Genomic DNA, 56604 nt, shown 5'->3' on the forward strand with positions numbered 1-56604 from the left:
ATGGCCAAGGTTCCCTCGGCCGTGTGGATCGTCGACACCAACAAGGAGCACATCGCCGTCGGTGAGGCTCGCAAGCTGAACATCCCGGTCATCGCGATCCTGGACACCAACTGCGATCCGGACGTCGTCGACTACCCGATCCCGGCGAACGACGATGCGATCCGCAGCGCCGCTCTGCTGACCCGCGTGATCGCCTCGGCCGTCGCCGAGGGCGTTCAGGCGCGTGCCGGCCAGACCGCGGGCGACGCCAAGCCGGAGGCCGGCGAGGGCGAGCCGCTGGCGGAGTGGGAGCAGGAACTCCTGGCTGAGGCGACCGCTCCGGCGGCCGCACCGGCCACCGATGGCGCCACCGAGGCTCCGGCCGCAGAATAAGAACTGCCGAGAAGCAGGAAACGGGCCCCGAGCACGATGATCCGGGCCCCTTCTCCGGCGGGGTGATCACCCCGCCGGAGAATCTTGTCTCTCGATCACAAATCGACAAAGGAGGGTCGCCACCTATGGCGAACTACACCGCGGCGGACGTCAAGCGTCTGCGCGAAATGACCGGTTCGGGCATGCTCGACTGCAAGAACGCCCTCGCGAACAACGACGGCGACTTCGACAAGGCGGTCGAAGAGCTGCGCATCAAGGGCGCCAAGGACGTCGGCAAGCGTGCCGAGCGCTCCACCGCCGAGGGTCTGGTCGCCGCCCGTGACGGCGTCATGATCGAGCTCAACAGCGAGACCGACTTCGTCGCCAAGAACGACGAGTTCCAGAAGCTCGCCGACGACATCCTGGGTGCGGCCATCGAGCTGCGCAGCAACGACGTCGACGCTCTGCTCGCCGCGAAGCTCGGCGACGGCACCGTCGCCGACGCCGTCGAGGCGCTCTCGGCCAAGATCGGCGAGAAGCTGGTCCTGCGCCGCGTCGCGTCGTACGACGGCCCGGTGGCCGTCTACCTGCACAAGCGTGCCTCGGACCTGCCGCCCGCCGTCGGCGTCCTGGTCTCCTACACTGGCGAGGGCGACACCGCCGCGGAGGCCGCTCGCGGCGCCGCCATGCAGGTCGCCGCGCTGCGCGCCAAGTACGCCAGCCGCGAGGAGGTCCCCGCGGACGTCGTCGAGAACGAGCGTCGTATCGCCGAGGAGACCGCCAAGGCCGAGGGCAAGCCCGAGCAGGCGCTCCCGAAGATCGTCGAGGGCCGCGTCAACGGCTTCTACAAGGACGTCGTCCTGGTCGACCAGCCGTCGGTCACCGACTCGAAGAAGACCGTGAAGGCGATCCTGGACGAGGCCGGCGCCACCGTCGTCGCGTTCACCCGCTTCGAGGTCGGCCAGTCCTAGTCCGCTAGGCCGCATACGCACTCCGGCCCCGGAATCGACCCGCGAGGGCGACTCCGGGGCCGGAGTGCGTATGCGGGACGATCGACGCCCTAAGATGGAGAGAGTTTGTGCCGACACTCGAGCGAAGGAAGAGATGAGCGAATCGCAGTCGACCGCCGAAGAGGGCAGAGCAGGTTTCTCCCGGGTGCTTCTGAAGCTCGGCGGTGAGATGTTCGGTGGCGGTTCCGTGGGGCTCGACCCGGACGTCGTGGGCACCGTGGCCGACCAGATCGCCGAGGTGGTCTCCTCGGGCGTCCAGATCGGCATCGTGATCGGCGGCGGTAACTTTTTCCGCGGCGCCGAACTGCAGCAGCGCGGTCTGGACCGTTCGCGCTCGGACTACATGGGGATGCTCGGCACCGTCATGAACTGCCTCGCGCTGCAGGACTTCTTGGAGAAGCGGGGGATCACCACCCGCGTGCAGACCGCCATCACCATGGGTCAGGTCGCCGAGCCGTACCTGCCGCTGCGCGCCGTACGTCACCTCGAGAAGGGCCGCGTGGTGATCTTCGGTGCGGGTATGGGCATGCCCTACTTCTCCACCGACACCACCGCTGCGCAGCGCGCGCTCGAGATCAAGGCCGAGGCGGTGCTGATGGCCAAGGCCGTCGACGGCGTGTACTCCGACGACCCGCGCAGCAACCCGGACGCGGAACTGTATCGCGAGATCAGCCACCGCGAGGCGATCGAGAAGCAGCTCAAGGTCGCCGACGCGACCGCGTTCAGCCTGTGCATGGACAACAACATGCCGATCCTGGTGTTCAATCTCCTCGAGCGCGGCAACATCGCCCGCGCGGTCGCGGGTGAACCGATCGGCACGCTGGTGCGCACCCCGCAGGCCTCCTGACCACTGCCGATCCCAGACTTCCACCGCGACGAAAAGAAGGAACGAGACTCATCATGATCGACGAAGCGCTGCTCGACGCCGAGGAGAAGATGGAGAAGGCCGTCGCCCACCTGCGCGACGACATGGCCTCCATCCGCACCGGGCGTGCCAACCCGGCGATGTTCAACAAAGTCGTCATCGACTATTACGGCGCTCCCACTCCGATCACCCAGGTGGCGGGCATCAACACCCCGGAGCCGCGGCTCGTCGTCATCAAGCCGTACGAGCAGTCGACGATGAACGACATCGAGACCGCCATCCGGAACTCCGACCTGGGCGTCAACCCGACCAACGACGGCACGGTGATCCGCGTCGCGATCCCGCAGCTCACCGAGGAGCGCCGCAAGCAGCTCGGCAAGCAGGCGCGCGGCAAGGGCGAGGACGCCAAGGTCGCGATCCGCAACGTGCGACGCAAGGCCGTCGACGAGCTCAAGCGGATCCAGAAGGACGGCGACGCGGGCGAGGACGAGGTGACGCGCGCCGAGAAGGAACTCGACAAGACCACGCACACCTACACCGATGCGGTCGACGAGCTCGTGAAGAACAAAGAAGCTGAGCTGCTCGAGGTATGACGAGTACACCGGAGCAGGCTGAGAAACCCTCCGGGGGGAGTTCCCGGGCCGGCCGGAACCTCCCGGCAGCCATCGGCGTCGGCTGCATCCTGGGCGGTCTGCTCATCGCCGTGCTGCTGCTGGCCCCGGACGGCTGGTACGGCGTCGTCGCTGTCGCACTGGCGATCGCGACCTGGGAGGTCGTCAAGCGGCTGCGGGACGGCGGTTTCGCGGTCCCGGTGATCCCGCTGCTGGCCGGTGGACAGGCGATGATCTGGCTGTCGTGGCCGTTCGGACTGGCCGGGACCTTCGTCGCGATGGCGGCGACGATCCTGGTGATGATGGTCTGGAAGCTGTTCGCACAGGGTCTGTCGAACGCTCCGGTGAACTACATGCGCGATCTGTCGGTCGCGATCCTGGTGCTGGCGTGGCTGCCGATGCTCGCGACCTTCGGCACCTACCTGGTACGCCAGGAGGACGGTGCGCTCCGCGTCTTCACCCTGATGATCGTGGTGGTCTGCTCCGACGTCGGCGGTTATGTGGCGGGCGTGCTGTTCGGCAAGCATCCGATGGCGCCCGCGATCAGTCCCAAGAAGTCGTGGGAGGGACTGGCCGGATCGGTTGTCGTCGGCACCCTCGGCGCACTCGCCTGCGTCGTGTGGATCCTCGACACCTCGCACTGGTGGATCGGTTTCGTGCTCGGTCCGCTGCTGGTGGTGGTCGCCACCACCGGCGACCTCGTCGAGTCCCAGATCAAGCGCGACCTCGGCATCAAAGACATGGGCACGCTGCTGCCCGGTCACGGCGGCATCATGGACCGTCTGGACTCGCTGCTGCCCTCGGCGTTCATCACCTGGGCAGTGCTGGCCTGGCTGCTGTGAGGAGCGGGGCGGCGAGCGCTACCCGTGCTTGCGCGCCTTCTTCAGCGCCCGGTTGAGCTGGAAGATCCTCGCGCCGCCGAGCAGTGCGGTGATCAGGGCGCCCGCGATGGCGGCGATCAGCAGGCTCACGCCGAGTGGCAGGTCGGCCTTGAAGAAGATCAGGTCGATCTCCACCGAGTCGGGGTTCATGACGATGAACACGATCAACAGGATCGTGACCAGCACCCCGAGCACCCATCCGACGTACGTCGCCTGAGTACGTGTGCCGGATGCGGCGGAGGCCGCAGCGGCCACCCGTCGGCGTTCGGCTTTCACCGGATCGACGGTGCCGTACTGCTGCGACCCCTCGACCGGAGCGACCTCGTGTGGCTCCGCGCCGCCGGACGTCTCGTCGAATCGGTCCCCGTGCTTCGGATCAGGTGTGGTCATGCCTCTATCGTCGCATGAGACAATGGTCGGTGTGAGCTCTCTGCCCCTCGTTTTCGACGCACCCAAGCGCGGCCTGCCGCCGAAGCATTTCGCCGACCTCGACGAGCAGGGCCGCATCGAGGCGGCCGCCGAGCTCGGGCTGCCCAAGTTCCGGGCGAATCAGCTGGCCAAACACTATTACGGCCGGCTCACCGCCGACGTTCAGGAGATGACCGACCTGCCCGCGGGCGCACGCGAGGATGTCGCGCGCACGCTCTTCCCGACGCTCATGACACCCGTCCGGCACATCTCCTGCGACGACGACAGCACACGCAAGACGCTGTGGCGCCTGCACGACGGCACGCTGCTGGAATCGGTCCTGATGCGCTATCCCGAGCGGAATACTCTGTGCATCTCCTCACAGGCCGGGTGCGGTATGGCGTGCCCGTTCTGCGCGACCGGTCAGGGCGGACTCGACCGGAACCTGTCGACCGCCGAGATCGTCGACCAGGTCCGGGCCGCCGCCCGAGCACTGCGCGACGGTGAGGTCGGAGAGCCGGGCCGGCTGTCGAACATCGTCTTCATGGGCATGGGGGAGCCGCTCGCGAACTACCGGCGCGTGGTGGACGCGGTCCGCAAGATCACGTCCCCGGCGCCCGACGGCTTCGGCATCTCGGCGCGGTCGGTGACCGTGTCGACGGTGGGTCTCGCGCCGGCGATCCGCCGCCTGGCCGACGAGGGGCTGTCGGTGACCCTCGCGGTGTCGCTGCACACCCCCGACGACGAACTGCGCGACACCCTGGTGCCGGTCAACAACCGGTGGTCGGTCGCCGAGGTGCTCGAGGCCGCGCGCTACTACGCGGACACGACCGGCCGGCGCGTGTCGATCGAGTACGCGCTCATCCGGGATGTGAACGATCAGCCGTGGCGCGCCGACCTGCTGGGACGCAAGCTCCGGTCCGCGCTCGGTTCGCTCGTCCATGTGAATCTCATTCCGCTGAATCCGACGCCCGGATCCGAGTGGGACGCCAGCCCCAAACCGGTGGAGGCCGAGTTCGTCCGCCGGGTGCGCGAACACGGGGTGTCGTGCACGGTCCGCGACACCCGCGGGCAGGAGATCGCCGCGGCGTGCGGTCAGCTCGCCGCCGAAGAGAAGTAGGCGCGTCATACACGGACAGAGACGAGAAAGACCCGGACGACGTGGCGTCCGGGTCTTTCAGGTATTCCGGTGACTGTGCCTGCGCAGCCGGGTCAGCGCTTCCAGACGCCCTTGCGCGGAATCATCTCGTAGACGGTGTAACCGATCAGTGCCACGGCGATGACGATGAGGAAGATGTCCTCGATGTGGCCGACGTGATTACCCTTGAGCATGCCGAGCAGGATGATCGCGGTGACGAAGGAAGCGATCGCGATCGAGCGGCGGGCCACACCGTGCCAGCCGAAACGAGCCGACGGGGCGTCGGCGGGCTCGTGAACCCATCCGGTATCGATGGTTTCGACCTCAGTGCTTGCCACGTTCACTCCTTATGACGACCGGTAGTAGTCCGGCCTACAGCATAACCCGACCCGCGTGCGCGACAATGTCGGGTGTGACGACGCGTGTTTTGATTCTCGGATCCACGGGATCCATTGGCACCCAGGCCCTCGAAGTGGTCGCCGAGCACCCGGACCGGTTCCAGGTGGTCGGCCTCGGGGCCGGCGGGGGGAGCCTCGAACTGCTCCAGCGGCAGGTCGCCGAAACGGGGCTGGCGCCGCAGCGGGTGGCCGTCGCCGACGCCGACGCCGCCGTCGTGCTCGGCGACCGGCTGGGCGGCCCGGTGCTCGGCGGACCCGACGCCATGGTCCGGCTGATCGAGTCGGTGGAGGCCGACGTGATCCTCAACGGAGTGGTCGGAGCGATCGGTCTGCGCCCGAGCCTGGCCGCCCTGGAGTCGGGGGCGCGGCTCGCACTGGCGAACAAGGAGTCGCTGGTGGCCGGCGGCGCCCTGGTGCTCGACGCCGCGGCGCCGGGTCAGATCGTGCCGGTCGACTCCGAGCACTCGGCGATCGCGCAGTGCCTGCGCGGCGGCACCGCGGACGAGGTGGAGCGACTCGTCCTGACGGCGTCCGGGGGGCCGTTCCGCGGGTGGACCGCCGAGCAGGTGCGCGGTGTGACGCCCGAGCAGGCGGGCAGGCATCCCACCTGGTCGATGGGTCCGATGATCACCCTCAACTCGGCGACGCTGGTCAACAAGGCCCTCGAAGTCATCGAGGCGCACCTGCTGTTCGGCGTCGACTACGACCGCATCGACGTCACCGTTCACCCGCAGTCGATCGTGCACTCGATGGTGACCTTCGTCGACGGAGCCACCATCGCGAAGGCGTCGCCGCCGTCGATGAAGCTGCCGATCGCACTGGCCCTCGGCTGGCCCCACCGCGTCCCCGGCTCGTCGTCGGCGTGCGACTGGACCACCGCGTCCACGTGGACCTTCGAGCCGGTGGACGACGAGGTGTTCCCGGCGATCCGTCTCGCACGCAGCGCCGGAAAGGCAGGCGGCAGCCTCACGGCGGTGTACAACGCCGCCAACGAGGTGGCGGCGGAGGGATTCTTCGCCGGCGCCATCGACTTCCCGCGGATCGTCGGCGTCATCGCGGACGTGCTGGCCGACGCCGATCAGTGGTCATCGCGGCCGGGTACCCTGGACGAGGTGCTGGCCGCCGACCAGTGGGCGCGGCGGCGTGCCGCGGAGCACGTCACGGCGCGCTCGTAGTCGGGAAGAACACACTCGGCACGGACGCGGCCGGCACGAACACAGTCAAGCGGGGCCCGGTGCTCCCACGGGTCTGAGGGAGACGATCAGTGAGTCTGGTGCTCGGCGTCGCGCTCTTCGCGCTGGCACTGCTGATCTCGATCGCCTGGCACGAGCTCGGTCACATGTGGGCCGCGCAGGCGACGGGAATGAAGGTGCGCCGCTATTTCGTCGGCTTCGGTCCCACGGTGTGGTCAACCCGGCGCGGGGAGACCGAGTACGGCGTGAAAGCGGTGCCCCTCGGCGGCTTCTGCGACATCGCGGGCATGACGCCCCACGAGGATCTGACCGACGAGGAACGCGAACGCGCGATGTACGCGCAGCCGACCTGGAAACGGCTCGTGGTTCTCGCCGCCGGACCCGTCCAGAACTTCATCCTCGGCTTCGCGCTCGTCGTGGTGCTGGGTCTGGGGTGGGGCCTGCCGATCATCGGCGATCAACCGGTGTACGTGAAGTCGCTGGAGTGCGTGGCCACCACCACCGATGCGCAGGGAGTGCCCGTGGCGTGCACGGGAACGGCCCCGGCTGCGGCAGCCGGACTGCAGGTCGGCGATCAGGTGCTCGCTGTGGACGGCCACACCGTCACCGACCGGTCCGACATGATCCAACGCGTCCAGCAGTCCGCCGGCACCGTCGCCCTCACGGTGGAGCGCGACGGCCACCGGATGGATCTGACGGTGCCGGTGACCCCGGTCCAGCGGATGGTGGAAGGCGACGGCGGCGCGCTGCGCCCCGCACAGGTCGGCGCCATCGGCGTGGGCCTGGACACCGCCTACGTCGAGCACTACGGCGCGGGCAGCATCTGGGGCGGCGCGCTGCGCTTCACCGGCGACATCTTCAGCGAGACCTTCAAGGCGCTGATCTCGCTGCCGTCCAAGGTCACCGGCCTGTGGCACGCGGTCACCGGCGGCGAGCGCGCCGTCGACAGTCCGGTCAGCGTGGTCGGCGCATCGGTCCTCGGCGGACAGGCCGTGGAGCACGGTTACTGGGACATGTTCTTCGGGCTGCTGCTCAGCGTGAACTTCTTCCTGGGCGCCTTCAACCTGATCCCGTTGCTCCCGCTGGACGGCGGACACATGGCGATCGCCCTCTACGAGAAGATCCGCAACACCGTGCGCCGCCGCTTCGGCAAGATCGCGGCGGGTCCGGTCGACTACTACCGGCTGCTGCCGATCACCTACGCGGTGGTGGCCGTGATGGGCGGGTTCATGATCCTCACCGTGACAGCCGACATCGTCAACCCGATCAAGGTGTTCTGACGCCGTCACCGCCAGGCGCCCCGAGCGCGTCCGGGCCGGGGCGCCCGCCGTCACGCCGAGGGACGGATGGTGAAGGCGGTGTCGCCGTCGGTGAACACCAGGCCGGTGTCGGCGGAGGTGCCGGACTTCGCCAGACGGCCGCCGGACAGGCGGCGGTAGGCGCTCACGTGCGAGGTGAGCCCGGTCAGCGAGGCGACGTCGATGACGTAGAGCCACTTCTGGTCCTGGCTGAGGACCACTCGGGCCGGCGGGCTGGTGAGCCCGGTCGGCGTCGACGCGACCGTGTTGAGCGTCCCGTTCCGGCCGATCCGGAACGAGGCCACATTCATGCCCATCGTCATCGGCGCGTAGGCGTACCTGCTGTCGGAGGTCACCGCCATGCCGTGCGGCACGAGCCCGACGAACGGGGCGCCGATGGGCGTCAGCGTGCCGTTCCGGTTGATGCGCCAGCCGTTGATGTTGTGCGACTGCTCGTTGCCGATGTACAGGTATTTGCCGTCGGGCGTGACCTGGCCGAGTGCGGGCATCAGCCCCGCGGCCTGAGTGGTCCCGATGTGGGTGAGCTTGCCCGAGTCGCTGAACGAGTACGCGTCCATGGTGCAGGCCACGAAGCTCGGCACGTAGACGTGCTTGCCGTCCGGTGTGAAGAGCGGATGGCCCAGGGCGCTGACGGGGTTCGGCTGATCGGTCCGGCTGACGGGCGTCAACCCGCCGGTGCTCGAGACCCGGTAGGTCACCAGGGTGGTGCGCACCGAGCCAACGGTCGCGACCAGGTAGCGGCCGTCGGGACTGAAGCCGAGGCCGGTGACGGGACCGCCGGCGTCGGTGATGCCGCCGCCCGCCAACGGGACCAGCCGGCCTGCGGAGGTGAGGTGCCACGCCTGGATGTTCGACGAGGCCACCCCGGCGCTGTAGACCCACTTCCCGTTGGGATGCGGCCGGAGGGAGAGGGAGAACGAGGTCTTCGTCGGAGCGGTGCTCACCTTCGTCAGCCGCGGCCCCTGGGCCTTCAGGACGGTGACGCCGGGCGTGCCGCTCGCGCCGACGACCAGATACTCCGGACTGCCCGACGACGCGGGATCGGCACCCGCTGCCGGCGTCGTCGCCGACTGGGCGGTCATCGCCAGTGCGAGGGCGCCGGCGACGAGCGCCGCCTGTCGGCCGGCGTTCTTCGCGGAGGTGCGGTGCGGGGGCGTCGGGATGGTGATTCTCGGGGTGGTGGTCGTCATGGGCGGTTCCGTTCGGCAGAGGTGGCGGACAGGGACGGGTGATTCGGACGTGCGGACAGGGGCGCAGACAGTGATCTGCAGCACTGATGCTGCCGTGTCCGCAGGCCGCTGAACTGTCCAAATCCCTGGACATCGGCCCGGTCGACGCGGTGCGCACGGTGGCGCCGGGGTCGGTAGACTCGAGGGGTGACCGCGCCGGCGCGCCCGCCGATCACGGTGCCAAGGAGAGGAAACATGACTCAATCGATCGGTCTCGGGATTCCCGCCGGACCGCCGCCGGTGCTCGCTCCCAGACGCAAGACGCGGCAGATCCACGTCGGCGACGTCGGCGTCGGCAGCGACTTCCCGATCTCCGTGCAGTCCATGTGCACCACCAAGACCCACGATGTGAACGCCACGCTGCAGCAGATCGCGCAGCTCACCGCCTCCGGATGCGACATGGTCCGGGTGGCGTGCCCCCGCCAGGAGGACGCGGACGCGTTGCCGGTGATCGCGCGCAAGTCGCAGATCCCGGTGATCGCCGACATCCATTTCCAGCCGAAGTACATCTTCGCCGCGATCGACGCCGGCTGCGCCGCCGTGCGAGTCAATCCGGGGAACATCAAGGAGTTCGACGGCCGCGTCAAGGAGGTCGCCAAGGCGGCAGGCGACGCGGGCATCCCGATCCGGATCGGCGTCAACGCCGGATCCCTCGACAAGCGACTGCTGGAGAAGTACGGGAAGGCGACGCCGGAGGCTCTGGTGGAGTCGGCCCTGTGGGAGGCGAGCCTGTTCGAGGAGCACGGCTTCGGCGACATCAAGATCTCTGTGAAGCACAACGACCCGGTGGTGATGGTCGAGGCCTACCGTCAGCTGGCCGCGCAGTGCGACTACCCGCTGCACCTCGGCGTCACCGAGGCCGGACCGGCGTTCCAGGGCACCATCAAGTCGGCCGTGGCCTTCGGTGCGCTGCTGAGCGAGGGCATCGGCGACACGATCCGCGTCTCACTGTCGGCGCCTCCGGCCGAGGAGATCAAGGTCGGCGACGCGATCCTGCAGTCGCTGAACCTGCGCCCGCGGAAGCTGGAGATCGTCTCGTGCCCGTCGTGTGGCCGCGCGCAGGTCGACGTCTACAAACTGGCCGACGAGGTCAGCGCCGGACTGGAGGGCATGGAGATCCCGCTCCGCGTGGCCGTGATGGGCTGCGTGGTGAACGGACCGGGCGAGGCCCGCGAAGCCGACCTCGGCGTCGCGTCGGGTAACGGCAAGGGCCAGATCTTCGTCAAGGGCGAGGTCATCAAGACCGTTCCCGAGGCACAGATCGTCGAGACTCTGATCACCGAAGCGCTGCGTATCGCCGAGGAGTCGGGGGAGACTGGAAGCGGCGCCCCGGTTGTGACCGTGACGTAGCGATCCGCTGTCACGTCGGGATGCTGCTGAACTGAAGTGAGCAGGGAGGTGGGCCGTGCTGGGGATCCTCGGTGACCGGCCGCTCGGCGCCAAAGACGCCGACGCGGTGGCCCGCGCACTCGACCTCGACCCGGTGGCGTCGTGCATGGTCGCGGCACGGGTGGAGGCGTACGGGCTCTCGCCCCGCTTCCTCGGAGGCGAGATGTGGACCGCCTCGCAGCCGAGCGAGTCACTCGCCTTCTCGGGTGCGAATCTGATGCCGCTGATCGGCGGCGCGACCGATCTCGACGTCTTCGCCGACCGCGCACTGGCGTCGCCGCGTCTGTGCTCGTCGGTGGTGGGATCGGCCGACCTGGTGCTCGGACTGTGGGACCGCGTCGCGGCGGCATGGGGTCCCCCGCGGGAGATCCGCGACGACCAGCCGCTGCTCGCGCTCACGGGCTACCCCGAGATCGCGCCCGATCCGCAGGTCCGCCTGGTGACGATGGCCGATCTGGACGCTTACTTCCCGGCGGCCGTCGAGATGTTCATCGGCGAGGTCGGCGTCGATCCGCGGGCCGGGGACGAGGGCAGGTCGTACCGGAGGCGGCTCGCGGCGCTGATCTCGGCGCGGCGCGTATTCGCCCGATTCGACGGAGACCGCGTGGTGTTCAAGGCCGAGATCGGTTCCATGTCCCGCAAGGTGGGCCAGATCCAGGGCGTCTGGGTGGATCCTGACTGGCGCGGCAGGGGATACGGCGTGGTGGGCACCGCGGCGGTGGCCGCGGCGATCGCCCGCCAGGGCCGGATCGCGAGCCTGTATGTGAACAGCTTCAACGCCGCCGCCCGGCACACCTACGAACGGGTCGGATTCCAGCAGGTCGGCACCTTCGCGACCGTCCTGGTCGACTGACGGCCGCCGCCCGCTCGTCCTCTATGATCGGGCCGATGCCCAGTACACTCCGAGCGCGCGTGCGTCGCTCTCATCGCAGCCGGTCGACGGTGCCGTGCCTCGTCGTGGTGCTGGCGCTGCTGGCGACTCTGACGGCGTGTGCGACGCAGGACGACGGTCCCCGGTCGGCTGTTCAGACCTTCCTCGACCGGTTCGCCGACCGCGACTTCTCCGGCGCGGGGGCGGTCACCACCGATCCGGACCGGGCTCGCGATCAACTCGCGCAGACGTGGACCGGACTGGCGGCGGACTCGATGTCGGCGACCGCCGGGCGGGTACGGATCGATCAGGACGTCGCGGACGTGCCCGTCACCTACACCTGGACCCTGGCCGGCGACAGATCGTGGGAGTACTCGGCGACCATCGCGCTCGGCCGCGGCGACACCGGCTGGTCGGTGCGGTGGAAGTCGTCGGCGATCCATCCCAAGCTCGGCGCCGACCAGCGGCTGGCGATGTCGCAGACCAGTCCGCCGCGGGCGGCCGTCAACGAGTCCGACGGTTCGGAGGTGATGGTCGACGGCACCGTGGTCGGGGTGTCGTTCGACGCCGCGAAGGCCGCGGCCGGGGGAAGCGTCAGCGATTCGGCGCACCGTCTGGTGGACGTCCTGGGTCCCCTGATCCCCGGACTCGACCCGCAGGCGATCGCCGAGAAGTCGACGGCGCGGAGCGATCCGCTGCCGATCGGCCGGATCCAGACCGCGGACTTCGACCGGCTGCGCGACCGGCTGGCCGTGCCCGGAATCGTGACCGAGGACCAGGCCGTTCTGGTTCCGCGGGACCCCGGATTCGCACCGTCGGTGCTCGCGAAGGTCAAGGACGAGGTCTCCGGCGGCCTCACCGGGGCCAGCGGGTGGCGGGTCTCGGTGCTCAACCCCAACGGACTGGTCGCCGACGTGGTCGCCGACGAGTCGGGCACGCCCGCGCCCGCGGTCCTGCTGACCCTGTCGCGGTCGGTGCAGGACGCGGCGCAGCGCGCGGTGAACGCCGTCCAGGGGAAGCAGGCGATGCTCGTGGCGTTGCAGGCGTCGACCGGCAAGATCCTCGCGATCGCCCAGAACCGCGACGCCGATCGTGACGGCCTCATCGCCACCTCCGGTCTGTACCCGCCGGGTTCGACCTTCAAGATGGTCACCTCCGCGGCGGCCTTCCACGACAAGATGACCGATCCCGACGCGATCGTGCCGTGTCCCGGCGAGATCCACATCGGTGAGCGTTCCATCCCGAACTACGACGGCTTCTCGCTCGGGGCGGTGCCGCTGCGCTCCGCCTTCGCCCACTCCTGCAACACCACCTTCGCCGACCTGGCCAGCCGGATGGGGCCCACCGATCTCACCCACGCGGCCGCCGCGATGGGGCTGGGAGAGGTGTACCGGGTGCCCGGTCTGGACGTGAAGTCCGGCTCGGTGCCCGTCGAACCCGGGCTGGTGGCCCGCAGCGAAGACGGTTTCGGACAGGGCCGGGTGCTGGCGAGCCCGCTCGGCATGGCGCTCGTGGCCGCGGCCGCGGCCACCGGCAGGGCTCAGGTCCCGCAGCTCATCGACGGACGCGAGACGACGGTGACCGGCCCGCAGGCCGCGCTGTCGGACGAGGTGTACCAGCGGCTGCGGCCGATGATGCGCGCGGTGGTCACCGAGGGAACGGCGACCTCGATCGCCGGATCGGGCGAGGTGTACGGCAAGACGGGCGAGGCGGAGGTCGCGGGCGGATCGCACGCGTGGTTCGCGGGCTATCGCGGCGACATCGCGTTCGCGACTCTCATCGTGCTCGGCGGCGACTCCACCAATTCGGTGAATGTGACGCGCGACTTCCTCGACGCGATCCCCGCGGGCTACCGGCCGTAGCCTGCGGTTCACCGCGCGGGTGTGATGATCCGTTCGCCGGTGTCGGGGTGGTCCCAGATCAGGACCGGATGATCGTAGGTCTCCGACAGCAGGTCGGCGGTCATCACCTCGTCGACGGCGCCGGTCGCGAGCAGCCGTCCGGCCTTCATCACGGCGACGCGGTCGGCGTAGGCGGCCGCGAGCGTCAGATCGTGCACCACGAGGATCACCGTGGCGCCCGCCGCCGCACGGCGCGACAGGATCGTCAGGACCTGTTCGGTGTGCCCGATGTCGAGTGCGGCGGTCGGCTCGTCGAGCAGCAGGACCGGTGTGTCCTGCGCCAGCGCACGGGCCAGCGAGACCCGTGCCTGCTGCCCGCCGGAGAGCTGCGGGAACGGCCGATTCAGTAGATCTTCCAGCCCGCATTCGGCGATCGCGGCGTCGATCAGTTCCTCCGACTGCACCGCCTGCGGGGTGCGGGTCCACGGGAATCGGCCCATCTCGACCACTTCGCGCACCGTGAACGGTGTGTCGGCTCGGTTCTGCTGCGTCACGAGCGCGCGGGCGCGGGCGAGAGTGAGCGAGTCGGCCCGGTGGACGTCGATGTCGCCGATGCGCACGGTCCCGGACTCCGGTGCGCGGACTCCGGAGACCGCGGACAGCAGGGTGGACTTCCCGCATCCGTTCGGGCCCACGAGGGCCAGGATCTCGCCGGGGTGCGCGGCCAGGTCGACGCCGTGGACGATCTCCCGGCGGCCGATCCGGACGGTGACGTCCTCGGCGACGACTCCGCCGTGCACGGCGGTCTGCCCGGTCACCATCGTGCCGCCGCATTCCGCCGGCGCAGCAGGAGGAAGAACACCGGGCCGCCGATCAGCGAGGTGAGCATGCCGAGCGGCAGTTCGCCGCCGGTGAGTGTGCGCGCGGCGAGGTCGGCGGCGGCGATCACCAGTGCGCCGCCCAGTGCGCTCGCCGGAAGCAGCAGCGCGTGCCGCGGGCCCACCAGCAGGCGCATCACGTGCGGGACGATCAGGCCGACGAACATGATGATTCCGGTGAACGCGACGCCCGCCGCGGTGAGCATCGCGACCAGGACGATCACCTGGCGTCGCACGGCCTCCACGTTGACGCCGAGGGCGGCGGCCTGCACTTCGCCGAGGGCGAGCAGGTCGAGCTTCTTGACCAGCACCATTCCGCCCGCGAGGCCGGCGAGGGCGAGCGGTGCGACGATCTTCACCTGCGTCCACGAGACGTTGCCCGCCAGCGAACCGAGTTGCCAGAAGACGATCTGCTCGCGGGCTGCGGTGGAGGCGACGTAGGTCAGATAGGCGATGATCCCGAGCGCGAAGGCATTGACGGCGATACCCGTCAGGACCAGCATGATCGTCGACGACGCACCGTCACGGATGCTCAAGACGTAGACGCCGGCCGTGGTGAGGAGCCCGAAGAGCGCGGCGGCGCCGGCGACGGCCCAGCCGTTGGTTCCGGTGCCGCCGATCACGATCATCAGGCAGGCGCCGACCGCGGCTCCGGACGAGACGCCGATGATGCCCGGCTCGGCGAGGGGATTGGCGAGCACTCCCTGCAGCAGGCAGCCCGCCGTGCCGAGAGCGAGCCCGACCAGCAGCCCGAGCAGGATCCGCGGGAACCTCGAGACCCACAGCGCGTTCTCGCCCTGCGGATGCGTGGGCAGGGGACCGATGTCGAGGTGCCAGTGGTGCGCGATGGAGCCGAGCACCTCCAGAGGCGGAATGTGTACCTGTCCGGTGCCCGCGGAGACGACGACCACCACGCCGAGCAGGACGAGCGTCGCCGCCATCACCCACAGTGCGCGGCCGCGGAAGACCGACAGCGCGGCCGTCAGCCGATACCGCAACCCGGGAGCGCTGCCGGACCGCGGGTCCCGTGGTGCAGTGTTCCCGTGTCCGGTGTCACTGTGCCGCGGCTCGGCGCGGTCGGCGAGATCAGACATAGATCGCCTTCGCCAGCGCGCTGAGGACCAGACCGGTGTCGGGACCGAACATGAGGATCTGCGTCTCGTCCATCTCGACGATGCGCCGGTTGCGCCCGGCGGAGGTGTCGGCCACGGCCGGCAGCTGAAGGACCTTGTCGAGGCCGCCGACCGAGTCGGCGCCCTGGGTCATCACGAGCAGTACGTCGGGATCGGCCCGGATCATCGATTCGGCGCTGACTTGCGTGAACGGCGCGGTCAGGCCTGCCTTGGTGCCGGCGTCGCGACCGCCGAGCGCTTCGATGAGATCGTCCGCACCGGAACCCGGACCCGCGAGCAGGATCAGATGTTCGCCGCGGATGTACAGAAAGCCGATGGTCGGATCGCCGGTCGGGCGAGGGAGGAGGGCGCGGGCGTCGGCGATCTGCTTCTCGGTGCGCGCCACCAGTTTCTCGCCCTGCGCGGGTACGCCGAGCGCGGCGGCCACATCGCGGATGAGCGCGGGGCTGCCGGCCACCGACCGCTGGCCGGTGAAGACCGACACCGGGATGCCCGCGGCACGGATCTGGTCGACCGCACCCGCGGGTGTGGCGTCGTCGGTGACCAGGACGATGGACGGATTCTGCGCGAGGACGCGTTCGGGGTTGATCGCGTGGCCGGTCTCGGTCACGTACGGCAGCCGCGAGGCCGACGGAAAGGTGGTGGAACGGTCGCGGCCCACGACGTGCGTGCCCAGGCCGAGCGAGAAGACGATGTCGCCCAGCGTGCCGTTCCGATCGAGCGCGATGATCCGGTCGGCGCGGGGGCCCGGCACCACGGCGGAGTCGACCGGGACGACGTCGGCGTCCGGGAGCGCCGCGGTGGCGGGGCCGGAGCGCAGTGTCGCGCTGGTCGCGGTGGCGGTCGCGCCGGTGTCGATGGGCTCGGTGGTGCATCCGGATACGAACAGTCCGACGACCAGCAGCAGGGCCCAGACAGGGGCGATCGACATCGCGGACCGGGTAGGAGCCGTCACCTGAATCCGCCTTGTCATGCTCACAGTTCTGTTAGGCACACCTTACTGGTTGGTACCTCCTCGACGCACATCGGTGCGATTCCGGCCGAGCGGTGTCCGCGGCGGAGGCGTCCGTAGAATTTCCGTCATGACAGTTCGCGCACCACTGGTTCCCGGCGTCGTGGCTCCGACGCTGCCCGTCCCCGACTCGATCGAACGTCCCGAGTACGCGTGGAAGGACTCGGTGAACGAGGGCCACGAACCGTGGGTGCAGACCCCGGAGACGATCGAGAAGATGCGCGTGGCGGGCAGGATCGCGGCCAACGCCCTGGCCGAGGCGGGTCGGGCCGTCGCTCCGGGAGTCACGACAGCCGAACTCGACCGGATCGCCCACGAGTACATGATCGATCACGGCGCCTACCCGTCGACGCTGGGCTACAAGGGATTCCCGAAGTCCTGCTGCACCTCGCTGAACGAGGTGATCTGTCACGGCATCCCCGATTCGACGGTGATCGAGGACGGCGACATCGTCAACATCGATGTGACGGCCTACATCGACGGTGTGCACGGCGACACGAATGCGACGTTCCTCGCCGGCGACGTCTCACCGGAGGCGCGGGATCTGGTGGAGCGGACCAGGATCGCGACCGAGCGCGCGATCAAGGCCGTCAAACCCGGTCGCGCGCTCAACGTGGTGGGCCGGGTGATCGAGGCGTACGCGAACCGCTTCGGGTACTCGGTGGTGCGCGACTTCACCGGCCACGGGATCGGTGAGACCTTTCACAACGGTCTGGTGGTGCTGCACTACGACCAGCCGAGCGTCGACACCGTCCTGGAACCGGGGATGGTCTTCACCATCGAGCCGATGATCAATCTGGGCGGCCTCGACTGGGAGATGTGGGACGACGGCTGGACCGTGGTGACCGCCGACCGCAGGTGGACCGCGCAGTTCGAGCACACCCTCGTCGTCACCGACACCGGTGCCGAGATCCTGACGCTGCCCGACGAGAGCTGACTTCGGGGGTGAGCGGCGCACTTCTGGTCGGTGGCACGAGCAGCGACGCGGGCAAGAGCCTGATCGTCGCCGGACTGTGCCGGGCGCTGGCGCGTGACGGGATCACGGTGGCGCCGTTCAAAGCGCAGAACATGTCGAACAATTCCGCCGTCACCCTCGACGGCGGTGAGATCGGCCGGGCGCAGGCGCTTCAGGCGCAGGCCTGCGGGCTGGAACCGGACACGCGATTCAACCCGGTGCTGCTGAAGCCCGGCGGTGACCGGCGCTCGCACGTGGTGGTGCGCGGACGCACGGTCGGCGAGGTCGGGGCCGCCGACTATCAGCTCTGGCGTACCCGGCTGGCGGGTGTGGTCGCCGACGAACTCGCGTCGTTGCGACGGGACTTCGACGTGGTGATCTGCGAGGGCGCGGGCTCGGTCGCGGAGATCAACCTCCGCGCCACCGACATCGCGAACATGGGATTGGCCCGGGCGGCGAACATGCCGGTGGTGCTGGTCACCGACATCGACCGCGGCGGATCGCTGGCCCATCTGTTCGGCACCACGGCGGTCCTCGACGCGGACGACCAGGCGCTCGTCGCCGGATACATCGTGAACAAGTTCCGCGGCGATCCGGCGATCCTCGCTCCCGGACTGGAGATGGTGCGCGAGCGCACCGGGCGACCGACCTTCGGCGTGATCCCGTTCGCCGACGGTCTCCGGCTCGATGCCGAGGATTCGCTGGCCGCATCGGTCGGCGCCCGCGTGGGCGGACCTCGCGGCGTGGGCGGCGCCGGACGGGAACGGCTGTCGGTGGCCGCGATCCGGTTGCCCCGCATCTCCAACAGTACCGATGTCCTGGCTCTGGCGTGCGAACCCGACGTCGACGTGACGTGGGTCGACGACCCGTCGGCGGTCCGGGCCGCGGATCTGGCGGTGCTGCCCGGGACCCGCGCGACCCTCAGCGACCTCGCGTGGCTGCGGACCACCGGTCTGGCCGATGCGCTGATCGAACGTGCGCAGCGCGGCCGGCCGGTGCTCGGGGTCTGCGGCGGCTTCCAGATGCTGTGCCGGAGCATCGTCGACACGGTGGAGTCCGTCGGCACAGCGACGTCGGGTGTCGCCCGGCCCGTCGAGGGGCTGGGGCTGCTCGACGTCGACATCGAGTTCGCCGAAGACAAGACCCTGCGGACCTTCGACGGTCACGCGGCCGGTGAGCCGGTGCGCGGATACGAGATCCATCACGGGGTCGTGGTGCGCAGCGAGGAGCAGCCCTGGCTCGACTCCGCGGCGACCGGCCCCGAGGGCGCCCGCAGGGGAGCGGTCTACGGCACCCACTGCCACGGCGTGCTGGAGAGCGACGGCTTCCGCCGCGTCTTCCTGGCCGAGATAGCGCGGCGGGCGGGCCGGACGGCCTTCACCGCCGATCCGCGGCTGTGCGTCGCGCAGGTGCGCCGGTCGCAACTGGATCTGATGGCCGATCTGGTGTGCGAGCACCTCGACATGCCGAGTATCCACGGGTTGATCGAGGGCGGCCCGCCCGCGGTGCCCACCGTCCTATCCTGGCTTGGTGAACACCGCGCACCTGACCGTAGAGCATGACGGACTGACCTTCGACGTCGAGGAGAGCGGGCCCGCTCGAGGACCGTGGGTGGTGCTCCTGCACGGGTTCCCGGTGAACTCGCAGTGCTACGACGACGTGGTTCCGCGCGTGCACGAGGCCGGGCTCCGCACCCTGCGCATCGATCAGCGGGGCTACAGTCCCGGCGCCCGGCCCGAGGAGGTCGACGCCTACCGTCTCGACACGCTCGTCGGCGACGTCATCGGGATCCTCAACCACCTCAACATCTCGTACTCGATGGTCGTCGGCCACGATTGGGGCGGGATCGTCGCCTGGCATCTGGCGGCCAAGCATCCCGACCGCTTCACCGGCCTGGTGGCCGTCAGCACCGGACACCCGTCCGCGATGCGCGATGCACTCGCGGCGGGCGGCGATCAGCGTGAGCGGTCGGCCTACATCAAGGATTTCATCGCCGACGGCGCGGAGGAGAGGCTGAGCGCCCGAGACGGCGTCCTGCTCCGGCGTGCCGGCGTGACCGGCGAGGAACTCGCGCCGATCCTCGAGCCGGGTGCGCTGACCGGTCCGCTGAACTGGTATCGCGCCAACTTCACCGGCGACGTCGCGGCCACCCTGGCCTGCCCGCCGGTCGAGATCCCGACCACCATGGTGTGGAGCGACGGCGACGCGGCTCTGGGACGCGAACAGGCCGAGTTCAGCGGCCGATACGTCTACTCCGACTTCCGCTTCTCCGAACTCCACGGCGTCGACCACTGGATTCCCGAGAATGCGGCGGCCGCTCTGGCGAGCGAGATCTCCCTGCGGTCCTCGCGCTTCTGAGAACCCGCTCGGGCCGCCGCCGCCCTCACTCCAGGTCCAGGCCGAGGAGTGCGTTCTCGAGCACCTCCGGCATGGCGGGATGGATCCAGTACTGGCCGCGGGCCATGTCCGGCACCCGGAGACCGAAGCTCATCGCCTGGATGACGGGCTGGATCACGGTGGACGCCTGCGGACCCATCAGATGCGCGCCGAGCAGTTCACCGCTGCGACGATCGGCGATGAGCTTGCAGAATCCGGTCGTGTCCTCCATCGCCCAGCCGTAGGCGACGTCGCCGTACTCCTGCACCTTGACGGCGATGTCGCGCCCGGTTTCGCGGGCCTGCGCCTCGGTGAGTCCGACGGTGGCGATCTGCGGATGGGTGAAGACCGCGGCCGGCACGTACCGGTGGTCGAACGAGGCCAGCTCGTCGGCGTGCCAGCCGAGCAGCAGATTCTCCTGGACCACACGCTGCTCGTGGTTGGCGACGTGCTTGAGCTGGAACGGTGAACTGACATCGCCGAGCGCCCACACCTCGGGAGCCGGTGTGCGGCCGTGTGCGTCCACCGGCACGCGGCCGTCGGCGAGCAGCTCCACACCGATCGTGTCGAGGCCGAGGCGGTCGCCGTTGGGGGTCCGGCCGGTCGCGACGAGCAGGACGTCGGCATCGACGTGCCGGCCGTCGGTGAACGAGAGCCGGACGCCGTCGTCGCCGAGGTCGATCGCACCCGCGAGCGTGCTGTCGAGCCGGACGTCCCACTGCCGGCGGGCCACCGCGGTGAATCGCTCGCTGACGTCGTCGTCGAGCCGGCGCAGCAGCCGTCCGCTGCGGGCGACGACGGTGACGTCCACGCCGAGAGCGGAGAAGACGTGGGCGAACTCGGCGGCGATGTATCCGCTGCCGAGGATCGCCATCCGCTTCGGCAGGGCGGGCAGGCGCATCACGTCGCTGTTGGTGTAGTGATGAACGCCCGAATCGGCGATCACCTCCGGAATCTCCGACCGCGAGCCCGCGGCGACGACGACCTTGCGGGCCAGCACCAGGTCGCCGTCGTCGGTCACCAGGCGGTATCGGGCCGACTCGTCGTCGCGGCCGTCGAAGCGGACGTGGCTGGAGTAGACGGTGACGTTGTCGCAACGCTCCACCCGGTACTCCTTGCCGCCGGCCGAGATCGGGTCGATGCGGCCGAAGACCCGGTCGACGATGGCGGGCCAGTCGACCGATTCGACGCTCGCCTCGACGCCGTACCGGGCCGCCGACCGGACGGTGTCGGCCACGTCCGCGGCGTAGACGAACATCTTCGTCGGAATGCACCCGACGTTGAGGCAGGTGCCGCCGTAGACGCCCTCCTCGAAGATCGCGATGCTCATCGCGTCGAAGCGTTCGTCCGGGATGGAGTTGCCGCTTCCCGAACCGATGATCGCCAGATCGACCTGCTGAGCGCTCATCGCCGCGCCCCCTCGCCGAAGATCGTGTGCAGCCAGTTCTGCACTTCGTCGTAGGCGATGCGCCGGGGCGTCTCCAGAGAAAGGAAGACGTCGTGGCGGGCGTCGGGCACGGCCACCGCCCACACGCGACGGCCGATCACGCCGGACCACTGCGCGATCTGCTTCACGTCGAGCACGCAGTCAGCGGTGTCGACCGCAGGCTCGTAGGCCCCGGTGAAGCGGGTCTTGTCCGATCGCAGGACCAGGGCGGGCACGCCGATGTCGAGCCCCCGGTGCAGGCGATGCTGTCCCGCGCGGACGGCGGCCAGCCAGCCGAAGGTCACCGGGAAACCGCCGAGCGGCTTGCGCCGCAGATCGTAGGTCCACTCGCCGTGGGCGTCGGCGGACAGGCTCTCGCCGTACGCTGCCGAGAGTTTCTGCGGCAGCACGGCTTTGGCCCGAACTCGGCCGACTCCGCGGATCAGCAGATTGACGGCGTCGGTGCGCAGCAGGGGATCGCCCTGCAAGTCCAGCCAGGGGCTGTTGAGGACCAGCCCCTTGATGCGGCGGTGCCGGTCCGGATCGGTGCGCCGGAGTCGGTCGAGCCAGAGCGGCGTGATCAGTCCTCCGGTGGAGTGGGCGACCACGATCACCCGAGCCGGCTCGTCGCCGGACCCGGATTCCTCGGTCACGACATCGAGTGCCGCGTTCAGCTCCTGGTCGTAGAACTCGAGGTCGGTGGTGAAGTGCGGTTGCTGCCCGTCCAGGAGCGACCGCCCGCACTTGCGCAGATCGAGCGCGTAGAAACCGTAGCCCCGATCGTGGAAGAACTCGGCCAGCTCCTCCTGGAAGAAGTAGTCGGTGAAGCCGTGGACGTACAGGACCGTCCCGGCGGTGGCCGGTTCCGCTCCGGCCTGGCGGATCAGGGTGGCCTCCACGGCGCCCTCGCCGTCCGGGTCGTCGCCGAGGGGGATGGTCAGCACTTCGTATCGGTCGAGGAGTTCGTCGGGACGCCATTGCCGGCTTTTCACGCTGCTCACGCCGACCAGCTTAGGCCGCACCCGTCGGTGCGCGGATCGGGCGTCGGCGTGGCACCCGGTGTCGCACACCCCACACTTGCGCGCACCGATGCTGCCTCAGACAACGCGATGGTGAACAATGATCCGCGATACAGGTCGTGAATGCCCTATGGGTGGAGGAGTTCAGCAGCGTGGCCAAGGTGATTAAGACAGACGTGGCGCTCGTCGGTGCCGGAATCATGAGCGCCACGCTCGGCGCGCTGCTGCGCCGACTGGAGCCCAGCTGGTCGATCAGCCTGTTCGAGCGCCTGGAGGCGGCCGCCGCCGAGAGCAGCGACCCGTGGAACAACGCCGGCACCGGCCACTCGGCGCTCTGCGAGCTCAACTACACGCCGGCCGACGCCAACGGCGACATCGACATCACCAAGGCGCTGAACATCAACGAGCAGTTCCAGGTCTCGCGGCAGTTCTGGGCCTACGGCGTCGACAACGGCCTGCTCGGTGCGCCCGACGAGTTCATCAACCCGATCCCGCACGTGAGCTTCTGCCACGGCGCCGACGGCGTCGAGTACCTGCGCAAGCGCCATGCTGCGCTCTCGAGCCACACCCTGTTCGAGGGCATGGAGTTCATCGACGACGACGCCGAGTTCGCGGCGCGGCTGCCGCTGATGGGCGCCGGCCGCGACTACTCCGATCCGGTGGCCCTGAACTGGTACACCCAGGGAACCGACGTCGATTTCGGCGCGCTCACCCAGCAGCTGCTGAACTTCGTCGGCCGTGACGCCGACCTCTACTTCGGGCACGAGGTCCGCAACCTCACCAAGCAGTCGGACGGCAGCTGGGTGATGAAGATCCGCAACAACCGCACCGGCGAGAAGGTTCGCGTCGAAGCGAAGTTCGTCTTCGTGGGCGCAGGCGGCGGCGCACTGCACCTGCTGCAGAAGTCGGGCATCTCCGAGGCCAAGGGCTTCGGCGGCTTCCCGGTCAGCGGCGAGTTCTTCCGCTGCACCAACCCCGACGTGATCGCACAGCATTCGGCGAAGGTGTACGGCCAGGCCGCGGTGGGCGCCCCGCCGATGTCGGTGCCGCACCTGGACACGCGCGTCATCAACCACGACAAGGGCCTGCTCTTCGGCCCGTACGCGGGCTGGTCGCCGAAGTTCCTCAAGACGGGCGGCGTCATGGACCTGCCGAAGTCGGTGAAGCCGGGCAACCTGCTGCCGATGATGTCGATCGCCCCGCAGGAGTTCGGTCTGCTCAAGTACCTGATCTCCGAGCTCGCCGCGAGCCCCGCCGACCGCGTCAAGACGCTGCAGGACTTCGCGCCGCGCGCCGTCGGCGAGGACTGGGAGCTGATCACCGCTGGACAGCGCGTCCAGGTGATCCGCAAGACCGGTGTCGGCGGCAGCCTCGAGTTCGGCACCGCGGTGGTCGCGGAGGGCGACGGCACGCTCGCCGGTCTCCTCGGAGCGTCGCCGGGCGCCTCGACCGCGGTTCCCGCGATGATCTCGGTGCTTCAGCAGTGCTTCAGCGGTCGTTTCGAGGGCTGGACGAGCACCCTGACCGAGATGATCCCGTCGTTCGGCCAGAAGCTCGACGAGAACCCCGCCCTGTACCGCGAGTTGTGGGACTGGACCAACCGCAGCCTCCGGCTCACCGCGCGGCCCGACGCCTGATTCGATGAGTGACGCCGGCGTTCGCTTCCCGTTCAGCGCGGTGGTCGGACAGGATCGCCTCAAGCTCGCACTGATCCTGTCCGCCGTCTCGCCGGGGATCGGCGGTGTCCTGATCCGCGGTGAGAAAGGGACCGCGAAGTCGACCATCGTCCGCGGGCTCGCCCCGCTGCTCGGCGAGGATTCGCGCGTGGTCGACCTGCCGATCGGCGCCACCGAGGACCGGGTGATCGGGTCGCTCGACCTGACTCGGGTGCTGCGCGACGGTGAAGCCCGGTTCACGCCGGGTCTGCTGGCGCAGGCCGACGGCGGCGTCCTGTACATCGACGAGGTCAACCTCCTGTCGGACCATCTCGTCGACGTCCTGCTCGATGCGGCCGCGAGCGGCCGAGTCACCGTTGAGCGTGACGGCGTCTCGCACACCCAGGCGGCGGCATTCGTGCTGGTCGGGACGATGAACCCGGAAGAGGGCGAACTGCGTCCGCAGTTGCTCGACCGGTTCGGGCTGGTGGTAGACGTCGCCGGTGCCCGTGACGTCGACGAGCGCGTCGAGATCGTCACCTCACGGCTGGCCTTCGACGCCGATCCGCAGGGCTATGCGGAGCGGTTCGCCGACGCCGAGGCCGATCTCGCGCAACGGATCGTCGCGGCCCGCGACCGCGTCGCGACCGTCCGGATCCCGCAGCGGGAGCTCCGCCGGATCGCCGGCGTCTGCTCTCACCTCGACGTCGACGGTCTGCGCGGCGACATCGTCGTGGCCCGGACCGCCGCCGCACACGCCGCATGGCGCGGCGCCGACGAGATCGACGCCGACGACGTGCGGGTGGCCGTGGAACTGGCACTGCCGCATCGACGGCGCCGCAATCCCTTCGACGAGTCGAGCATGACCGACCAGCAGCTCGACGACGCCCTGGACGCCGGTGAGCAGGCCGCGGGCCCGCGGGACGAGTCCGAGTCCGGGCCGCAGCAGCCGGACGGACCCGACGACAGCGGCCCGAACTCAGACGGCCCAGACTCAGGCGGCCCAGACTCGGGTGGCCCGGAACCGGACGACGATCCGGACGGACCCGACACGGATCCTCCCGACACCGATCCGCCCGGCGGTTCAGGAGCGCCGACCGGCCCGGACTTCGGTTCGGCACCCGGTGGTGCCCGCATCCGCACCTTCCGCGCCGAGGGCGTCGGTGACGGTGATGTGGGCCGCCGTTCGCGGGCCCGGACCAGCCGCGGCATCACCACCCGGGCCGTCGACTTCGGTCCGCGGACCGGGGTGCACCTGTTCGGCACCGTGCTCGCCGCCGCCCACCGCAGCAGCGGCGACGGGCTCCCCGCGCTCATCGCCGACGATCTCCGCGGAGCCGAGCGCATCGGCACCGAAGCCAATCTCGTGGTCTTCGTCGTCGACCTCTCCGGATCGATGACCGCCCGCGCCCGGCTCACCGCGGTGCGCAACGCCTGCGTCGACCTCCTGCGCGACTCGTATACCCGGCGTGACCGGGTGGCGGTGGTCGTGGCCTGCGGAAGGGATGCCTACGTCGCGGTTCCGCCGACCCGGTCGGTGGACCTGGCGGTGGCGCGCCTGGCACAGGTGCGCACCGGCGGACGCACGCCGCTGGCCGAGGGACTGCACCGGGCGCTCGAGGTGATCGAGCGGGCCCGCCGCACCGACCCGGAGCGCAGGCCCCTGCTGGTGGCGCTCACCGACGGCCGAGCCACGGCCGGGGCCGACGCGCCGCGCCGCGCCGACGCCGCCGCGGACGAGGTCGCGCGCAGGGGAGTCTGCGCCGTTGTGGTGGACTGTGAGCAGGGCCTGGTCCGTCTCGGTCTGGCCGCCGACCTGGCGCGCCGGCTGGGCGCGCAGTACGCGACGATGGATTCGCTGACCTCGTCCGGACTGGCCGAGCACGTCCGCGGCGTCGCGTGACGCCGGTGGCTGAACTGGAGGATGCACTGTGCCCAAGGGCGTACCCGAGACCGTTCCCGACGACGGACTGACCACCCGGCAGCGACGCCGGCTGCCGGTGCTCGCCGTACACACCGGGGCAGGCAAGGGGAAGTCGACAGCCGCGTTCGGCATGGCGATGCGCGCCTGGAACGCCGGTCTGGACGTCGCCGTCTTCCAGTTCGTCAAGAGCGCGAAGTGGAAGGTCGGTGAGGAGAACTCCATGCTCGCCCTCGGCGGCCTGAATCGGGACACCGGCGCCGGCGGCCCTGTGCAGTGGCACAAGATGGGGCAGGGATGGTCGTGGATTCAGCGCGGTGACGACGCCGTCGAGGACCACGCCGAATCGGCGCGGGCCGGATGGGCGGAGATCACGCGGCGCCTCGCCGCGCAGGAGCACGACTTCTACGTCCTCGACGAGTTCACCTACCCGCTGCACTGGGGCTGGATCGACACCGACGAAGTGGTCGAGACCCTCCGCAACCGCCCCGGGACGCAGCACGTCGTCATCACCGGACGGTATGCGCCCCAGGCGCTGATCGAGGCCGCCGATCTGGTCACCGAGATGACGAAGATCAAGCATCCGATGGATGCGGGCCGCAAAGGCCAGAAGGGCATCGAGTGGTAGTCCCGGCGGTCGTGATCGCCGCGCCGGCGTCCGGCAGCGGAAAGACGACGATCACCACCGGCCTGATCGGCGCGCTCGTCGCCGCCGGGCACCGGGTCGCGCCCTTCAAGGTGGGCCCGGACTACATCGATCCCGGATACCACGCCGTCGCGGCGGGCCGGGTCGGCCGGAACCTCGACCCCAACCTGGTCGGCGCCGACGTCATCGCACCACTGCTGGCCGCGGGCTCCGCCGACGCCGACATCGCCGTGGTGGAGGGCGTGATGGGCCTGTTCGACGGCCGCATCACCGACGATCCCGACCCGCTCGGCGTCGGCTCCACCGCGCACGTCGCCACCCTCATCGGCGCACCGGTGATCCTGGTGGTCGACGCCGGCGGGCACAGCCAGTCGCTCGCCGCACTGCTCCACGGCTTCTTCGGGTACGACGCCCGGGTCCGCGTGGCGGGCGTGATCCTCAACCGCGTCGGCTCACCGCGGCACGAACAGGTCCTCCGACAGGCCTGTGACCGCGTCGGACTGCCGGTGCTCGGCGCGGTGCGGCGCGACGCCGACCTGACCGTGCCGTCGCGGCACCTAGGACTCATCCCGGCCGCCGAGCGCCGGCGGGACGCGCTGGACTCGGTGGCCGCGATCGTCGCCAAGGTGGGGGCGGCGCTCGACCTTCCGGCGATCGTCCAGATCGCACGCCGGGCCCGACCGCCCGCGGCGATCGCCTGGTCGGCGGCCGACGCGATCGCCGCCGCGGACCCGAGCGCGGTGACGGGCCCACACCGGCGGCCGGTGGTGGCCGTCGCGGAGGGCGCCGCCTTCACCTTCGGGTACGCCGAGCACGCCGAACTCCTGCGCGCGGCGGGAGCCGAGGTGGCCGGCTTCGACCCGCTGCACGACCCGCTTCCGGAGCACGCCGCGGCGGTGGTGATCGGCGGCGGCTTCCCCGAGGCCCACGCGGACGAGCTCGCCGCCAACCACTCCCTCCGTGCCGGACTGCGCGATCACGTGGCCGCGGGACGGCCGGTGCAGGCCGAGTGCGCGGGCCTGCTGTACCTGCTGTCCGCGCTCGACGGCGTCCCGATGGTCGGCGCACTGCCGGGCACCGGGGCCTTCGGGCCGCGGCTCACGCTCGGCTACCGCGACGCCGTCGCCGTGGCCGATTCGGTTCTCTATCGCACCGGTGAACGGGTGACCGGCCACGAATTCCACCGCAGCAGCGTCGATCTCGCCGCTGACGTGGTGCCCGCCTGGGGGTGGCACGGTGGCGACGGACCGGCGACCGACGGCGTGATCCACCGCGGGGTGCACGCGTCGTATCTGCACGTTCACCCGGTGGGACAGCCGGCCGCCGTGGCACGATTCGTGTCGGCGGCCGCGGCCGCCGACATTCCGACCCCTTCGCCGGAGGAGGCGGTCCGATGACTCGCAGGCGCGATCTGGCGGAGGTCCACGCGGCACTCGACGCGCTCGCCCACGCCAGCGTCGAGGACCCGACCGCGCTCCGCGACCTGCTCGAAGCGGTCCTGCTGGTGGGTCGCGGTCTCGAACTCGACCAGGCGCTGCAGCGGATCGTCGAGGTGGCGGCCGACGTCCTCGACGCCCGGTACTGTGCGCTCGGGGTCCGCGGGCCCGAGCTCGGTCTCCAGGCGTTCGTGTACACGGGCATCGAACCGGAGGTCCGCGCTCGGATGGGGCCGCTGCCGGTGGGCCGCGGCGTCCTCGGCGAACTGCTGCACCGTCCCGAGGTGCTGCGCATACCGAAGCTGTCCGATCATCCGGCCTCGGTGGGGTTCCCGCCCAACCATCCGCCGATGGACACCTTCCTGGGCGCGCCGATCATCGTCCGCGACGAGTTGTTCGGCAGCATCTACCTGACTGAGAAGCAGGGTGCCCCCGAGTTCACGCCGCTCGATGAGAAGATCGTCGCGGTCCTCGCGGTGGCCGCGGGCATCGCAGTCGACAACGCGCGCGCCTTCGAGCGGGCCCAGGCCCGGCTGCGCTGGATGCAGGTGATCGCCGACCGCGGATCCGAACCGCTGGCGGGCACGGCGCTCGAAGACACCCTCGACGGACTGTGCCGCGACGTCTCCGCGCTCACCGGGGCGGTGGACGTGTTCATCGTGACCGGCAGCGTCCTCACCGGACACACCGGTACCGCGCCCTGCACCGAGGACCTGTTCGAGGTCGTCGACCCGGACAACGAGCGCGCCGACGGCAAGCTCCTGGTCCGCGAGGTGCGAACACACACGGTGCCGTGGCTGCGGCACGGAGCGCGGTGGGTCTCGATGCAGCCCCTGCAGCCGACCAACGGCCGGAGCGCGATCGTCCTCACCCACCCCGAGCGACGGGTCTGGACCGGGGAGGAGGTCGCGGGCCTGCAGGGTGTCGCGCGCGTGGCCTCGCTGGCCCTGGCCTACGCCGACCAGCAGGAACTGGCGCGCGATCTGCAGTTGCTCGAAGACCGCCACCGGATCGCCCGCGACCTGCACGATCTGGTGATTCAGCGGCTCTTCGCGATCGGGATGTCGCTGCAGACCATGCAGGCCGGGTCCGCCTCGGCCGACGACGCCCGGATGGAGCAGGTCATCACCGACCTCGACGCCACCATCGCGCAGATCCGCACCTCGATCTTCGATCTGCAGGGCCTTCCCGGTCATGGCGAGGCGGCGACGCTGCGCAGGCGCGCGCTCGACGTGGTCGCCGAGTTGGCGACCCATGCGCCGATCGTGCCGAGCGTCGCGTTCATGGGGCCGGTCGACACGCTCGTCCCCGACGCCCTGGCGCCGCACATCGAGGCAGTGCTGCGGGAGGGCATCTCCAACGCGCTCCGGCATTCGGGCGCCGAGCACATCCGGGTGCGCATCGCGGCCGACGACGTCGTGACCGTCGAGATCTCCGACGACGGATGCGGTATTCCGCCGACCGCCCGGCAGTCGGGACTGGCGAACCTGACCCGCCGCGCCGACGACTGCGACGGCAGCTTCACGATCACCTCGAGCGCGGCGTCGGGCACCACGTTGACGTGGACCGCGCCGTTGCGCTGACGCCGTCGACTACCGTTCGCGTTCGCGCAGTTCGGTGGCCAGCACCGCCACCTGAGTGCGGCGCTGCATGTCGAGCTTCGAGAGGATGCGCGAGACGTAGTTCTTGATCGTCTTCTCCGCCAAGAACATCCGGTCGGCGATCTGCCGGTTGGTCATGCCCTGGCCGATCAGGGTGAAGACCTCGCGCTCCTGGCCGGTGAGCCGGGCCAGGGGATCGGACGGTTCACCGTCGCGCAGGCGAGCCAGCAGCGCGGCGGTGCTGCGGTCGTCGAGCAGCGATCCGCCGGCGCCGACCGTCCGCACAGCGGCGATCAGATTGTGGCCGAGGATCTGCTTGAGTACGAAGCCGGAGGCCCCGGCGAGGACTGCGGCGAGGAGGGCGTCGTCGTCGGCGTAGCTCGTCAGCATCAGGCAGTGCACCGACGGCTGCGCACTCCGCACGCTTCGGCACAGTTCCACGCCGTTGCCGTCGGGCAGCCGCACGTCGAGCACCGCGACGTCGGGTTTCGTCGCAGCGATGCCGACTCCGGCTTCGGCGACGGTGGCCGCCTCGCCGACGACCTCGAGATCGTCGGCGGTGCTGAGCAGATCGCGAAGGCCACGGCGGACGAGCTCGTGGTCGTCGACGAGGAACACGCGGTACTTACGAGGCGACTCGACCATGCCTCAACGCTACAACAGGGCGGCGGGCGACTCGGGGCCTAATCGCCACGGGACCTTCGCCCCCTGAAATCGCTGGTCGTGAGCGAGATCGTAGGAATATGACCAGTTTGATCGGCAAGCCCATGAGCGGCTCGGACCTGCTTCGCGAACTCCTGCCCGTCTGCGAGACGGAGGTGGAGCGCCACATGAAGATGACGAGGGACTGGAACCCGCACGACTACGTGCCGTGGGACGACGGCCGGAACTTCGCGGCGCTCGGCGGCGTCGACTGGGATCCGGAGCAGTCGCAGCTGTCGGAGACCGCCAAGGCGGCGATGATCACGAACCTGCTGACCGAGGACAATCTGCCGTCGTACCACCGGGTGATCGCCGAGAACTTCAGCCTCGACGACGCCTGGGGCTTCTGGGTGGGGCGCTGGACGGCCGAGGAGATGCGGCACTCGATCGTGATGCGCGACTACCTCGTCGTGACGCGGGGCGTCGATCCGGTGGAACTCGAGCAGACCCGGATGACGCACATGATCGGTGGGTTCAACCCGCTGCCGGACGACGACGGACAGCGCGACCACAGCTACGACATGCTCTTCGCGGTGGCCTACGTCTCGTTCCAGGAGCTCGCGACGCGCGTCAGCCACCGCAACACCGGCAAGGCCTGCGGCGACCCGATCGCCGACCGGATGCTCCAGCGAGTCGCTGCCGACGAGAACCTGCACATGCTCTTCTACCGGAACGTCGTCGCCGGGGCGCTCGATCTGGTGCCCGACGAGGCGATGGTGGCGATCTACACGATCGTCTCGAACTTCCAGATGCCCGGTGCGACGATGCCGAACTTCCGCAGGAACGCGGTCCTGATCGCCAAGGGCGGCATCTACGACCTGCCGCAGCACATGGCCGATGTCGTGATGCCCGTGCTGCGCAAGTGGCGGATCTTCGATCGCGACGACTTCGGCCCGGTCGGCCAGATGTACCGCGACAAGCTCGCCGCCTTCCTCGCCGAGATGGACATCAAGGTCGCCAAGTTCGAGGACGCCCGCGAGCGCGCGATCGAGCGGGAGCGCAGGCGCGGACTGCACGTCTAGCCGCCGGTGCGGTCCCGGTAGGCTGATCGCTCATGCAAGCGCATTACCTCGCGGGGCTGGATCTGCACGGACGCAAGGTCGTCGTCATCGGCGGCGGGAGCGTCGCGCAACGGCGCCTGCCGAACCTGATCGCCGCCGGCGCCGACGTCCACGTCGTCGCGCTCGACCCCACGCCGGCCGTCGAGTCGGAGGTCGCGATCACCGTGCATCGGCGTGCGTACGCCGACGGCGACCTCGAGGGAGCCTGGTATGCGATGGCCTGCACCGACGATCCCGACGTCAACGCGGCGGTGGTGGCGGAGGCCGAACGCAGGCGAGTGTTCTGCGTGCGCGCCGACGACGCCCGCCGCGGAACCGCCGTCACCCCGGCGTCCGGAGTCCACCGCGATCTGCAGTTCGGGGTGCTGGCGGCCGGCGACCATCGTCGCTCCGCGGCCGTGCGCGCCGCGATCACCGAGGCTCTCGCGGACGGCACCTCGCTGCGCATCGACGACGACCGCAGGCACGCCGCGGGCGTGGCCCTGGTGGGCGGAGGTCCCGGCGACGCCGATCTCATCACGGTGCGCGGCCGCAAGCTGCTCGCCGAGGCGGACGTGGTGGTGGCCGACCGGCTCGCGCCCATCGCACTCCTCGACGAGCTCGGTCCGCAGGTGGAGATCATCGACGCGGCCAAGGTGCCCTACGGCCGCGCGATGCGTCAGGAACAGATCAACGATCTCCTCGTCGACCGCGCGCGGGCGGGCAAGTTCGTGGTCCGCCTCAAAGGCGGCGACCCATACGTCTACGGCCGCGGATTCGAAGAACTCCAGGCCTGCGTGGCGGCGGGTGTGCCGGTCACCGTGGTCCCCGGCATCAGCAGCCCGATCGCGGCTCCCGGCCTGGCCGGAATCCCGGTGACTCACCGCGGCGTGACGCACGAGGTGGTCATCGTGTCGGGCCACGTGGCTCCGGGGCACCCCGACTCGCTCACCGATTGGGCGGCGCTCGCGCGGCTGCGGGGCACCATCGTGCTGATGATGGCGGTCAAGCGCATCGACGAGTTCGCGACGGCCCTGCTCGAGGGCGGGCGACCGGCCGACACCCCGGTGGCGTTCATCGAGAACGCCTCGCGGCCGGATCAGCGTCTCCTGCGCACCGACCTCGCGCACGCCGCGCAGACCGCTGTCGACGAGAAGCTGATCGCCCCGGCGATCGCGGTGATCGGTCCGGTCGCCGGTTTCACCGACGCCGACCGGGCTCTGCGGTTCTGAGCGGGTGGTCGAGATGAACGCACGCACAGCCGCAGGACTCTCCGGACTGATCCTGCTCGTCGCGGCCGTCGCCTCCTGGTTCGTGCCCCCGTCGGTCACGGCGATTCTCGTCGCGCTGGCCGTCGTCGTCATGTCGGCCTGGCAGATCCATCGCCGCCGCGCGGGCATCGCGCCCACACCGCCGAGCACCATGACCACCTTCGTCATCCCGCTCACGTTCGGAGCGCTGGCGGTCGTCGCGCTCAACGGCTGGATCTACCGGATCTCGGCGGAGGCAGGCGATTCCGGCGAGCTGCAGACGATCGGCCTGGTCACCGGCGTCATCGGCATGGCCGCCGCGTACGGGTACGGCCGCCTCCGGGCACAGAAGGCACAGCTCGACGAGGTGGTCGAGGTGAATCCGGCCGACGACACTCCGGAGACCGACGACGACCAGTGGTTCTTCCCTCAGGCCAAGTGACCGGCTCTCGCGCCGTGCGAGTCGCGGTGCGGACCGCCGATCAGGGTTCGGATCAGCCGGTGACGACCGTGATCTGCGACTCAGCGGTGATCTCGACGCGCTGGCCGGCGTCGGACAGGACGGCGGCGAGCGCGTTCACATCCCGGGCGTTCCGCCGGGTCCGGACCAGTTCGCGCGCCACCAGTCCCTTGAAGTGCTTGTTGAAATGGCTCACGACCTTCCGCGAGCCGTCCGCGGCCTCGGTCACCACGGTCGCGGTCACCGCACCGTCGACGGGACCGAGTTTCTGGTAGACGCCCGAGCGCAGATCGACGACGAAGTCGTCGATGCGGTCGAGAGCGGGGGACAGCACCGGCTTCCACAGTGCGCCGAGGGTGCCGAAACCGGGCAGCCGGGACCCGCCGGAGAGCCGGTAGGCCGGGATGCGGTCGTCGGCCCGGACCACGCCGAACAGCGCCGAGCCGATCATCAGTCGGTCGCCGGCCTTGGTCTTGGCCGCGCGGGTCATGCCCGGATAGTCGAGGGCGTCGTACAGGACGCCGGTGTACCGGGTGATCGCGGTGCGCGTCGGCGACTCCCAGAGATCGGCGTTGCGCTCGATCTCGGCGACGGCCGTCGCACCCAGACCCAGCGCTGTGCGGGATGCGTCGAGATCGGCGGAGAGGTCGACGATCGCCTCGGCGAGCTTGCGCCGGACCGGATTGAGCTCCGGCAGAACCAGCGAGTCGAGATCGAGCGGAGCGGCCTCGCCGCCGTCCGACTTGGTCTCCGAGGGAGGCAGGATGACGAGCACGCGACCACCCTAACGAACCCGCCGGTGATCCCATTAAGCTGGTACATCGTGATCACACGGATGTCGAACCTGTTCCTCCGCACCCTCCGCGACGACCCGGCCGATGCCGAGGTGCCGAGCCACAAGCTGCTCGTGCGCGCGGGCTACATCCGGCGTGCCGCCCCCGGCGTCTACGAGTGGCTGCCCTTGGGGCTCAAGGTGTTCCGCGCGGTCGAGAACCTCGTTCGCGAGGAGATGGACGCGATGGGCGCGCAGGAGATCCTGTTGCCCGCGCTGCTGCCGCGCGACCCGTACGAGACCACCGGGCGCTGGACCGAGTACGGGCCGGCGTTGTTCCGCGTCAAGGACCGCAAGGGCGCGGACATGATGCTCGGGCCCACGCACGAGGAGATCTTCACGCAGCTGGTCAAGGGCGAGTACAGCTCGTACAAGGATCTGCCGGTCACCCTGTACCAGATCCAGACCAAGTACCGCGATGAGGAGCGCCCGCGGGCCGGGCTGTTGCGTGGCCGCGAGTTCGTGATGAAGGACTCGTACTCGTTCGACCTCGACGAGCGGGGTCTGCAGGCCTCGTACGACGCTCATCGTGCCGCGTACCAGCGCATCTTCGACCGTCTCGGCATCAAGTACGTCATCGTCGCGGCGACCTCCGGCGCCATGGGCGGCAGCGCCTCGGAGGAGTTCCTGGCCGAATGCGAGGTCGGCGAGGACACCTTCGTCCGCAGCACCGAGTCGGGCTACGCGGCCAACGTCGAGGCCGTGGTGACCCCGGTTCCCGAGGCGATCCCGCTCGACGGGCTCCCCGAGGCGGTGGTCCACGACACCGGCGACACCCCGACCATCGAGACCCTGGTCGACTGGGCCAATCGCGAGCTCGACGGTGAGTACACCGCCGCCGACACCCTCAAGAACGTGATGGTCAAGATCCGCAGGCCGGGAGGTGAGTGGGAGATCACCGCGGTGGCGGTGCCGGGTGATCGGGAGGTCGACTTCAAGAGGCTGGAGGCCTCGGTGGAGCCGGCGGAGGTGGAACTGCTCACCGACGCGGACTTCGCGGCCAATCCGCAGCTCGTCAAGGGGTACATCGGACCGAAGGCCGTCCAGGCGGCGGGCTTGGCGTACCTGGTCGACCCGCGTGTGGTCAGCGGCACCGCGTGGATCACCGGGGCCGACGCGCCCGGTAAGCACTACGTCGATCTGGTGTGCGGCCGCGACTTCACTCCCGACGGCGTCATCGAGGCCGCCGAGGTGCGCGCCGGTGATCCGTCCCCGGACGGCAGAGGTGTGCTCGAGGCCGCCAAGGGCATCGAGATCGGTCACATCTTCCAGCTCGGCCGCAAGTACACCGACGCCTTCGAGTTCGACGTGCTCGGCGAGAACGGCAAGCCGGTGCGCCCCACGATGGGCTCGTACGGTCTCGGCGTCTCGCGGATGGTCGCGGTGCTCGCCGAGCAGTGGCACGACGAGAAGGGCCTGCGCTGGCCGCGCGAGGTGGCGCCGTTCGACGTCCACCTGGTGATCGCGAACAAGGACGAGGCCGCGGTGGCCGGTGCGCAACAGTTGGCCGCCGATCTCGACGCCGCCGGACTGTCCGTGCTCTTCGACGACCGCAAGGCTTCGCCCGGCGTCAAGTTCAAGGACGCCGAGCTGCTCGGTATGCCGGTCGTGGTGGTCGTCGGCCGCGGCTGGGCCGACGGCACCGTCGAGATCCGCGACCGGCTCACCGGAGAGACCTCCGCGGCGCCGGTCGACGGAGCCGTCGACGCGGTGGTCACGGCCGCGCGCGGCTGACCGCCGGCTAGAACGGCGCGCGGTCGAGGCAGACGCAGAACGGATGCCCGGCGGGGTCGAAGAGAACTCGGCACAGGTCCGGCGCGGCCTGCTGTGGCGACAGCCGTGCGCCGAGGCGGACCGCCTCGGCCGCACCCTCGTCGAGATCGGCGACCACCAGGTCGAGATGGATCTGCTTCGGCACCGCACCGCCGGGCCATTCCGGAGGCCGGTGGTCGGGCACCCGAAGCGCGGTGATCACGATGGAGCCGGCCCGCACACAGGCATATCTCGTGGACGTGTGCGTCACGGTCCCGTCGAGCATCGCCGACCAGAAGCGGGCGAGCTCGACGGGATCGTCGCAGTCGAGGGTGATCGAACCGATGCGCGCTGTCGCCATGGTGACGACCCTAGGCGGGTGACGCGGGCCAGGCGCCCTCTCCGGTCCTACTGACCGGGAAAGGCCACCGTCAGCGGTTTCTCGCCCGCGATCGAGCGCCAGTACGAGGATCGCAGGGCGCAGTCGGTGAGCCCGTCGACGGCGGTCCGGCGCACCGCCTGCGAATCGGCCTGCTCCAACAGCGCCCGGTAGGCCTTCGCGCAGTCGTTCTCGGCGGCCAGCGCGGCCTTCGCGGCGGTGGCCTGGTCCGTCACGTCGACGGGCAGCAGGTATCCGGCCGCCGGGGTGCGCTCGGGCTGCCCGGCGGCGAGCAGTGCCTCGTTCAGCTGGTCGCGTCGCACCCGGTGCGCGGCGATGTACTCCGCGACGGTGTCGCGCACCTCTCCGGTGGTGAAGGCGGTGAGCACGCCGTAGGTGAAGACGGCGGTGTTCTCCGCGTCCGCGGCGGTGTCGAGAGCGGCGTTCTGGCTCATGCGAGTTGCACTTTCGCGAGGGTCTGGCAGGAGGCGCTGATCGAGCCGAGGAGCCCGGCGCTGAAGCCGGACAGACCCACGCACGCATCCGCTGCGCTGGTGGCCGACCGTTCGATCGAGACGCCGAGGGCCGCCACTGACGCCGTGGGCGCGGCCGGTGGCGAGTCGATCCGGTCGGCAGTCGAGGAGTGCAGCCGGCTGATCTCGTCGCGCAGCGCCTTCAGGTGCGCGCCGCGCTGATCGGCGACGGTCCGCAGGGCCTCGGTGTACGCGGTGTTCCGCGGCGCGAGCGCGGTGGCCGCCCGCTGCTGCCGCAGCGCCGCCTGGGCGTGCGGGAGCAGCGTCTCGGCGTCGAGCTGTCGCTGCGTCGGCCCGGTATCGCATGCGGTCAGCGACCATCCCGCGACTGCGGCGGCACCGGCGAGGACGCCGCCGCGGAGCACACTGCGGCGCGGCACCCCCGTGGCGGGGCGACCGGCTTTCGGAGGCTCGGGGGCGGGGGGATCCTGGATCGGCACTCGTGTCACGGTGGACGATTCTGCCAGTCGGACGAGTCGACTACACTCGAAGCCCGGCCCGGCGGCCGACGGGAACCGCGGCAGCGGTTCCCGATACCGAAACCCAGGAGGACGCGCACGATGACTGCGGAGGCTCTGACCGGCGGCATCAGCGACCTGGTGGCTTCGACCCTCGATCGGCTCGGATTCGATCTGGAGGAGGTCGCGGTGCTGACCCCGCCGGGACGCCGCGAGATCCGGATCGTCGTCGATCGTGACGGCGGAGTGTCGCTCGACGCGGTCGCCGAGCTCAGCCGGAGCCTGGAGGCGGTGTTCGACGAGTCCGACCTGCTCGGCGAGTCCCCGTACGACCTCGAAGTCACGACGCCGGGGATCGGCCGGCCGCTGACGCTGCCGCGCCACTGGCGCCGCAATCAGGGACGCAAGGTCCGCGTCGAGTACACCGACGAGGGTGTGGACCGCACCGTCGAAGCCCGGGTGGGCCCCAGCGACGAGGGCCGCGTCACCCTGGTGACAGTCGACAAGAGCCGGATCCGCTCCTTCGAGGTCGAGCTGGCCGATATCGCGCGCGCGGTGGTCGAGGTCGACTTCGGCAGGCCCGGCGAAGCGGCCCTGCGTGCCTGCGGCCTGGACGACGACGAGATCGCGCGTCGTCGCGAATCGTGACGCCCGCCAACGACATTCACTTCACCCGCCGACAACTCAATCCGAAAAGCGAATAGGAGTCGCCACCATGCACATAGACATCAGCGCGCTGCGTTTGATCGAGGCCGACAAGGGCGTGCCGACCGAGACCGTGCTCTCGGCGATCGAGACAGCTCTGCTCACCGCCTACCGGCACACCGACGGGTTCGCACCGAACGCCCGCATCGACATCGACCGCAAATCGGGTCAGGTCCGCGTGATGGCTCAGGAACTCGACGAGAACCGCACCGTGGTCCACGAGTGGGACGACACGCCGGAGGGATTCGGCCGCATCGCCGCGACCACTGCGCGCCAGGTGATCCTGCAGCGTCTGCGCGACGCCGAGAACGAGAAGACGTACGGCGAACTGGTCGCCCACGAGGGCGAAGTGGTCGGCGGCATCGTGCAGGCCGACGCCAAGGCGAATGCGCGAGGCATGGTGATCGTGCAGATCGGCACCGACTCCAACGCCACCGAGGGCGTGATCCCGCCCGCGGAGCAGGTGCCCGGTGAGAGCTACAAGCACGGCGAGCGGATCAAGTGCTACGTCGTCGGGGTGGCGCGCGGGGCCCGCGGACCTCAGATCACGCTCTCGCGCACGCATCCCAACCTGGTCCGCAAGCTGTTCTCGCTCGAGGTACCCGAGATCGCGGACGGGTCGGTCGAGATCGTCGCCGTGGCCCGCGAGGCCGGTCACCGTTCCAAGATCGCGGTCCACACCGGCGTGGCCGGACTGAACGCCAAGGGCGCGTGCATCGGTCCGATGGGACAGCGGGTGCGCAACGTGATGAGCGAACTGTCCGGCGAGAAGATCGACATCATCGATTACGCCGCGGATCCGGCGGTCTTCGTCGGCAACGCGCTGTCGCCGGCCAAGGTGGTCTCGGTCACCGTGATCGACAAGGAGACCAAGGCCGCGCGCGTCATCGTGCCCGACTACCAGTTGTCGCTGGCGATCGGCAAGGAGGGGCAGAACGCCCGGCTGGCGGCCCGGCTCACCGGGTGGCGGATCGACATCCGGTCGGATGCGGGCGACGGCGGTCCCCGCGACGCCGACGGTGGCGCCGTCGAGTCCTCCGATACGCTAGACTGACCTGTGGCCCTTCGAACGTCGACATCTCCGGTGCGTACCTGTATCGGCTGTCGCCGGCGTGATCAAGCTTCACACCTGGTCAGGCTGGTGGCTGTGCGAGGCGCGGACAGCGCATCGCAGGTGGCGATCGACGAACGGGGGAGACTGCCGGGACGAGGCGCCTGGCTGCACCGCGATGAGAGATGTCTCTCGCTTGCGGTGCGGCGCAACGCCTTCGGCACGGCGCTACGGGATCGCGGCGTCGCCGTGAGACCAGAGGATCTGGCCGAGCACATCGGCGGGATCATCAACAGTGAGGGCTCCGCAGGGAGTCAGGACAGGTAGCAGAAGACATGAGCACACCGTGAAGTCTCCACGATGAGCACGTTTACTGAATAAACCGAGGTCGTTGCGGGCAGCCCGCTCGACCTCCAAGTGAGGAGAGCAGTGGCAGGCAAGGCCCGCGTTCACGAACTGGCCAAGGAATTGGGCGTACCCAGCAAAGCAGTGCTGGAGCGGCTCAAGGAGCAGGGCGAGTTCGTCAAATCCGCATCGTCGACTGTCGAGGCCCCGGTGGCCCGTCGACTGCGTGAGTCTTTCGAATCCGGCTCCGGTTCCGCTTCGGCGAAGCCGGCGGCCAAGGCATCCGGCGCCAAGCCGGGTCCCAAGCCCGGTCCGGCACCCAAGCCGGCAGCGGCGAACTCCGCTCCGGCCGCCGAGGCGGCCCCGGCGGCACGAGCATCCGCCCCGGCTCAGCCGGCGGCGGGCGGCCCCAAGCCGGGCCCCAAGCCCGCACCGAAGGCGGCTCCGGCACCGCAGGCTCCGGCCGCACCGGCGGCCGAGTCTACCGAGCCGGCCGGCAAGCCCTCGGCACCGGCGGCGCAGTCGGGTCAGGCACCGGCGACGCCGGGTCCCCGTCCGGGTCCGCGCCCCGGTCCCCGGCAGCCCCGAGTGGGCAACAATCCGTATTCCTCGGCCCCGGCGCCCGCGCCGCGTCCGATGGGTCCGCGTCCGGGTGCGGCGGGTCCGCGTCCGGGCGGTCGACCCGGTCAGGGCGGTCCGCGTCCCGGCGCCGGTCAGGGCGGTCCCCGTCCGGGTGGCGGTCAGGGCGCACGCCCGGGTGCCGGCGGCCCTCGTCCCGGCGGTCAGGGCGGCGCACGCCCCACGCCGGGCAACATGCCTTCGCGTCCCAGCCCGGGAGCGATGCCGCAGCGTGCGGCGCGTCCCGACGCTCGGCCCGGTGGCCGCGGTGGCCCAGGCGGCCGCAGCGGTGGTCCCGGCGGCGGCGGTGGCTTCCGTAACGGCGGCGGTGGCGGTGCGGCTCCGGGCGGCGGCTTCCGCGGTCGTCCCGGCGGCGGTGGCGGCGGTCGTGGCCGCGGCGGAACCGCGGGAGCGTTCGGTCGCCCCGGCGGCGCACCCCGCAAGGGACGCAAGTCGAAGCGTCAGAAGCGGCAAGAGTACGACTCGATGCGCGCACCCGAGGTCGGCGGCGTCCGGTTGCCTCACGGCAACGGCGAGGTCATCCGCCTCGCTCGCGGCGCCTCCCTCTCGGACTTCGCGGACAAGATCAACGCCAACCCGGCTTCGCTGGTCCAGGCGCTGTTCAACCTCGGCGAGATGGTCACCGCGACCGAGTCGGTCAACGACGAGACGCTGGAGCTGCTCGGCGGCGAGATGAACTACGTCGTCCAGGTCGTGAGCCCGGAGGACGAGGATCGTGAGCTCCTGGAGAGCTTCGACCTGACCTACGGCGAAGACGAGGGCGGCGAAGAGGACCTCGCGCAGCGTCCGCCGGTGGTCACCGTCATGGGTCACGTCGACCACGGCAAGACCCGACTGCTCGACACCATCCGCAAGGAGAACGTCGGCGCGGGCGAGGCCGGCGGCATCACGCAGCACATCGGCGCGTACCAGGTGAACACTCACCTGAACGACGAGGACCGGTTGATCACCTTCATCGACACCCCGGGTCACGAGGCGTTCACCGCCATGCGTGCCCGCGGTGCGAAGGCCACCGACATCGCGATCCTCGTGGTGGCGGCCGACGACGGCGTCATGCCGCAGACGGTGGAAGCCGTCAACCACGCGCAGGCGGCCGACGTGCCGATCGTCGTGGCGGTCAACAAGATCGACAAGGAGGGCGCGGACCCGGCCAAGATCCGCGGCCAGCTGACCGAGTACGGCCTGGTTCCCGAGGAGTACGGCGGCGACACCATGTTCGTCGACATCTCGGCCAAGCAGGGGCTGAACATCGACCAGCTGCTGGAGGCGGTCCTGCTGACCGCCGACGCCTCGCTCGATCTGCGGGCGAACCCGGACATGGACGCTCAGGGTGTCGCCATCGAGGCGCACCTCGACCGCGGCCGCGGCCCGGTCGCGACCGTCCTCATCCAGCGCGGCACCCTGCGCGTCGGCGACTCGATCGTCGCCGGCGACGCATACGGCCGCGTCCGTCGGATGGTCGACGAGCACGGCGACGACGTCGAAGAGGCGCTGCCGTCGCGTCCGGTGCAGGTGATCGGCTTCACCTCGGTTCCGGGTGCGGGCGACAACCTCCTGGTGGTCGAAGAAGACCGCATCGCCCGGCAGATCGCCGACCGCCGTAATGCGCGCAAGCGCAATGCGCTGGCGGCACGCAGCCGCAAGCGGATCAGCCTCGAGGATCTGGATTCGGCGCTCAAGGAGACCAGCCAGCTCAACCTGATCCTGAAGGGCGACAACTCGGGTACCGTCGAGGCGCTCGAAGAGGCGCTCCTTCAGATCGAGATCGACGACGAGGTCTCGCTGCGGGTCATCGACCGCGGTGTCGGTGGCATCACCGAGACCAACGTCAACCTGGCCGCGGCGTCGGACGCGATCATCATCGGATTCAATGTCCGCGCGGAGGGCAAGGCCACCGAGCTGGCCAACCGCGAGGGCGTGGAGATCCGGTACTACTCGGTCATCTACAAGGCGATCGAGGAGATCGAGGCCGCGCTCAAGGGCATGCTCAAGCCGATCTACGAGGAGTCCGAACTGGGCCGGGCGGAGATCCGTGCGATCTTCAAGTCGTCCAAGGTCGGCAACATCGCCGGTTGCCTCGTGCAGTCGGGCATCATGCGGCGCAATGCCAAGGCACGCCTGCTGCGCGACAACGCGGTGGTCGCCGACAACCTCACGATCAGCTCGCTCAAGCGTGAGAAGGACGACGCGACCGAGGTGCGCGAAGGCTACGAGTGCGGTCTGACGCTGACCTACGGCGACATCAAGGTCGGCGACGTGATCGAGGCCTTCGAGATGGTCGAGAAGGCACGGGACTAGGTCATGGCAGATCCTGCACGGGCCGCTCGGCTCGCCAAACGGATCACCACCATCGTCGCCTCGGCGATCGGTGGGGAGATCAAGGACCCGCGCCTGGCTCATGTGACGATCACCGATTGCCGGGTCACCGGCGATCTGCACGACGCCACCGTGTTCTACACGGTGCTGGGCGACTCGGTGGATGCCGAGCCGAACGTAGCGGAAGCGGCGGCCGGTCTGGCCGCCGCGACCGGCGTGCTCCGGTCGAAGGTCGGCGCCGGCACCGGAGTCCGGTTCACCCCCACTCTGCGGTTCGAACTCGACACGGTGCCGGACGCGACGCGTGCGATGGACGAACTCCTCGCCCGCGCCCGCGCCCGGGACGAGTCGGTGGCCCGCGCCGCGCGCAATGCGCGGCCGGCGGGCGACGTCGACCCGTATCGGCACGACGAGGAAGAGTCCGCGTCGGACGAATCCGGGGGCGCGCTCGGGTGAATCCCGCTTCGAGCGACTCCGTGGCTGCCACGCTGCTCGGCGCCGATTCGGTGTCGATCATCAGCCACGTCCGTCCGGACGCCGACACCATCGGCAGTGCACTGGGACTCGGGCTGGCGCTCACGGGGCTGGGGAAACGCGTGCACTGCGCGTTCTCCGGTCCCGAGGCGCTGCCCGGTCCGCTGCGCGAACTGCCGGGAGTAGACCTGCTCGTGGACGAGGCGGGGCTGCCCGTCGCCGATGTGACGGTGGCGGTCGACGCGGCCACCGTCGAACGTCTCGGCGGGCTGGAGCAGGTCTTCACCTCCGGAAGCACCACCGTCTGCATCGACCACCACGTCTCCAATCCGGGATTCGCGGATCTGGATCTGGTGGACCCGCAGTCCGATTGCACGGCGTCGATCGTGCTCCGGGTGATCGATCGGCTCGGCGCGAGCCTCACCGCGGACATCGCGACCTGCCTGTACGCGGGCCTGGTGACTGATACGGGCTCGTTCAAATGGGCGCGGCCCGCGTCGTTCGGTGTGGCGGCACGACTTCTCGAGGCCGGTGTCGACGGTCCGCGGTGGAGCCGTCTCCTCCTCGACGCCCACCCGTACTCGTGGCTGCAGATGCTCTCGGAGGTGCTCGCCGATTCCGTGCTCGATGAAGGCGCACTGGACGGGCGCGGACTGGTGTACGCGGTCGTGAACGCCGATCAGATGTCGGATATGAACTGGGACGAGTCGGAGAGCGTCATCGACGTCGTGCGCACTGCGCGGGAGGCCGAGGTAGCAGCCGTCTTCAAAGAGGTGCGGGCGGGCGAATGGACCGTGTCGCTGCGGAGCAAGACCGACGTCGACGTGGTGCCGATCGCGAGGTCGCTCGGCGGTGGCGGCCACGTGCGTGCGGCCGGGTACAGCGACACCGGAGACGCGGCAGAGGTCGTCGGGCATCTGCTCGCCGCCCTGCGCAGGTGATCGGCGGCGTCGAGAGTGCTGAGACTCGCCGGGTCGGCACTGGTGGTGCTCATCGCGCCGCCGCTGTACCTGATGCTCGATCTGGCCGTTGTCGGCCGCCTCGGCGCGACCGAACTCGCGGCCCTGACCGTGGCGACGCTGGTCCTGTCGGTCATCAGCACTCAGCTGACCTTCCTCTCCTATGGGACCACCGCGCGGTCGGCGCGCGCCTTCGGTGCGGGTGATCGACGCCGGGCCGTCGACGAGGGAGTGCAGGCGAGCTGGATCGCGGTGGGCGTGGGGGCGGCGATCGTCGTCGTCGCGTGGCTCCTGGCGCCCGCGGTCACCGGCGCGCTGGTGCCCGACCACCAGGTCGCGGCCGAAGCGGCGTCCTGGTTGCGCATCGCCGTGTTCGGCGTGCCGCTGATCCTTCTGGCGATGGCCGGCAACGGTTGGATGCGCGGAGTGCAGGACACCCGGCGGCCGGTGTACTTCGTGGTCGCGGGACTGGCCGTGGCCGCCGTGCTCTGCGTCGGTCTGGTGCACGGGGTCGGCGGACTCCCGCGACTCGGCCTGCAGGGCAGCGCCTGGGCGAATCTCGTGGGGCAGTCGCTGACGGGGATCGCCTTCGCGGTCCGGCTGATCGGCGAGAGTCGTGGCCGGCTGCGCCCCGACTGGCCGGTGATCCGCGCCCAGCTGACGATGGCCCGCGATCTGGTGCTGCGGAGCCTGTCGTTTCAGGTGTGCTTCATCTCCGCGGCGGCTGTGGCCGCGCGCTTCGGCGTCGCGCAGGTGGCCGCGCATCAGGTGGTACTGCAGCTGTGGGAGTTCACCTCGCTGCTGCTCGACTCGCTGGCGATCGCGGCTCAGCAACTCGTGGGCGCGGCGCTGGGCGCGGGTGCGTTCCGGGTGGCCCGGCGTGCGGCGACGCGGGCCACCGCCGTGTCGGTGGGGATCTCGGTTCTTCTCGCCGCCGTGCTGGCGGCCGGGGTCGCGGTGATTCCGCGGATCTTCACCGACGATGCGGCGATCCTTGACGCGATGCGCACGCCGTGGTGGTTCTTCGTCGCGATGCTGCCGATCGCCGGCGCGGTGTTCGCGCTCGACGGCGTGCTGCTGGGCAGCGGCGACGCCGCATTCCTCCGGACGGCGACCCTCGCGGGCGCGCTCGGCGCGTTCCTGCCGCTGATCTGGCTGTCGTGGGCCTTCGACTGGGGGCTGGCGGGAATCTGGAGCGGACTGCTCGCGTTCATGTGCACTCGGCTCGCCGCGGTGGTGTGGCGGGTGCGCAGCGGCGCGTGGGTGAAGTAGTCGTGTCGATGGAACCGAGGAGCGTGCCGCTGCGTCCAATAGGACATGGGGGACTCGGGCGCGCTGGCCGCGTTGATCGCTGAACAGGATGGACTCATCACCTCGGCGCAGGCACTCCGGGCCGGTCTCTCCCGCAAGGAGATCCGCGGCCGACTGGACCGGCGGGAGTGGTGCGCGCTCGTCCGCGGAATCTATCGATCGAGTTCGCATCCGCTGACTGAGAGCCTGTTGGTCCGCGCAGCGGTGGCCGCGCACCATGGCGTGGCTGACCGCACCACGGCGGCATGGTGGCACGGAATGCTCGATTCCCTGGCGTATCCGTTGACCGTCGCGACAGCCAACACGACCACTGCCGACCGGTGGTCGCTCGGCCCGCTGGGCCTCACTCGTCGGCACTACGACGATGCGGACCTGACCACGGTCCGCGGGCTCCGCGTGACCACGCCGCCGGCGACGGTGGTGTTCGGCGCGGCAGCGATGCCGGACGGTGGTCGATTCCTCGACCGGGCGCTGCAGCGCGGTGTCGTCACAGTCACCGAACTCGAGGCCGTCGTCGAGCGCTACGCGGGCAGTCGCGGGATAGGTGAGGCACGGCGGCTCGTGCGCATCGCCTCGCAGGACTCGGAGTCAGAGGCCGAACGGCTCTTCGTACGTCTGCTTCGAGAGGCGGGCGTCACCGGGTGGGTGCAGCAGCTCCGATTCGGACGGTGGCGTATCGACTTCGGCTGGCCCGATCTCCGCGTCGCGATCGAGATCGACGGACTGGCCTTCCACTACCAGCATGACCGGTTCCAGGCGGACCGGGCGAAATACAACGCGCTCGACGCCGCCGGGTGGCGCAAGAAGGTGTACACCTGGCACGACCTGACGGATCGGCCGGGAGAGGTCGTGGACGAAGTGCTCGAGATGCTCAACGCGCGGGTATGACCTCACCGCGATGAATCTGTGCCCGCACCGGGCGCAGATTCATCGCAGCCGGATCACTCCTCGGCGACGACCGGCTGATACTGCGGGAAACGCTTGAGGAACGACTGCACGTACGTGCACACCGGGACGATCTTCGTGCCCTGCGCGGAGAGTTCGTCGAGCACCGAGGCGACGAGCAACCGAGCGAAGCCCGCCCGGCCGTACTTCTCGGTGACGACGGTGTGGAGCAGGACGAGGGTGTGCTCGTCGCGGCGTTCGTAGCCCTCCACTCCGACGAGTTCATCACCCGACCAGAGCTCGTAGCGGTCCCGATCGGGAAAGTTGCGCAGTGTCGGCGCCGGAGTGAGCTCGACCGTCGGCGGCGGAACGGGGACTGATGCGGTCATGTCGTCGACGCTACTACCGGATCGGTGCAGGTCGACGCCGCCACGCCCCAAGCGTGCCACTCCCGGTGACCGCTCAGCGGTGATCACGGAGACGAACTGCGGCACCGTGAATTCGGCGATCACCGCGCCCACCTTCTCGCCGAGGACGTCGTCGCCGGTGTGGAGCCGAAGCCGGGTTCGTCGCCGAGCGGGCTCGTGGCACCATGGTCCCCATGCCAACGCTCTGGGCGGTCAGCGACCTGCACGTCTCACACCGCGGCAACGAGGCGATCCTCGATCGGATCAAGCCGGCCGAACCGGGGGACTGGCTGATCGTCGCGGGCGACGTCGCCGAGCGCACCGACGACATCATCGACACCCTCCGCCGGCTCAAGAACAGATTCCGCACGGTGGTGTGGGTGCCCGGGAACCATGAGCTGTACACCACGGCCAAGGACCCGCTCCAGGTGTTCGGCGTCGCACGGTACGACTACCTCGTGCAGGCCTGCCGTGATCTCGGCGTAGTGACTCCCGAGGACCGGTATCCGCTGTTCGATCCCGGGGACGGGACACCGCCGGTCCGGGTGGTGCCGATGTTCCTGCTCTACGACTACACGTTCCGGCCGGAGGGCACCTCGACGGCGCTGCAGGCGCTCGCCGTCGCACGCGAGGCGAACGTCGTCGCCACAGACGAATTCCTCCTCTCGCCCGAACCGTTCGGCACGCGCGACGCCTGGGGGCGCGCCCGGATCGAGGCCACGCGGTCGCGACTGGAGGCGCTCGACCCCGCCGAGAAGACCGTGCTGATCAACCATTGGCCGCTGCGGCGGGAACCGTGCGATGCGCTGATGTATCCCGAGTTCGCGCTCTGGTGCGGCTCGGAGCTCACCGCGGACTGGCACACCCGATTCAACGCGGCCTGCTGCGTATACGGGCATCTGCACATCCCGAGGACCACGTGGTACGACGACGTGCGCTTCGAGGAGGTGTCGGTGGGATATCCGCGTGAGTGGAGCAGACGCGGGTTGCCGTCGCCGCTGCTGCGGAAGATCGCACCGGACGAGGGACTGCATCCGGCCGATCTCAACGAGTTCGGCGCCCGGTTCGACCTGCCGCCGGACTACCGGGAGCGTGCCGCCGAGTTCCGGGCGCGAGTGGAGCGCACCCGCGCGCGCCGTGCTGAAGCAGAGAAGGACAGGGCCGAGAAGAACAGGAAGGACGGTCGATGATCGACGACCTCATGCCCGCGGGAGTCGGGACCGCCGAGTCGTTCGGCGACCCCGACGGGCTCACCGTGCTTCCCGCCGAGGAGGCGTTGATCGCCAAGGCCGTGGAGAAGCGCCGCCGGGAGTTCACCACCGCCCGGCACTGCGCACGGCAGGCGCTGGGGCAGTTGGGAGTCGCGCCGGTGCCGATCCTGCGCGGTGAACGCGGGATGCCGCTGTGGCCCCGTCAGGTGGTCGGCAGCCTGACGCACTGCGACGGCTACCGTGCGGCCGTCGCGGCATATTCGATGCAGGTTCGCTCGCTGGGTATCGATGCCGAACCGCATCAGGCCCTGCCCGACGGCGTCCTCGACCACACCAGCATCGAGGCCGAACGCGAGGTCCTCGCCGACCGGGACCACGACCTGCACTGGGACCGGCTCCTGTTCTGCGCCAAGGAAGCCACCTACAAGGCCTGGTTTCCGCTCACCGAGCGGTGGCTGGGTTTCGAGGACGCGCACATCACGTTCGAGCGAGACGACTCGATTGGCACCGCGGGCGCGCCTGCGGGTACTTTCACCTCGACCATCCTGATCGACGGAGCGGTGATCGACGGCGGACCGCCGCTGCTGACGCTGCCCGGCCGCTGGCAGATCTCCCGCGGTTTGATCCTCACCACGATTGCACTCACCTGACATGGCAGACGCCTCCATCGAGAACGCCGGACTCCTCGTCGTAGACAAGGCCGCCGGCATCACCAGCCACGACGTGGTGGCCAAGTGCCGCAAGGCGTTCAACACCCGCCGCGTCGGACATGCGGGCACCCTCGACCCGATGGCGACCGGGGTTCTCGTCATCGGCATCGAACGCGCGACCAAGTTGCTCGGGCTGCTCTCGCTGACCACCAAGTCGTACGCTGCGACCATCCGGCTGGGGCAGTCGACGTCGACCGACGACGCCGAGGGCGAGGTCATCGAATCGCGGGACGCCTCGGGGGTCCGCGACGAGGAGATCGCGGCGGTCGTCGCGTCGCTCACCGGCGACATCGAGCAGGTGCCCGCCAAGGTCAGCGCGATCAAGGTCGACGGTCGTCGCGCCCACGCGCTCGTCCGCACCGGGGCCGAGTTCGAACTGCAGGCGCGGCCGGTCACCGTCGACCGTTTCGACGTGCTCGATACTCGCCGGGACGGCGAGTTCATCGACCTCGACGTCGAGGTCGACTGCTCGTCGGGCACTTATATCCGTTCTCTGGCAAGGGATCTCGGTGCCGCGCTCGGCGTCGGCGGGCACCTGACGGCGCTGCGACGCACCGCCGTCGGGCCGTTCACCCTGGAGCACTCGCGAACGATGGCCGATGTCGACGAGAATCCCGGTTTGAGTCTCGGCATCGACGACGCGGCCAAGTTGTGCTTCCCGCATCGCGCGATCTCCGACGACGAGGCCGAGTCGATCAGCCAGGGCCGCTGGCTGGAGCCGGTGGGCATGAAGGGTATCTACACGGTGGTCGATCCGCGCGGGCAGGCCATCGCTCTCGTGCAGGAGAAGGGCAAGCGGGCGAGTTCGGTGATGGTCGTGCGACCGGCGACGCTGCGCTGAGGGCGGCCGAAGGTCTGGTCAGGTCCGCCAGAGGGGGCAGGCAGGCTCATCGAGTAGCGAGCGCATCGGGACTCGAGTCTGAACGTGGTGCAGGTCTCGATAGGCCGCGGCGCTGCGCGCCGGGGCTGCTCGAGGAGCCTGTCGGGAGGGGGTTTCTGGCAGGCTCATCGAGTAGCGAGCTCATCGAGACTCGAGTCTGAACGTGGTGCAGGTCTCGATAGGCCGCGGCGCTGCGCGCCGGGGCTACTCGAGGAGCCTGTCGGGAGGGGGTTCATGCAGGCTCATCGAGTAGCGAGCGCATCGAGACTCGAGTGTGAACGTGGTGCAGGTCTCGATAGGCCGCGGCGCTGCGCGCCGGGGCTACTCGAGGAGCCTGTCGGGATGGGGTTTCTGGCAGGCTCATCGAGTAGCCGGCGAACGTAGTGAGCGAGCGTATCGAGATTCGAGTGTGAACGTGGTGCAGGTCTCGATAGGCCGCGGCGCTGCGCGCCGGCATCTCAGCCGTCGACGAAAATCGCGCGGGCGGCGATGTCACCGAGATGGATCGGGTCCGAATCGTCGACGCAGACGGTGATGGTGCCGGCGAACGAGCGCTTCTCGGTGACCCGCACCCGGCAGTCGAGATTGACGCCGATCTCCTCGAAGTACCGCAGCATCTCCGGATCCGAGTCGGAGATGCGGGTGATGACCCCGGTCTGGTCCACGTCGAGGTCGGCCAGCTGCACGGCGCCGGCCTCGGGCACGGTGCCGTCGGACGCCGGGATCGGGTCGCCGTGCGGGTCGCGCTTCGGGTGGCCCAGCTTGGCGTCGATGTGCGCCAGCAACTGCTCCGAGACCGCGTGTTCGAGGATCTCGGCCTCGGCGTGCACCTCGTCCCAGCGATAGCCGAGCTCTCGGACGAGGAAGGTCTCGAGCAGGCGGTGCCGCCGGACCATGCCGACGGCGGCCACCCGCCCCGTCTCGGTCAGGGTCACCGCGCCGTAGGGCGCATGGTCCACGAGACCTTGATCGGCCAGTTTCCGAATGCCCTCCGACGCGGTGGACGGTGAGACGCCGAGCTTCTCGGCCAGCAACTTCGTGGTGACCTTCGTGTCCGACCACTCCTGCGAGGTCCAGATCACTTTCAGATAGTCCTGGGTTACCGAGGTGAGTTCGTTCACCGGGCGAGAGTCGGGCATGCGTACGACCTTACCCACCGAACGCGCAGCGGCTGCTGGCGAGTCGTAGGCTTAGCGTGTGTTGCGTTGGCGAGGTTTGGACGACATCCCTGCGGGCTGGGGCCGATGCGTGGTCACGATCGGCGTGTTCGACGGAATCCATCGCGGGCACGCGCAGTTGGTCGCCGCCGCCACGAAGGCGGCGGCCGAGCGCGGTGTGCCCTCGGTGCTGATGACCTTCGACCCGCACCCGTCGTCGGTGGTGCGGTCGGGTGCTTACCCGCCGCAGTTGTCGACGCTGCGGCGGCGTGCCGATCTCGCCGAGGAGATGGGGATCGACGTGTTCTGCGTGATCCCGTTCTCCGCGACCCTCGCGGCCCAGTCGCCGGAGGATTTCGTGCACTCGGTCCTCGTCGAGGAACTGCACGCGGCCGAGGTGGTGGTCGGCGACAACTTCACCTTCGGCCACAAGGCGCTCGGCGACGTTCCCAAACTGCGCGAACTGGGGGAGCGGTTCGGCTTCGAGGTCACCGCGATCTCCCTGTTCGGTGAGCATGCCGTGACCTTCTCGTCCACCTACATCCGGTCGTGCATCGCGGCGGGCGACGTGGAACTGGCCGCCGAGGCGCTCGGCCGGCCGCATCGTGTGGAAGGCGTCGTGGTGCACGGCGAACGCCGGGGCCGCGACCTGGGTTTCCCGACCGCCAACGTCGCGCCGCCCGAGCACACCGCGATCCCCGGCGACGGCGTGTACGCGGCATGGTTCACCGTGCTCGACAGCGCCACGCAGCCCGACGGGGTCACCATCGGCCGGCGGTACCCGGCCGCGGTCTCGGTGGGCACCAACCCGACCTTCTCCGGCAGAGTCCGCACGGTGGAGGCCTACGTGCTGGATGTGGAGGCCGACCTCTACGGTCAGCATGTGGCGGTCGACTTCGTCGCACGGCTGCGCGGCATGGAGCCCTTCGACAGCGTCGACGCACTGATCGCGGAGATGAACAACGACGTCGAGCGCACGCGCACCCTGCTGCGGGCGGAGTGACCCGCCCGAGCGCTCCATGCGCCGGCGCTGATTTCCGGTCGGGGGTCGAGCGCTGGTAGTCTTGGCCGCCGGTGTCAGCTGCGGTCCGTGGCGGCGCACCCCCTGCTGGTTGCAGGGCCTGGAGCACGGAACTGAAAATCAAGGAGATCTCTCATGGCTCTGACCGCCGAAGAGAAGAAGGCCATCCTCAGCGAGTACGGTCTGCACGAGACCGACACCGGTTCGCCGGAGGCGCAGGTCGCACTGCTGACCAAGCGCATCACGGATCTGACCGAGCACCTCAAGTTCCACAAGCACGACCACCACAGCCGTCGTGGTCTGCTGCTGCTCGTCGGTCGCCGTCGCCGCCTGCTCAAGTACGTCGCGAGCGTCGACATCAACCGCTACCGCTCGCTGATCGAGCGCCTGGGTCTGCGTCGCTGACGCCCCCTGATTGCTTCTGTGGCCGTCGTTCCCACGCGGAACGGCGGCCACAGCTGTCTGTCGGGCACGGCGGCATCGGGATTCGTCGGCGAGGACGCCGCGGACACGCCCGACGGTCGCCGCAGACGACAGCCGCCGTCCCAGCAGGGAGAATGTTAGGCTGGTAGCGGACGAAGGCCGCTTGGCGGCAGTTCGGTAGTGATCGTCGGATCGGTCCTCGGTAGTGGCCGCCGGAATCCCCAAGCGATTCCGGCCGCTTCGATCGAAGGCCGTCTGCTCACGGCGCAGGTGCGCCGTCCACTTCCGGCGCGAGACTCGCGCCCATCGTCTGTCGGTTCGCCGCGCCTTGCGCGAACCGACCGCTGAATACAGGCCGCAGGCGCCGTCGTGGTGTCGTCGCGGCTGCCACGAAAGGTAAACACTCTTGACTGACGTCAACGCCGACTTCGATGATTCGATCACCGAAGTCTCCGCCGTCATCGACAACGGAACGTTCGGCAAGCGCACGATCCGCTTCGAGACCGGCCGCCTGGCTCTGCAGGCCGCGGGTTCGGTGACCGCGTACCTCGACGAGGGCACGATGATCCTCTCGACGACCACCGCGTCCAAGTCGCCGAAGGAGCACTTCGACTTCTTCCCGCTCACGGTCGACGTCGAGGAGCGCATGTACGCCGCGGGTCGCATCCCCGGCTCGTTCTTCCGCCGCGAGGGCCGCCCGTCGACCGACGCGATCCTCACCTGCCGCCTCATCGACCGTCCGCTGCGTCCGTCGTTCGTCGACGGCCTGCGCAACGAGATCCAGATCGTCGAGACCGTCCTGTCGCTCGACCCCAAGGACCTCTACGACGTGGTCGCGATCAACGCGGCGTCCGCATCCACGCAGATCTCGGGTCTGCCGTTCTCCGGTCCGGTGGGCGCCGTGCGCGTCGCGCTGATCCCGACCGAGCAGAACAAGGCCGGCCAGTGGGTCGCATTCCCCACCGTCGAGCAGCTCGAGGGCGCGGTCTTCGACATGGTCGTCGCGGGACGCCTGATCGACGGCGGCGACGTCGCGATCATGATGGTCGAGGCCGAGGCCACCGACAACGTCCTCGCGCTGATCGCCGACGGCGCCCAGGCGCCGAGTGAGGCCGTCGTCGCCGAGGGCCTCGAGGCCGCCAAGCCGTTCATCGCCACCCTGTGCGAGGCGCAGAAGCAGCTCGCCGCGGCCGCCGCGAAGGAGACCCGCGAGTTCCCGCTGTTCCCGGCCTACCAGGACGACGCTTACGAGGCGGTCGCCGAGTTCGCCACCACCCGCCTCGGCGAGGCGATGGCGATCGCCGACAAGCAGGAGCGCGACAACGCGACCGACGCACTCAAGGGCGACGTGCTCGAGGCGCTCGGCGAGCGCTTCGAGGGCCGCGAGAGCGAGCTCGGCGCAGCCTACCGGTCGCTGACCAAGAAACTCGTGCGTCAGCGCATCCTCACCGATCACTTCCGCATCGACGGTCGCGGCATCACCGACATCCGTGCGTTGTCCGCCGAGATCGGCGTCGTTCCGCGCGCACACGGCAGCGCGCTGTTCGAGCGTGGCGAGACCCAGATCATGGGCATCACCACCCTGGACATGGTCAAGATGGCCCAGCAGATCGATTCGCTCGGCCCCGAGACCAGCAAGCGGTACATGCACCACTACAACTTCCCGCCGTACTCGACCGGTGAGACCGGCCGCGTGGGTTCGCCCAAGCGCCGTGAGATCGGTCACGGTGCGCTCGCCGAGCGGGCCCTGGTGCCGGTGCTCCCGAGCGTGGAGGAGTTCCCGTACGCGATCCGTCAGGTCTCCGAGGCCCTCGGCTCCAACGGCTCCACCTCGATGGGCTCGGTGTGTGCGTCGACCATCTCGCTGCTGAACGCGGGCGTTCCGCTGAAGGCGCCGGTCGCAGGCATCGCGATGGGCCTCGTCTCCGACGAGGTCACCATCGACGGCAAGACCGAGACCCGCTACGTCGCCCTGACCGACATCCTCGGAGCCGAGGACGCGTTCGGCGACATGGACTTCAAGGTCGCGGGCACCAAGGACTTCGTGACGGCTCTGCAGCTCGACACGAAGCTCGACGGCATCCCCTCCAAGGTCCTGGCCGGTGCGCTGAGCCAGGCCAAGCAGGCCCGTCTCACCATTCTCGACGTGCTGGCCGAGGCCATCGACGAGCCGGACGAGATGAGCCCGTACGCGCCGCGCATCACCACCATCAAGATCCCGATGGACAAGATCGGTGAGCTGATCGGCCCGAAGGGCAAGACGATCAACGGCATCACCGAGGAGACCGGCGCCAACATCTCGATCGAGGACGACGGCACCGTGTTCATCGGCGCCGCAGACGGCCCGTCCGCGCAGGCGGCGATCGACAAGGTCAACGCCATCGCCAACCCGCAGCTGCCGAAGGTCGGCGAGCGCTTCCTGGGCACCGTCGTCAAGACGGCCGCCTTCGGCGCCTTCGTCTCCCTGCTCCCCGGCCGCGACGGACTGGTCCACATCAGCAAGCTGGGCAACGGCAAGCGGATCGGCAAGGTCGAGGACGTGGTCAAGGTCGGCGACAAGCTGCAGGTCGAGATCGCCGACATCGACGAGCGCGGCAAGATCAGCCTCGTTCCGGTGCGCGACGGCGCCGATGCGGCCGAAGCCGCGAAGGACGAGGTCGCGGTCGACGCCTGACGGCGACCGCACCTGTTCGATCTAGACGAGCTCGGCCCGGGACGTGTCATGCGTCCCGGGCCGAGCTCGTCGCGGTAGGCATCCGGTCCGCGCCGGAGTGGGGGTAGTGCGGGCACTACCCCGAAGACTCGCGGCCGCTCCCGTGCCCTGGACCGACGGCGATCGATAGCGTTCTTGCCATGACATCAGACGACGCCTATCGGCTCTCACCCTGGCGAATGCTCTCGGGATCGCCGCTGCGCTTCCTCTTCTCCTCCTACCCGTGGCGCGCGGTGGCGTACACGATCATCTCGCTGGCACTGGGCTGGACGGTGTTCATGGCGTACGTGGTGATCGTGCTGCTCCCGTTCGCTCCCGCCTGGTCGATCCTCTTGGGCCGCATCGAGCGGCAGCGGGTCCGGATGCTCCGGATGGCGGCCATCGCCGACCCGCATCCGGCGGTGACCGGATCGTTCGGCGCCCGCGCGCGAGCCCGACTCGCCGAGCCGGTCACCTGGCGTGAGGTGGTGTACTCGCTGGCGCTGGCGGCCTTCGCTCCGTTGGCGACGCTCGGTCTGCTGATCGCCTGCGTGCTGACCGGCGGATTCGCTGCGGCGCCGCTGGTCGTCGCGGCCGGCGGTCAGATGTCGATCGGGCCGTGGCAGCTGGAGACGCCGCAGGAGGCCTGGCGCGTGGTTCCGGTCGCGCTGCCGTTGTTCATCCTCACCCTGTATCTGTTCGGCGCGGCGGCCGCGATCGTGGCGTCCATCGCGGCCGGGCTGCTCGGTCCGCGAGAAGAGGAACTGGCGGCGCAGGTGGCCGACCTGCGGTCGTCGCGAGGAACGCTCGTCGGATCGTTCGAGGCCGAGCGCCGACGGATCGAGCGCGATCTGCACGACGGTCCGCAGCAGCACCTCGTCGGTGCGGTGATGCACCTCGGCGAGATCGCGCAGGACAGTGACGATCCGGCCACGCGGGCCCATATCGAGACCGCTCAGGCGCGTGTGGAGCGGGCGCTGGCCGAACTGCGCGACACGGTGCGCGGCGTCAATCCACGGGTGCTCGACGACCACGGAGTGGAGGCGGCCTGCGCCGAACTCGGCGGACCGGTCCTGGTCCGGGTGATCCGGGGTCCGGGATGGATACCCGGCCGGCGGCTCCCGGGAGAGACCGAGCGCGCACTGTTCTACACCGCCAGCGAAGCGGTGACGAACGCGGCCAAGCACGGCGGCGCGTCGACGGTGACGATCGAGTTCGCCGAGGCGGCGGGCGTCGTCAGCATGACCGTGACCGACGACGGCTGCGGGGGAGCGGTGCCCGCAGCCGGACGCGGGCTGGCGGGCCTGGTGGAACGGGCGGCGACGATCGGGGCGAGTCTCACCGTCGTCAGCCCGGTCGGCGGGCCGACCGTCCTTCGCTGGTCCGGGTCGGTCCGCGGGTGACCCCGTCGGCGTGCCCGGCGGGCCGTCGGCCACACTGACAGGCGTGAGCGTGCGAATCGTGGTGGCGGAGGACTCGGTGCTGCTGACCGAAGGTCTCGTGCGGATTCTCGAGGGCGCCGGGCACCAGGTGGTCGGCACCGTCGCCGATGCCCCGGCGCTGCGCGAGATCGACGTGGATTCGATCGACCTGCTGATCACGGACGTACGGATGCCGCCCGGTGACGGGGACGACGGCCTGCGGGCGGCGCTCGATCTGCGTCGCCGCCGGCCCGACCTGCCGGTGCTGGTCCTGTCCCAGTACGTGGCGGCGGCCTATGCGCGGCGACTGCTCGGAACCGAAGGCGGGGGTCGGGTCGGCTACCTGCTCAAGGAGCGTGTGGGGCGGATCGCCGACTTCCTCCGGGCGGTCGAGACGGTGTGCGCGGGCGGCGTGGTGGTCGACCCGGAGGTCGTCTCGGCGCTGTTCGCCACCGCCGCGCTCGACCGGCTCTCCCCGCGGGAGTCCCAGGTGCTGGCACTGATGGCGCGGGGTGCGAGCAACTCGGAGATCGCGGCTGCCCTGGTGGTCTCGGACGCCGCGGTCGCCAAACACGTCGCCAACATCTTCCTCAAACTCGACCTGCCCCCGGAGACCGACAACCGCCGGGTGCGCGCGATCCTGCTGTATCTCGTTCAGAGCTGACTTCGCCCGCGAGCCGACGGATCCGCGTGCTGTCTCAGCCGACTTTGATGCGGCCGGTCGCGCCGCTGATCGGGCGGAGCGCTCCCGAGGCGCTCTTCACATCGCCGTAGTACCGCACCCGGTAGTCGCCCTCCGCGCCCCGCGGCACACGCCACGTGACGGTCACCTTCGACGCCGACGGGCTGCCGCCGGGACGTTCCCACGTCATCTCGGTGGTCTCGTGATCGTCGTCGTAGGCGACGGTCCAGCCGCGGGCGGTGAGCTTCTCGACGGCGAAGTACCCGGTGGTCGATCCGCCACGACGGATCCGGTTGCTCGGGTAGGCGCCGCAGAAGGCCACCCGGAGCGTGGTGCCGGGCTTCGCC

At 69.7% G+C, this 56604-nt stretch carries 55 protein-coding genes (2 of these 55 cut by a window edge); 39 read left to right on the forward strand and 16 right to left on the reverse strand.

From position 1 onward, the window contains the following. From rpsB to ACZ5QD_RS03705, 5 genes are all read left to right on the forward strand, one after another. Positions 1–372, forward strand: the end of a protein-coding gene (rpsB, locus tag ACZ5QD_RS03685) for a 30S ribosomal protein S2 (protein ID WP_006897894.1). It extends 459 nt beyond the left edge of the window; 372 of the gene's 831 nt are visible here — the last part of the coding sequence; its start codon lies beyond the left edge, outside the window; the stop codon is at positions 370–372. A 125-nt stretch (positions 373–497) separates the two neighbouring features. Beyond that, positions 498–1322, forward strand: coding sequence for a translation elongation factor Ts (gene tsf, locus ACZ5QD_RS03690; protein WP_006897893.1), 825 nt, complete (start codon positions 498–500; stop codon positions 1320–1322). 133 nt (positions 1323–1455) lie between these two features. Beyond that, on the forward strand, positions 1456–2208 hold the full coding sequence (gene pyrH / locus ACZ5QD_RS03695; protein WP_006897892.1) for a UMP kinase: 753 nt from the start codon (positions 1456–1458) through the stop codon (positions 2206–2208). Between the two features lie 53 nt (positions 2209–2261). Beyond that, on the forward strand, positions 2262–2819 hold the full coding sequence (gene frr / locus ACZ5QD_RS03700) for a ribosome recycling factor (protein ID WP_006897891.1): 558 nt from the start codon (positions 2262–2264) through the stop codon (positions 2817–2819). Beyond that, positions 2816–3679 (forward strand): phosphatidate cytidylyltransferase, encoded by an 864-nt coding sequence (locus ACZ5QD_RS03705; RefSeq protein ID WP_006897890.1) that lies wholly within the window; start codon positions 2816–2818, stop codon positions 3677–3679. The genes frr and ACZ5QD_RS03705 overlap by 4 nt, the downstream gene beginning before the upstream one ends. A gap of 18 nt (positions 3680–3697) precedes the next feature. Here ACZ5QD_RS03705 and ACZ5QD_RS03710 read toward each other — a convergent pair whose 3' ends face one another. Beyond that, complete coding sequence (locus ACZ5QD_RS03710; RefSeq protein ID WP_006897889.1) at positions 3698–4108, reverse strand: LapA family protein; 411 nt, start codon at positions 4106–4108, stop codon at positions 3698–3700. Positions 4109–4139: 31 nt separating this feature from the next. On the opposite strand from ACZ5QD_RS03710, the gene rlmN reads away from it, so the two are divergent. Beyond that, positions 4140–5246, forward strand: coding sequence for a dual-specificity RNA methyltransferase RlmN (gene rlmN / locus ACZ5QD_RS03715; protein WP_039868035.1), 1107 nt, complete (start codon positions 4140–4142; stop codon positions 5244–5246). A 92-nt stretch (positions 5247–5338) separates the two neighbouring features. On the opposite strand, the gene ACZ5QD_RS03720 is transcribed toward rlmN, so the two are convergent. Next, a complete protein-coding gene (locus ACZ5QD_RS03720) occupies positions 5339–5602 on the reverse strand; it encodes a DUF2631 domain-containing protein (RefSeq protein WP_006897887.1) in 264 nt (87 codons plus the stop codon). A 65-nt stretch (positions 5603–5667) separates the two neighbouring features. Between ACZ5QD_RS03720 and dxr the strand changes: the two genes are divergently transcribed. Continuing rightward, positions 5668–6837, forward strand: a complete 1170-nt coding sequence (gene dxr / locus ACZ5QD_RS03725; RefSeq protein WP_062366805.1) for a 1-deoxy-D-xylulose-5-phosphate reductoisomerase — start codon at positions 5668–5670, stop codon at positions 6835–6837. 89 nt (positions 6838–6926) lie between these two features. Then, positions 6927–8135, forward strand: a complete 1209-nt coding sequence (locus tag ACZ5QD_RS03730; protein WP_045538417.1) for a M50 family metallopeptidase — start codon at positions 6927–6929, stop codon at positions 8133–8135. Between the two features lie 50 nt (positions 8136–8185). On the opposite strand, the gene ACZ5QD_RS03735 is transcribed toward ACZ5QD_RS03730, so the two are convergent. Then, on the reverse strand, positions 8186–9364 hold the full coding sequence (locus ACZ5QD_RS03735) for a lactonase family protein (protein WP_062366807.1): 1179 nt from the start codon (positions 9362–9364) through the stop codon (positions 8186–8188). A gap of 234 nt (positions 9365–9598) precedes the next feature. Here ACZ5QD_RS03735 and ispG point away from each other — a divergent pair, with 234 nt between their 5' ends. The 3 genes from ispG to ACZ5QD_RS03750 are packed head-to-tail and all read left to right on the forward strand — an operon-like array spanning position 9599 to position 13525. Continuing rightward, positions 9599–10753 (forward strand): flavodoxin-dependent (E)-4-hydroxy-3-methylbut-2-enyl-diphosphate synthase, encoded by a 1155-nt coding sequence (ispG, locus tag ACZ5QD_RS03740; protein WP_006897883.1) that lies wholly within the window; start codon positions 9599–9601, stop codon positions 10751–10753. Positions 10754–10808: 55 nt separating this feature from the next. Then, positions 10809–11645 (forward strand): GNAT family N-acetyltransferase, encoded by an 837-nt coding sequence (locus ACZ5QD_RS03745; RefSeq protein ID WP_006897882.1) that lies wholly within the window; start codon positions 10809–10811, stop codon positions 11643–11645. Between the two features lie 35 nt (positions 11646–11680). After that, positions 11681–13525, forward strand: coding sequence for a penicillin-binding transpeptidase domain-containing protein (locus ACZ5QD_RS03750; RefSeq protein ID WP_082781266.1), 1845 nt, complete (start codon positions 11681–11683; stop codon positions 13523–13525). An 8-nt stretch (positions 13526–13533) separates the two neighbouring features. On the opposite strand, the gene ACZ5QD_RS03755 is transcribed toward ACZ5QD_RS03750, so the two are convergent. The 3 genes from ACZ5QD_RS03755 to ACZ5QD_RS03765 are packed head-to-tail and all read right to left on the reverse strand — an operon-like array spanning position 13534 to position 16470. After that, a complete protein-coding gene (locus tag ACZ5QD_RS03755; RefSeq protein WP_045538423.1) occupies positions 13534–14325 on the reverse strand; it encodes a heme ABC transporter ATP-binding protein in 792 nt (263 codons plus the stop codon). Continuing rightward, on the reverse strand, positions 14319–15476 hold the full coding sequence (locus ACZ5QD_RS03760; protein WP_156150468.1) for a FecCD family ABC transporter permease: 1158 nt from the start codon (positions 15474–15476) through the stop codon (positions 14319–14321). The genes ACZ5QD_RS03755 and ACZ5QD_RS03760 overlap by 7 nt, the downstream gene beginning before the upstream one ends. Beyond that, positions 15469–16470, reverse strand: a complete 1002-nt coding sequence (locus ACZ5QD_RS03765) for an ABC transporter substrate-binding protein (protein ID WP_082781262.1) — start codon at positions 16468–16470, stop codon at positions 15469–15471. The genes ACZ5QD_RS03760 and ACZ5QD_RS03765 overlap by 8 nt, the downstream gene beginning before the upstream one ends. A 127-nt stretch (positions 16471–16597) precedes the next feature. On the opposite strand from ACZ5QD_RS03765, the gene map reads away from it, so the two are divergent. The 3 genes from map to ACZ5QD_RS03780 are packed head-to-tail and all read left to right on the forward strand — an operon-like array spanning position 16598 to position 19840. Next, a complete protein-coding gene (map, locus tag ACZ5QD_RS03770) occupies positions 16598–17464 on the forward strand; it encodes a type I methionyl aminopeptidase (RefSeq protein ID WP_062366811.1) in 867 nt (288 codons plus the stop codon). Positions 17465–17472: 8 nt separating this feature from the next. After that, positions 17473–19044, forward strand: a complete 1572-nt coding sequence (locus tag ACZ5QD_RS03775; RefSeq protein WP_222111139.1) for a cobyric acid synthase — start codon at positions 17473–17475, stop codon at positions 19042–19044. Beyond that, on the forward strand, positions 19013–19840 hold the full coding sequence (locus ACZ5QD_RS03780; protein ID WP_308128703.1) for an alpha/beta fold hydrolase: 828 nt from the start codon (positions 19013–19015) through the stop codon (positions 19838–19840). The genes ACZ5QD_RS03775 and ACZ5QD_RS03780 overlap by 32 nt, the downstream gene beginning before the upstream one ends. 25 nt (positions 19841–19865) lie before the next feature. Here the strand turns inward: ACZ5QD_RS03780 and ACZ5QD_RS03785 are convergent, their stop codons facing one another. Both ACZ5QD_RS03785 and ACZ5QD_RS03790 read right to left on the reverse strand, forming a co-directional pair. Beyond that, positions 19866–21266, reverse strand: a complete 1401-nt coding sequence (locus tag ACZ5QD_RS03785; protein WP_464367119.1) for a mycothione reductase — start codon at positions 21264–21266, stop codon at positions 19866–19868. Continuing rightward, entirely contained in the window at positions 21263–22294 is a 1032-nt protein-coding gene (locus tag ACZ5QD_RS03790) for an alpha/beta hydrolase (RefSeq protein WP_039868030.1), read from the reverse strand. The genes ACZ5QD_RS03785 and ACZ5QD_RS03790 overlap by 4 nt, the downstream gene beginning before the upstream one ends. Positions 22295–22503: 209 nt before the next feature. Between ACZ5QD_RS03790 and mqo the strand changes: the two genes are divergently transcribed. Genes mqo through ACZ5QD_RS03815 form a run of 5 tightly spaced genes read left to right on the forward strand, consistent with a single transcriptional unit; the run spans position 22504 to position 29544 of the window. Next, complete coding sequence (mqo, locus tag ACZ5QD_RS03795; RefSeq protein ID WP_464367256.1) at positions 22504–23940, forward strand: malate dehydrogenase (quinone); 1437 nt, start codon at positions 22504–22506, stop codon at positions 23938–23940. 4 nt (positions 23941–23944) lie between these two features. After that, complete coding sequence (locus tag ACZ5QD_RS03800; protein ID WP_006897871.1) at positions 23945–25861, forward strand: AAA family ATPase; 1917 nt, start codon at positions 23945–23947, stop codon at positions 25859–25861. A gap of 28 nt (positions 25862–25889) precedes the next feature. Beyond that, positions 25890–26507, forward strand: a complete 618-nt coding sequence (gene cobO / locus ACZ5QD_RS03805; RefSeq protein ID WP_045541006.1) for a cob(I)yrinic acid a,c-diamide adenosyltransferase — start codon at positions 25890–25892, stop codon at positions 26505–26507. Further along, positions 26501–27922, forward strand: coding sequence for a cobyrinate a,c-diamide synthase (locus ACZ5QD_RS03810; protein ID WP_464367120.1), 1422 nt, complete (start codon positions 26501–26503; stop codon positions 27920–27922). The genes cobO and ACZ5QD_RS03810 overlap by 7 nt, the downstream gene beginning before the upstream one ends. Further along, a complete protein-coding gene (locus ACZ5QD_RS03815; protein WP_006897868.1) occupies positions 27919–29544 on the forward strand; it encodes a GAF domain-containing sensor histidine kinase in 1626 nt (541 codons plus the stop codon). The genes ACZ5QD_RS03810 and ACZ5QD_RS03815 overlap by 4 nt, the downstream gene beginning before the upstream one ends. 9 nt (positions 29545–29553) lie before the next feature. On the opposite strand, the gene ACZ5QD_RS03820 is transcribed toward ACZ5QD_RS03815, so the two are convergent. After that, a complete protein-coding gene (locus ACZ5QD_RS03820; protein ID WP_006897867.1) occupies positions 29554–30207 on the reverse strand; it encodes a response regulator in 654 nt (217 codons plus the stop codon). A 98-nt stretch (positions 30208–30305) separates the two neighbouring features. Here ACZ5QD_RS03820 and ACZ5QD_RS03825 point away from each other — a divergent pair, with 98 nt between their 5' ends. From ACZ5QD_RS03825 to ACZ5QD_RS03835, 3 genes are read left to right on the forward strand one after another with little or no spacing between them, the layout of a single operon-like run. After that, the gene (locus ACZ5QD_RS03825) at positions 30306–31286 is read left to right on the forward strand and encodes an acyl-ACP desaturase (RefSeq protein WP_039868014.1); all 981 of its coding nucleotides are present in this window, start codon (positions 30306–30308) and stop codon (positions 31284–31286) included. 32 nt (positions 31287–31318) lie between these two features. Beyond that, positions 31319–32536: a uroporphyrinogen-III C-methyltransferase gene (gene cobA, locus ACZ5QD_RS03830; RefSeq protein ID WP_006897865.1), complete on the forward strand. Its 1218-nt coding sequence runs from the start codon at positions 31319–31321 to the stop codon at positions 32534–32536. Positions 32537–32549: 13 nt separating this feature from the next. Then, positions 32550–32996: a hypothetical protein gene (locus ACZ5QD_RS03835; RefSeq protein ID WP_006897864.1), complete on the forward strand. Its 447-nt coding sequence runs from the start codon at positions 32550–32552 to the stop codon at positions 32994–32996. Positions 32997–33048: 52 nt separating this feature from the next. Here ACZ5QD_RS03835 and yaaA read toward each other — a convergent pair whose 3' ends face one another. After that, on the reverse strand, positions 33049–33789 hold the full coding sequence (yaaA, locus tag ACZ5QD_RS03840) for a peroxide stress protein YaaA (RefSeq protein WP_045539947.1): 741 nt from the start codon (positions 33787–33789) through the stop codon (positions 33049–33051). 60 nt (positions 33790–33849) lie between these two features. Between yaaA and ACZ5QD_RS03845 the strand changes: the two genes are divergently transcribed. Then, positions 33850–35580, forward strand: a complete 1731-nt coding sequence (locus ACZ5QD_RS03845; RefSeq protein ID WP_045539951.1) for a proline--tRNA ligase — start codon at positions 33850–33852, stop codon at positions 35578–35580. Between the two features lie 7 nt (positions 35581–35587). Here ACZ5QD_RS03845 and ACZ5QD_RS03850 read toward each other — a convergent pair whose 3' ends face one another. The 3 genes from ACZ5QD_RS03850 to ACZ5QD_RS03860 are packed head-to-tail and all read right to left on the reverse strand — an operon-like array spanning position 35588 to position 36959. Beyond that, a complete protein-coding gene (locus ACZ5QD_RS03850; protein ID WP_006897861.1) occupies positions 35588–35959 on the reverse strand; it encodes a VOC family protein in 372 nt (123 codons plus the stop codon). Positions 35960–36006: 47 nt separating this feature from the next. Next, positions 36007–36432: a ferritin-like domain-containing protein gene (locus ACZ5QD_RS03855; RefSeq protein WP_006897860.1), complete on the reverse strand. Its 426-nt coding sequence runs from the start codon at positions 36430–36432 to the stop codon at positions 36007–36009. Next, positions 36429–36959 carry a hypothetical protein gene (locus ACZ5QD_RS03860; protein WP_006897859.1) on the reverse strand — a complete coding sequence of 177 codons (531 nt, stop codon included), beginning with the start codon at positions 36957–36959 and terminating at the stop codon, positions 36429–36431. Before ACZ5QD_RS03860 ends, ACZ5QD_RS03855 begins: the two co-directional genes overlap by 4 nt. Before the next feature lie 111 nt (positions 36960–37070). On the opposite strand from ACZ5QD_RS03860, the gene rimP reads away from it, so the two are divergent. The 8 genes from rimP (at position 37071) to ACZ5QD_RS03900 (ending at position 45656) form a co-directional block, all read left to right on the forward strand. Continuing rightward, the gene (gene rimP / locus ACZ5QD_RS03865) at positions 37071–37616 is read left to right on the forward strand and encodes a ribosome maturation factor RimP (RefSeq protein ID WP_006897858.1); all 546 of its coding nucleotides are present in this window, start codon (positions 37071–37073) and stop codon (positions 37614–37616) included. A gap of 67 nt (positions 37617–37683) precedes the next feature. After that, positions 37684–38727, forward strand: coding sequence for a transcription termination factor NusA (gene nusA, locus ACZ5QD_RS03870; RefSeq protein ID WP_006897857.1), 1044 nt, complete (start codon positions 37684–37686; stop codon positions 38725–38727). 93 nt (positions 38728–38820) lie between these two features. After that, a complete protein-coding gene (locus tag ACZ5QD_RS03875) occupies positions 38821–39051 on the forward strand; it encodes a YlxR family protein (RefSeq protein WP_231650342.1) in 231 nt (76 codons plus the stop codon). Between the two features lie 102 nt (positions 39052–39153). Continuing rightward, positions 39154–42006: a translation initiation factor IF-2 gene (infB, locus tag ACZ5QD_RS03880; RefSeq protein WP_062366819.1), complete on the forward strand. Its 2853-nt coding sequence runs from the start codon at positions 39154–39156 to the stop codon at positions 42004–42006. Positions 42007–42009: 3 nt separating this feature from the next. Beyond that, complete coding sequence (gene rbfA, locus ACZ5QD_RS03885; RefSeq protein WP_006896216.1) at positions 42010–42480, forward strand: 30S ribosome-binding factor RbfA; 471 nt, start codon at positions 42010–42012, stop codon at positions 42478–42480. After that, entirely contained in the window at positions 42477–43439 is a 963-nt protein-coding gene (locus ACZ5QD_RS03890; RefSeq protein ID WP_006896217.1) for a DHH family phosphoesterase, read from the forward strand. The genes rbfA and ACZ5QD_RS03890 overlap by 4 nt, the downstream gene beginning before the upstream one ends. A 15-nt stretch (positions 43440–43454) precedes the next feature. Then, positions 43455–44729 (forward strand): MATE family efflux transporter, encoded by a 1275-nt coding sequence (locus ACZ5QD_RS03895; protein WP_222111130.1) that lies wholly within the window; start codon positions 43455–43457, stop codon positions 44727–44729. A gap of 45 nt (positions 44730–44774) precedes the next feature. Further along, positions 44775–45656: a type IV toxin-antitoxin system AbiEi family antitoxin domain-containing protein gene (locus ACZ5QD_RS03900; RefSeq protein ID WP_045538516.1), complete on the forward strand. Its 882-nt coding sequence runs from the start codon at positions 44775–44777 to the stop codon at positions 45654–45656. A 53-nt stretch (positions 45657–45709) separates the two neighbouring features. Here ACZ5QD_RS03900 and ACZ5QD_RS03905 read toward each other — a convergent pair whose 3' ends face one another. Further along, positions 45710–46165: a GNAT family N-acetyltransferase gene (locus tag ACZ5QD_RS03905; RefSeq protein WP_006896220.1), complete on the reverse strand. Its 456-nt coding sequence runs from the start codon at positions 46163–46165 to the stop codon at positions 45710–45712. 89 nt (positions 46166–46254) lie between these two features. Here ACZ5QD_RS03905 and ACZ5QD_RS03910 point away from each other — a divergent pair, with 89 nt between their 5' ends. Genes ACZ5QD_RS03910 through truB form a run of 3 tightly spaced genes read left to right on the forward strand, consistent with a single transcriptional unit; the run spans position 46255 to position 48822 of the window. Beyond that, positions 46255–47250: a metallophosphoesterase family protein gene (locus ACZ5QD_RS03910; RefSeq protein WP_039867345.1), complete on the forward strand. Its 996-nt coding sequence runs from the start codon at positions 46255–46257 to the stop codon at positions 47248–47250. Next, on the forward strand, positions 47247–47921 hold the full coding sequence (locus tag ACZ5QD_RS03915; protein WP_045538518.1) for a 4'-phosphopantetheinyl transferase family protein: 675 nt from the start codon (positions 47247–47249) through the stop codon (positions 47919–47921). The genes ACZ5QD_RS03910 and ACZ5QD_RS03915 overlap by 4 nt, the downstream gene beginning before the upstream one ends. Position 47922: 1 nt before the next feature. Further along, positions 47923–48822, forward strand: coding sequence for a tRNA pseudouridine(55) synthase TruB (truB, locus tag ACZ5QD_RS03920; protein ID WP_045538520.1), 900 nt, complete (start codon positions 47923–47925; stop codon positions 48820–48822). Between the two features lie 497 nt (positions 48823–49319). Here truB and ACZ5QD_RS03925 read toward each other — a convergent pair whose 3' ends face one another. Beyond that, complete coding sequence (locus ACZ5QD_RS03925; RefSeq protein ID WP_197462915.1) at positions 49320–50000, reverse strand: metal-dependent transcriptional regulator; 681 nt, start codon at positions 49998–50000, stop codon at positions 49320–49322. A gap of 58 nt (positions 50001–50058) precedes the next feature. On the opposite strand from ACZ5QD_RS03925, the gene ACZ5QD_RS03930 reads away from it, so the two are divergent. From ACZ5QD_RS03930 to ACZ5QD_RS03950, 5 genes are all read left to right on the forward strand, one after another. After that, a complete protein-coding gene (locus tag ACZ5QD_RS03930; protein WP_081598100.1) occupies positions 50059–51021 on the forward strand; it encodes a bifunctional riboflavin kinase/FAD synthetase in 963 nt (320 codons plus the stop codon). Between the two features lie 153 nt (positions 51022–51174). Further along, positions 51175–51444, forward strand: a complete 270-nt coding sequence (rpsO, locus tag ACZ5QD_RS03935) for a 30S ribosomal protein S15 (RefSeq protein WP_006896227.1) — start codon at positions 51175–51177, stop codon at positions 51442–51444. Positions 51445–51868: 424 nt separating this feature from the next. Then, a complete protein-coding gene (locus ACZ5QD_RS03940) occupies positions 51869–54136 on the forward strand; it encodes a polyribonucleotide nucleotidyltransferase (RefSeq protein WP_062366823.1) in 2268 nt (755 codons plus the stop codon). A 179-nt stretch (positions 54137–54315) separates the two neighbouring features. Beyond that, positions 54316–55557: a sensor histidine kinase gene (locus ACZ5QD_RS03945; protein WP_006896229.1), complete on the forward strand. Its 1242-nt coding sequence runs from the start codon at positions 54316–54318 to the stop codon at positions 55555–55557. 43 nt (positions 55558–55600) lie between these two features. Continuing rightward, complete coding sequence (locus ACZ5QD_RS03950) at positions 55601–56239, forward strand: response regulator (RefSeq protein WP_464367121.1); 639 nt, start codon at positions 55601–55603, stop codon at positions 56237–56239. Between the two features lie 34 nt (positions 56240–56273). Here ACZ5QD_RS03950 and ACZ5QD_RS03955 read toward each other — a convergent pair whose 3' ends face one another. Continuing rightward, positions 56274–56604 carry the 3' end of a neutral/alkaline non-lysosomal ceramidase N-terminal domain-containing protein gene (locus ACZ5QD_RS03955; protein WP_464367122.1) on the reverse strand. 1712 nt of this gene lie beyond the right edge of the window, so the window shows 331 of its 2043 coding nt (coding positions 1713–2043); its start codon lies beyond the right edge, outside the window; its stop codon occupies positions 56274–56276.

The sequence above is a fragment of the Gordonia sp. J1A genome, assembly GCF_055393515.1.

Bases quoted from the DNA above. Each gene is read 5' to 3' on its own strand.
- tsf (WP_006897893.1), top strand. From the start codon at position 498: ATGGCGAACTACACCGCGGCGGACGTCAAGCGTCTGCGCGAAATGACC.
- pyrH (WP_006897892.1), top strand. From the start codon at position 1,456: ATGAGCGAATCGCAGTCGACCGCCGAAGAGGGCAGAGCAGGTTTCTCC.
- frr (WP_006897891.1), top strand. From the start codon at position 2,262: ATGATCGACGAAGCGCTGCTCGACGCCGAGGAGAAGATGGAGAAGGCC.
- ACZ5QD_RS03705 (WP_006897890.1), top strand. From the start codon at position 2,816: ATGACGAGTACACCGGAGCAGGCTGAGAAACCCTCCGGGGGGAGTTCC.
- ACZ5QD_RS03710 (WP_006897889.1), bottom strand. From the start codon at position 4,108: ATGACCACACCTGATCCGAAGCACGGGGACCGATTCGACGAGACGTCC.
- dxr (WP_062366805.1), top strand. From the start codon at position 5,668: ATGTCGGGTGTGACGACGCGTGTTTTGATTCTCGGATCCACGGGATCC.
- ACZ5QD_RS03735 (WP_062366807.1), bottom strand. From the start codon at position 9,364: ATGACGACCACCACCCCGAGAATCACCATCCCGACGCCCCCGCACCGC.
- ispG (WP_006897883.1), top strand. From the start codon at position 9,599: ATGACTCAATCGATCGGTCTCGGGATTCCCGCCGGACCGCCGCCGGTG.
- ACZ5QD_RS03750 (WP_082781266.1), top strand. From the start codon at position 11,681: ATGCCCAGTACACTCCGAGCGCGCGTGCGTCGCTCTCATCGCAGCCGG.
- ACZ5QD_RS03755 (WP_045538423.1), bottom strand. From the start codon at position 14,325: ATGGTGACCGGGCAGACCGCCGTGCACGGCGGAGTCGTCGCCGAGGAC.
- ACZ5QD_RS03760 (WP_156150468.1), bottom strand. From the start codon at position 15,476: ATGTCTGATCTCGCCGACCGCGCCGAGCCGCGGCACAGTGACACCGGA.
- map (WP_062366811.1), top strand. From the start codon at position 16,598: ATGACAGTTCGCGCACCACTGGTTCCCGGCGTCGTGGCTCCGACGCTG.
- ACZ5QD_RS03785 (WP_464367119.1), bottom strand. From the start codon at position 21,266: ATGAGCGCTCAGCAGGTCGATCTGGCGATCATCGGTTCGGGAAGCGGC.
- mqo (WP_464367256.1), top strand. From the start codon at position 22,504: ATGAGCGCCACGCTCGGCGCGCTGCTGCGCCGACTGGAGCCCAGCTGG.
- ACZ5QD_RS03800 (WP_006897871.1), top strand. From the start codon at position 23,945: ATGAGTGACGCCGGCGTTCGCTTCCCGTTCAGCGCGGTGGTCGGACAG.
- ACZ5QD_RS03815 (WP_006897868.1), top strand. From the start codon at position 27,919: ATGACTCGCAGGCGCGATCTGGCGGAGGTCCACGCGGCACTCGACGCG.
- ACZ5QD_RS03820 (WP_006897867.1), bottom strand. From the start codon at position 30,207: ATGGTCGAGTCGCCTCGTAAGTACCGCGTGTTCCTCGTCGACGACCAC.
- ACZ5QD_RS03825 (WP_039868014.1), top strand. From the start codon at position 30,306: ATGACCAGTTTGATCGGCAAGCCCATGAGCGGCTCGGACCTGCTTCGC.
- cobA (WP_006897865.1), top strand. From the start codon at position 31,319: ATGCAAGCGCATTACCTCGCGGGGCTGGATCTGCACGGACGCAAGGTC.
- ACZ5QD_RS03835 (WP_006897864.1), top strand. From the start codon at position 32,550: ATGAACGCACGCACAGCCGCAGGACTCTCCGGACTGATCCTGCTCGTC.
- ACZ5QD_RS03845 (WP_045539951.1), top strand. From the start codon at position 33,850: ATGTCGAACCTGTTCCTCCGCACCCTCCGCGACGACCCGGCCGATGCC.
- ACZ5QD_RS03850 (WP_006897861.1), bottom strand. From the start codon at position 35,959: ATGGCGACAGCGCGCATCGGTTCGATCACCCTCGACTGCGACGATCCC.
- ACZ5QD_RS03855 (WP_006897860.1), bottom strand. From the start codon at position 36,432: ATGAGCCAGAACGCCGCTCTCGACACCGCCGCGGACGCGGAGAACACC.
- rimP (WP_006897858.1), top strand. From the start codon at position 37,071: ATGACTGCGGAGGCTCTGACCGGCGGCATCAGCGACCTGGTGGCTTCG.
- nusA (WP_006897857.1), top strand. From the start codon at position 37,684: ATGCACATAGACATCAGCGCGCTGCGTTTGATCGAGGCCGACAAGGGC.
- rbfA (WP_006896216.1), top strand. From the start codon at position 42,010: ATGGCAGATCCTGCACGGGCCGCTCGGCTCGCCAAACGGATCACCACC.
- ACZ5QD_RS03900 (WP_045538516.1), top strand. From the start codon at position 44,775: ATGGGGGACTCGGGCGCGCTGGCCGCGTTGATCGCTGAACAGGATGGA.
- ACZ5QD_RS03910 (WP_039867345.1), top strand. From the start codon at position 46,255: ATGCCAACGCTCTGGGCGGTCAGCGACCTGCACGTCTCACACCGCGGC.
- ACZ5QD_RS03915 (WP_045538518.1), top strand. From the start codon at position 47,247: ATGATCGACGACCTCATGCCCGCGGGAGTCGGGACCGCCGAGTCGTTC.
- truB (WP_045538520.1), top strand. From the start codon at position 47,923: ATGGCAGACGCCTCCATCGAGAACGCCGGACTCCTCGTCGTAGACAAG.
- ACZ5QD_RS03925 (WP_197462915.1), bottom strand. From the start codon at position 50,000: ATGCCCGACTCTCGCCCGGTGAACGAACTCACCTCGGTAACCCAGGAC.
- rpsO (WP_006896227.1), top strand. From the start codon at position 51,175: ATGGCTCTGACCGCCGAAGAGAAGAAGGCCATCCTCAGCGAGTACGGT.
- ACZ5QD_RS03945 (WP_006896229.1), top strand. From the start codon at position 54,316: ATGACATCAGACGACGCCTATCGGCTCTCACCCTGGCGAATGCTCTCG.